Origin of the sequence: Mycolicibacterium wolinskyi, assembly GCF_002101965.1 — a bacterium.
GTDB lineage: Bacteria > Actinomycetota > Actinomycetes > Mycobacteriales > Mycobacteriaceae > Mycobacterium > Mycobacterium wolinskyi.
The window spans coordinates 222,368-279,612 of sequence record NZ_LQQA01000006.1 but is presented as its reverse complement, the minus strand read 5'-3'; the positions used below and the strand labels follow the sequence as shown (position 1 = coordinate 279,612).

At 66.7% G+C, this 57,245-nt stretch carries 55 protein-coding genes and 1 tRNA gene (2 of these 56 running past the window's edge); 27 read left to right on the top strand and 29 right to left on the bottom strand.

Translation table 11 applies throughout. The annotated features are described in order from the left end of the window. The 4 genes in view from AWC31_RS05115 to AWC31_RS05100 are tightly spaced (at most 18 nt apart) and all read left to right on the top strand, a layout consistent with a single transcriptional unit that may run on beyond the window. Positions 1-932, top strand: the 3' portion of a protein-coding gene (locus tag AWC31_RS05115; RefSeq protein WP_085143253.1) for a M1 family metallopeptidase. 406 nt of this gene lie to the left of the window's left edge; 932 of the gene's 1,338 nt are visible here — the last part of the coding sequence; its start codon lies off the left edge, out of view; its stop codon occupies positions 930-932. Next, entirely contained in the window at positions 899-2,179 is a 1,281-nt protein-coding gene (locus AWC31_RS05110; protein WP_374214065.1) for a hypothetical protein, read from the top strand. Before AWC31_RS05115 ends, AWC31_RS05110 begins: the two co-directional genes overlap by 34 nt. Before the next feature lie 18 nt (positions 2,180-2,197). Next, positions 2,198-2,890, top strand: coding sequence for a polyprenyl-phospho-N-acetylgalactosaminyl synthase PpgS (locus tag AWC31_RS05105; RefSeq protein WP_085143249.1), 693 nt, complete (start codon positions 2,198-2,200; stop codon positions 2,888-2,890). Beyond that, a complete protein-coding gene (locus AWC31_RS05100) occupies positions 2,887-3,237 on the top strand; it encodes a DUF2304 domain-containing protein (RefSeq protein ID WP_085143247.1) in 351 nt (116 codons plus the stop codon). Before AWC31_RS05105 ends, AWC31_RS05100 begins: the two co-directional genes overlap by 4 nt. Here AWC31_RS05100 and AWC31_RS05095 read toward each other — a convergent pair. The 3 genes from AWC31_RS05095 to AWC31_RS05085 form a co-directional block, all read right to left on the bottom strand. Beyond that, a complete protein-coding gene (locus AWC31_RS05095) occupies positions 3,234-3,815 on the bottom strand; it encodes a TetR/AcrR family transcriptional regulator (protein WP_085143245.1) in 582 nt (193 codons plus the stop codon). The two genes, AWC31_RS05100 and AWC31_RS05095, sit on opposite strands and share 4 nt — an antisense overlap. Before the next feature lies 1 nt (position 3,816). Next, positions 3,817-5,598 (bottom strand): N-acyl-D-amino-acid deacylase family protein, encoded by a 1,782-nt coding sequence (locus AWC31_RS05090; RefSeq protein WP_085143243.1) that lies wholly within the window; start codon positions 5,596-5,598, stop codon positions 3,817-3,819. Positions 5,599-5,660: 62 nt separating this feature from the next. Further along, on the bottom strand, positions 5,661-6,602 hold the full coding sequence (locus AWC31_RS05085; RefSeq protein WP_165765914.1) for a GDP-mannose 4,6-dehydratase: 942 nt from the start codon (positions 6,600-6,602) through the stop codon (positions 5,661-5,663). 56 nt (positions 6,603-6,658) lie between these two features. On the opposite strand from AWC31_RS05085, the gene AWC31_RS05080 reads away from it, so the two are divergent. From AWC31_RS05080 to AWC31_RS05055, 6 genes are all read left to right on the top strand, one after another. Next, positions 6,659-8,407 (top strand): hypothetical protein, encoded by a 1,749-nt coding sequence (locus tag AWC31_RS05080; protein WP_085143241.1) that lies wholly within the window; start codon positions 6,659-6,661, stop codon positions 8,405-8,407. 124 nt (positions 8,408-8,531) lie between these two features. Then, positions 8,532-8,993 carry a hypothetical protein gene (locus tag AWC31_RS05075; RefSeq protein ID WP_234816729.1) on the top strand — a complete coding sequence of 154 codons (462 nt, stop codon included), beginning with the start codon at positions 8,532-8,534 and terminating at the stop codon, positions 8,991-8,993. 73 nt (positions 8,994-9,066) lie between these two features. Then, on the top strand, positions 9,067-11,376 hold the full coding sequence (locus tag AWC31_RS37640; RefSeq protein ID WP_207626290.1) for a TPR repeat domain-containing protein: 2,310 nt from the start codon (positions 9,067-9,069) through the stop codon (positions 11,374-11,376). Between the two features lie 11 nt (positions 11,377-11,387). Continuing rightward, a complete protein-coding gene (locus AWC31_RS37095) occupies positions 11,388-12,263 on the top strand; it encodes a hypothetical protein (RefSeq protein ID WP_133060110.1) in 876 nt (291 codons plus the stop codon). A gap of 912 nt (positions 12,264-13,175) precedes the next feature. Further along, the gene (locus AWC31_RS05060) at positions 13,176-13,541 is read left to right on the top strand and encodes a carboxymuconolactone decarboxylase family protein (RefSeq protein WP_085143237.1); all 366 of its coding nucleotides are present in this window, start codon (positions 13,176-13,178) and stop codon (positions 13,539-13,541) included. Further along, on the top strand, positions 13,538-14,407 hold the full coding sequence (locus AWC31_RS05055; RefSeq protein ID WP_085143235.1) for an alpha/beta fold hydrolase: 870 nt from the start codon (positions 13,538-13,540) through the stop codon (positions 14,405-14,407). Before AWC31_RS05060 ends, AWC31_RS05055 begins: the two co-directional genes overlap by 4 nt. A gap of 93 nt (positions 14,408-14,500) precedes the next feature. Here AWC31_RS05055 and AWC31_RS05050 read toward each other — a convergent pair. Together AWC31_RS05050 and AWC31_RS05045 are read right to left on the bottom strand one after the other, a co-directional pair. Next, positions 14,501-14,576: transfer RNA gene (locus tag AWC31_RS05050), tRNA-Thr, on the bottom strand. Positions 14,577-14,631: 55 nt separating this feature from the next. Continuing rightward, on the bottom strand, positions 14,632-15,843 hold the full coding sequence (locus AWC31_RS05045; RefSeq protein ID WP_067850296.1) for a DNA polymerase III subunit delta': 1,212 nt from the start codon (positions 15,841-15,843) through the stop codon (positions 14,632-14,634). A gap of 81 nt (positions 15,844-15,924) precedes the next feature. Between AWC31_RS05045 and AWC31_RS05040 the strand changes: the two genes are divergently transcribed. After that, positions 15,925-17,532, top strand: a complete 1,608-nt coding sequence (locus AWC31_RS05040) for an adenylate/guanylate cyclase domain-containing protein (protein WP_085143233.1) — start codon at positions 15,925-15,927, stop codon at positions 17,530-17,532. Here the strand turns inward: AWC31_RS05040 and AWC31_RS05035 are convergent, their stop codons facing one another. From AWC31_RS05035 to AWC31_RS05025, 3 genes are read right to left on the bottom strand one after another with little or no spacing between them, the layout of a single operon-like run. Further along, a complete protein-coding gene (locus AWC31_RS05035) occupies positions 17,533-18,924 on the bottom strand; it encodes an aldehyde dehydrogenase family protein (RefSeq protein ID WP_085143231.1) in 1,392 nt (463 codons plus the stop codon). Then, entirely contained in the window at positions 18,921-19,712 is a 792-nt protein-coding gene (locus AWC31_RS05030; RefSeq protein WP_085143229.1) for an SDR family NAD(P)-dependent oxidoreductase, read from the bottom strand. The genes AWC31_RS05035 and AWC31_RS05030 overlap by 4 nt, the downstream gene beginning before the upstream one ends. A gap of 55 nt (positions 19,713-19,767) precedes the next feature. Further along, positions 19,768-21,270 carry a hypothetical protein gene (locus tag AWC31_RS05025; protein WP_085143228.1) on the bottom strand — a complete coding sequence of 501 codons (1,503 nt, stop codon included), beginning with the start codon at positions 21,268-21,270 and terminating at the stop codon, positions 19,768-19,770. A 378-nt stretch (positions 21,271-21,648) separates the two neighbouring features. Between AWC31_RS05025 and AWC31_RS05020 the strand changes: the two genes are divergently transcribed. Then, positions 21,649-22,308: an AraC family transcriptional regulator gene (locus AWC31_RS05020; RefSeq protein WP_133060109.1), complete on the top strand. Its 660-nt coding sequence runs from the start codon at positions 21,649-21,651 to the stop codon at positions 22,306-22,308. A 4-nt stretch (positions 22,309-22,312) separates the two neighbouring features. On the opposite strand, the gene topA is transcribed toward AWC31_RS05020, so the two are convergent. From topA to AWC31_RS05005, 3 genes are all read right to left on the bottom strand, one after another. Continuing rightward, positions 22,313-25,129, bottom strand: coding sequence for a type I DNA topoisomerase (topA, locus tag AWC31_RS05015; protein WP_085143224.1), 2,817 nt, complete (start codon positions 25,127-25,129; stop codon positions 22,313-22,315). A 103-nt stretch (positions 25,130-25,232) separates the two neighbouring features. Next, positions 25,233-25,826 carry a hypothetical protein gene (locus tag AWC31_RS05010; protein WP_085143223.1) on the bottom strand — a complete coding sequence of 198 codons (594 nt, stop codon included), beginning with the start codon at positions 25,824-25,826 and terminating at the stop codon, positions 25,233-25,235. A gap of 104 nt (positions 25,827-25,930) precedes the next feature. Next, the gene (locus tag AWC31_RS05005) at positions 25,931-26,134 is read right to left on the bottom strand and encodes a cold-shock protein (RefSeq protein ID WP_003882601.1); all 204 of its coding nucleotides are present in this window, start codon (positions 26,132-26,134) and stop codon (positions 25,931-25,933) included. Positions 26,135-26,432: 298 nt separating this feature from the next. Between AWC31_RS05005 and AWC31_RS05000 the strand changes: the two genes are divergently transcribed. After that, complete coding sequence (locus AWC31_RS05000; protein ID WP_085143432.1) at positions 26,433-28,787, top strand: DNA 3'-5' helicase SftH; 2,355 nt, start codon at positions 26,433-26,435, stop codon at positions 28,785-28,787. A gap of 269 nt (positions 28,788-29,056) precedes the next feature. Further along, positions 29,057-30,082 carry a PAS domain-containing protein gene (locus tag AWC31_RS04995; RefSeq protein ID WP_085143221.1) on the top strand — a complete coding sequence of 342 codons (1,026 nt, stop codon included), beginning with the start codon at positions 29,057-29,059 and terminating at the stop codon, positions 30,080-30,082. On the opposite strand, the gene AWC31_RS37755 is transcribed toward AWC31_RS04995, so the two are convergent. Genes AWC31_RS37755 through ssd form a run of 7 tightly spaced genes read right to left on the bottom strand, consistent with a single transcriptional unit; the run spans position 30,079 to position 34,524 of the window. Next, positions 30,079-30,489, bottom strand: a complete 411-nt coding sequence (locus AWC31_RS37755) for an Rv3654c family TadE-like protein (protein ID WP_308204526.1) — start codon at positions 30,487-30,489, stop codon at positions 30,079-30,081. The two genes, AWC31_RS04995 and AWC31_RS37755, sit on opposite strands and share 4 nt — an antisense overlap. Next, a complete protein-coding gene (locus AWC31_RS37750) occupies positions 30,416-30,700 on the bottom strand; it encodes a TadE family type IV pilus minor pilin (protein ID WP_272937906.1) in 285 nt (94 codons plus the stop codon). Before AWC31_RS37750 ends, AWC31_RS37755 begins: the two co-directional genes overlap by 74 nt. Positions 30,701-30,738: 38 nt before the next feature. Beyond that, positions 30,739-30,942: a DUF4244 domain-containing protein gene (locus AWC31_RS04985; protein WP_085143219.1), complete on the bottom strand. Its 204-nt coding sequence runs from the start codon at positions 30,940-30,942 to the stop codon at positions 30,739-30,741. Positions 30,943-30,960: 18 nt separating this feature from the next. Then, on the bottom strand, positions 30,961-31,530 hold the full coding sequence (locus AWC31_RS04980) for a type II secretion system F family protein (protein WP_085143218.1): 570 nt from the start codon (positions 31,528-31,530) through the stop codon (positions 30,961-30,963). Beyond that, complete coding sequence (locus AWC31_RS04975) at positions 31,527-32,300, bottom strand: type II secretion system F family protein (protein ID WP_085143217.1); 774 nt, start codon at positions 32,298-32,300, stop codon at positions 31,527-31,529. Before AWC31_RS04975 ends, AWC31_RS04980 begins: the two co-directional genes overlap by 4 nt. Continuing rightward, entirely contained in the window at positions 32,297-33,457 is a 1,161-nt protein-coding gene (locus AWC31_RS04970; protein WP_085143215.1) for a TadA family conjugal transfer-associated ATPase, read from the bottom strand. The genes AWC31_RS04975 and AWC31_RS04970 overlap by 4 nt, the downstream gene beginning before the upstream one ends. Continuing rightward, entirely contained in the window at positions 33,454-34,524 is a 1,071-nt protein-coding gene (gene ssd, locus AWC31_RS04965) for a septum site-determining protein Ssd (protein WP_085143213.1), read from the bottom strand. The genes AWC31_RS04970 and ssd overlap by 4 nt, the downstream gene beginning before the upstream one ends. A gap of 401 nt (positions 34,525-34,925) precedes the next feature. Here ssd and AWC31_RS04960 point away from each other — a divergent pair, with 401 nt between their 5' ends. After that, positions 34,926-35,795, top strand: coding sequence for an HAD-IB family hydrolase (locus AWC31_RS04960; RefSeq protein WP_067850318.1), 870 nt, complete (start codon positions 34,926-34,928; stop codon positions 35,793-35,795). Between the two features lie 413 nt (positions 35,796-36,208). On the opposite strand, the gene AWC31_RS04950 is transcribed toward AWC31_RS04960, so the two are convergent. Then, positions 36,209-36,991 carry an IclR family transcriptional regulator gene (locus AWC31_RS04950; RefSeq protein WP_085143211.1) on the bottom strand — a complete coding sequence of 261 codons (783 nt, stop codon included), beginning with the start codon at positions 36,989-36,991 and terminating at the stop codon, positions 36,209-36,211. A gap of 70 nt (positions 36,992-37,061) precedes the next feature. Here AWC31_RS04950 and AWC31_RS04945 point away from each other — a divergent pair, with 70 nt between their 5' ends. From AWC31_RS04945 to AWC31_RS04930, 4 genes are read left to right on the top strand one after another with little or no spacing between them, the layout of a single operon-like run. Next, positions 37,062-38,051 carry a 2-dehydro-3-deoxygalactonokinase gene (locus tag AWC31_RS04945; RefSeq protein ID WP_085143430.1) on the top strand — a complete coding sequence of 330 codons (990 nt, stop codon included), beginning with the start codon at positions 37,062-37,064 and terminating at the stop codon, positions 38,049-38,051. Beyond that, positions 38,048-38,671, top strand: coding sequence for a 2-dehydro-3-deoxy-6-phosphogalactonate aldolase (locus AWC31_RS04940; RefSeq protein ID WP_085143209.1), 624 nt, complete (start codon positions 38,048-38,050; stop codon positions 38,669-38,671). Before AWC31_RS04945 ends, AWC31_RS04940 begins: the two co-directional genes overlap by 4 nt. Continuing rightward, the gene (gene dgoD, locus AWC31_RS04935) at positions 38,668-39,816 is read left to right on the top strand and encodes a galactonate dehydratase (RefSeq protein WP_085143207.1); all 1,149 of its coding nucleotides are present in this window, start codon (positions 38,668-38,670) and stop codon (positions 39,814-39,816) included. Before AWC31_RS04940 ends, dgoD begins: the two co-directional genes overlap by 4 nt. Positions 39,817-39,821: 5 nt before the next feature. Then, positions 39,822-41,129 (top strand): MFS transporter, encoded by a 1,308-nt coding sequence (locus tag AWC31_RS04930; RefSeq protein WP_085143205.1) that lies wholly within the window; start codon positions 39,822-39,824, stop codon positions 41,127-41,129. Here the strand turns inward: AWC31_RS04930 and AWC31_RS04925 are convergent. Beyond that, on the bottom strand, positions 41,126-41,944 hold the full coding sequence (locus AWC31_RS04925) for a Fic family protein (RefSeq protein WP_085143203.1): 819 nt from the start codon (positions 41,942-41,944) through the stop codon (positions 41,126-41,128). The two genes, AWC31_RS04930 and AWC31_RS04925, sit on opposite strands and share 4 nt — an antisense overlap. Positions 41,945-42,070: 126 nt before the next feature. Here AWC31_RS04925 and acs point away from each other — a divergent pair, with 126 nt between their 5' ends. Beyond that, positions 42,071-44,032 (top strand): acetate--CoA ligase, encoded by a 1,962-nt coding sequence (acs, locus tag AWC31_RS04920; protein WP_085143201.1) that lies wholly within the window; start codon positions 42,071-42,073, stop codon positions 44,030-44,032. A 10-nt stretch (positions 44,033-44,042) separates the two neighbouring features. On the opposite strand, the gene AWC31_RS04915 is transcribed toward acs, so the two are convergent. After that, positions 44,043-44,693, bottom strand: a complete 651-nt coding sequence (locus tag AWC31_RS04915; protein WP_085143429.1) for a S1 family peptidase — start codon at positions 44,691-44,693, stop codon at positions 44,043-44,045. Positions 44,694-44,887: 194 nt separating this feature from the next. On the opposite strand from AWC31_RS04915, the gene AWC31_RS04910 reads away from it, so the two are divergent. Both AWC31_RS04910 and AWC31_RS04905 read left to right on the top strand, forming a co-directional pair. Then, positions 44,888-45,394: a phage holin family protein gene (locus AWC31_RS04910; RefSeq protein WP_067850333.1), complete on the top strand. Its 507-nt coding sequence runs from the start codon at positions 44,888-44,890 to the stop codon at positions 45,392-45,394. After that, entirely contained in the window at positions 45,394-46,341 is a 948-nt protein-coding gene (locus AWC31_RS04905) for an alpha/beta fold hydrolase (RefSeq protein ID WP_085143199.1), read from the top strand. The genes AWC31_RS04910 and AWC31_RS04905 overlap by 1 nt, the downstream gene beginning before the upstream one ends. On the opposite strand, the gene marP is transcribed toward AWC31_RS04905, so the two are convergent. The 4 genes from marP to nth are packed head-to-tail and all read right to left on the bottom strand — an operon-like array spanning position 46,342 to position 49,746. Then, positions 46,342-47,532 carry an acid resistance serine protease MarP gene (marP, locus tag AWC31_RS04900; protein ID WP_067850338.1) on the bottom strand — a complete coding sequence of 397 codons (1,191 nt, stop codon included), beginning with the start codon at positions 47,530-47,532 and terminating at the stop codon, positions 46,342-46,344. Further along, the gene (locus AWC31_RS04895) at positions 47,532-48,320 is read right to left on the bottom strand and encodes an NUDIX hydrolase (RefSeq protein ID WP_085143197.1); all 789 of its coding nucleotides are present in this window, start codon (positions 48,318-48,320) and stop codon (positions 47,532-47,534) included. Before AWC31_RS04895 ends, marP begins: the two co-directional genes overlap by 1 nt. Continuing rightward, positions 48,317-48,976: a TlpA family protein disulfide reductase gene (locus tag AWC31_RS04890; RefSeq protein WP_085143195.1), complete on the bottom strand. Its 660-nt coding sequence runs from the start codon at positions 48,974-48,976 to the stop codon at positions 48,317-48,319. Before AWC31_RS04890 ends, AWC31_RS04895 begins: the two co-directional genes overlap by 4 nt. Next, complete coding sequence (nth, locus tag AWC31_RS04885; protein WP_084356652.1) at positions 48,973-49,746, bottom strand: endonuclease III; 774 nt, start codon at positions 49,744-49,746, stop codon at positions 48,973-48,975. The genes AWC31_RS04890 and nth overlap by 4 nt, the downstream gene beginning before the upstream one ends. Before the next feature lie 96 nt (positions 49,747-49,842). Between nth and AWC31_RS38250 the strand changes: the two genes are divergently transcribed. Both AWC31_RS38250 and crp read left to right on the top strand, forming a co-directional pair. Then, the gene (locus tag AWC31_RS38250) at positions 49,843-50,094 is read left to right on the top strand and encodes a hypothetical protein (protein WP_067850346.1); all 252 of its coding nucleotides are present in this window, start codon (positions 49,843-49,845) and stop codon (positions 50,092-50,094) included. Between the two features lie 90 nt (positions 50,095-50,184). Continuing rightward, complete coding sequence (crp, locus tag AWC31_RS04875; protein ID WP_003883807.1) at positions 50,185-50,859, top strand: cAMP-activated global transcriptional regulator CRP; 675 nt, start codon at positions 50,185-50,187, stop codon at positions 50,857-50,859. 61 nt (positions 50,860-50,920) lie between these two features. On the opposite strand, the gene AWC31_RS04870 is transcribed toward crp, so the two are convergent. From AWC31_RS04870 to AWC31_RS36725, 3 genes are all read right to left on the bottom strand, one after another. Beyond that, positions 50,921-51,652 carry an MBL fold metallo-hydrolase gene (locus AWC31_RS04870; RefSeq protein WP_085143428.1) on the bottom strand — a complete coding sequence of 244 codons (732 nt, stop codon included), beginning with the start codon at positions 51,650-51,652 and terminating at the stop codon, positions 50,921-50,923. A 65-nt stretch (positions 51,653-51,717) separates the two neighbouring features. Next, positions 51,718-52,182: a RidA family protein gene (locus AWC31_RS04865; RefSeq protein WP_085143193.1), complete on the bottom strand. Its 465-nt coding sequence runs from the start codon at positions 52,180-52,182 to the stop codon at positions 51,718-51,720. Then, on the bottom strand, positions 52,179-52,340 hold the full coding sequence (locus AWC31_RS36725) for a Sp36 family protein (RefSeq protein ID WP_110774909.1): 162 nt from the start codon (positions 52,338-52,340) through the stop codon (positions 52,179-52,181). Before AWC31_RS36725 ends, AWC31_RS04865 begins: the two co-directional genes overlap by 4 nt. 44 nt (positions 52,341-52,384) lie before the next feature. On the opposite strand from AWC31_RS36725, the gene bagA reads away from it, so the two are divergent. Next, the gene (bagA, locus tag AWC31_RS04860; RefSeq protein WP_207626298.1) at positions 52,385-53,425 is read left to right on the top strand and encodes an ATPase BagA; all 1,041 of its coding nucleotides are present in this window, start codon (positions 52,385-52,387) and stop codon (positions 53,423-53,425) included. Between the two features lie 2 nt (positions 53,426-53,427). Next, on the top strand, positions 53,428-54,558 hold the full coding sequence (bagB, locus tag AWC31_RS04855) for an ATPase BagB (protein ID WP_085143189.1): 1,131 nt from the start codon (positions 53,428-53,430) through the stop codon (positions 54,556-54,558). Between the two features lie 9 nt (positions 54,559-54,567). Here bagB and AWC31_RS04850 read toward each other — a convergent pair whose 3' ends face one another. After that, positions 54,568-54,894, bottom strand: coding sequence for a WhiB family transcriptional regulator (locus AWC31_RS04850; protein WP_067850356.1), 327 nt, complete (start codon positions 54,892-54,894; stop codon positions 54,568-54,570). A 327-nt stretch (positions 54,895-55,221) separates the two neighbouring features. On the opposite strand from AWC31_RS04850, the gene ponA2 reads away from it, so the two are divergent. After that, positions 55,222-57,245, top strand: partial view of a transglycosylase/D,D-transpeptidase PonA2 gene (gene ponA2 / locus AWC31_RS04845; RefSeq protein ID WP_067850358.1) — the 5' portion only. Its footprint extends 424 nt past the window's final position; 2,024 of the gene's 2,448 nt are visible here — the first part of the coding sequence; the start codon lies at positions 55,222-55,224; its stop codon lies beyond the right edge, outside the window.

The window sequence follows — 57,245 nt, the reverse complement described above, 5'->3', positions numbered from 1 at the left end:
GCGCGCTGGTCGCCGGTCAGCCCAACGGCGCGGCATCGTGGTTTCCCTGCGACGACCATCCCAGCTCCAAGGCCAGCTACCGCATCCAGATCAGCACCGACAGCCCCTACCTCGCACTGGCCAACGGTGAGCTGGTGTCGCGCAAGGTCCGCGCCGGCCACACCGTGTGGACTTACGAGCAACCCGAGCCGACGTCGACGTATCTGATCACCCTGCAGATCGGCATGTACGAGATGCACCGGATGACCAAATCCCCGGTGCCGATGCACGGCGCGGTGCCGCCGAGGCTGCGCCGCGACTTCGACCACGACTTCGGCCGCCAACCGCAGATGATGAAGCTCTTCGTCAAGCTTTTCGGCCCGTATCCGCTGTCCAACGGGTACACCGTGGTGGTGACCGACGACGACCTGGAGATCCCGCTCGAAGCCCAGGGAATCTCGATCTTCGGCGCCAATCACTGCGACGGACACCGCAGCGCCGAGCGGCTGATCGCCCATGAACTCGCCCACCAGTGGTTCGGCAATTCCGTGACGGCGCGCCGCTGGCGCGACATCTGGCTGCACGAGGGTTTCGCCTGTTACGCCGAATGGCTGTGGTCGGAGGACAGCGGTGGTCCCAGCGCTGCCGACTGGGCACGCCGTTACCACCAGGGGCTGCGCGACCTGCCGCAGGATTTGGTGCTGGCCGATCCCGGGCCGCGCGACATGTTCGACGACCGTGTCTACAAGCGGGGCGCGTTGACCCTGCATGTGTTGCGCAAACGCATCGGTGACAAGAACTTCTTTGCGCTGCTCAAGGATTGGACCACGCGCCACCGGCACAGCACGGCGTTCACCGACGATTTCACCGGCCTGGCCGCCGGCTACACCAGTGAGTCCCTGCAGCCACTGTGGCAGGCGTGGCTGTACTCGAAAGCGCTGCCGCCGCTGTGACCGACGGCGGTGGCCCGCCCGCAACCGGACCGATAACCCGCAGCAGCGTCGCCCGCGTCGGCGTCGCGACCGCCATCACCGCGATCTGCGGCTACGCCGTGCTGTACCTGGCGGCCCGCAACCTGGAACCGGAAGGATTCTCGGTGTTCGGCGTGTTCTGGGGCGCGTTCGGTCTGGTGACGGGCGCCGCCAACGGCCTGCTGCAGGAGGCCACGCGCGAGGTCCGGTCGGCTCGGCACATCGATCTCACGACCTCGCCTCGCACACATCCGATGCGCGTTGCCGCGATGGTCGGTGTCGTCTCGGCACTCGTGATCGCGGGCAGTTCACCGCTGTGGGGCGCGCATGTGTTCGCCGAATCGCAAGCGCTGAGCGTCGCGCTGTTGAGCGTCGGCCTGGCCGGGTTCTGTCTGCACGCCACGCTTCTCGGCATGCTGGCCGGGGTCAACCGGTGGACCGAGTACGGGGCGTTGATGGTCACCGACGCGGCGATCCGCGTGGCCGTCGCGGCGGCCACGTTCGTGCTGGGCTGGGGCCTGGTCGGGTTCCTCTGGGCGACGGTGGCCGGTGCCGCGTCGTGGTTGATCATGCTGATCGCGTCGCCGGCCGCGCGGATGGCGGCACAACTCGTCACGGCGGGCGGCACCACGACGTTTCTGCGCGGCGCCGCGCACTCGATCGCTGCCGCGGGTGCCAGCGCGATCCTGGTGATGGGTTTTCCCGTACTGCTCAAGGCCACCTCGGCCGATCTCGGCGCCGCAGGCGGCGTCGTCATCCTCGCCGTCACCCTCACGCGCGCACCCCTGCTCGTGCCGCTGACCGCGATGCAGGGCAACCTGATCGCCCATTTCGTCGACCAGCGCAGCGCCCGGCTTCGGGCGCTCGTCGCCCCGGCGGCGGTGGTGGCCGCGCTCGGCGCTGTCGGCGTGGTGGCCGCCGGGCTGGTCGGCCCGTGGTTGCTGAGAGTGGGGTTCGGCGACGAGTACCGCGCCGACGGAACCCTGCTGGCCTGGCTCACCGCGGCGGCCGTGGCCATCGCGATGCTGACGCTGACGGGTGCGGCCGCGGTCGCGGCCGCACTGCACCGCGCGTACGCGCTCGGCTGGGTGATCGCGACGGTCACCGCGGTGGGATTGTTGCTGTTGCCGCTCGGCCTGGAGACGCGCACGGTGGTGGCACTGTTGTGCGGGCCGTTGGTGGGCATCGCAGTACACCTGGGGGCACTTGCCAGATTGTCCCAGGCCTAGGGGTGTACGTTATGGGCCATCGACACGCGATACCACGACGTTTGGATCGTCATCCCCGCCTACAACGAGGCGGGGATCATCGGCGACGTCGTCGCTGACATCCGGTCGATCTTCGCCAACGTCGTATGTGTCGACGACGGCAGCCACGACGCCACCGCCGACCGTGCGCTGGGCGCCGGTGCGCACGTCGTGACGCATCCGGTCAATCTCGGGCAGGGCGCCGCGATCCAGACCGGCGTGACCTACGCGCGACGCCGGCCCGGCGCCCAGATATTTGCCACATTCGACGCCGACGGGCAACACCAGGTCAAGGATCTCGTCCGGATGATCGACCGGCTCCGTGCCGACGACGTCGACCTCGTCGTCGGCACCAGATTCGCGGACGTGGTCACCCACATCCCGCCCCTCAAACGCGTGATCCTGCGCACTGCAGCGTTTCTGAGCCCGCGCAGCCGCAAACTCGGCCTGACCGACGCCCACAACGGTCTGCGGGTGTTCAACCGGAAGGTCGCCGACGAACTCGACCTCACGATGAACGGGATGAGCCATGCCGGGGAGTTCATCTCGCTGGCCTACGAAAACCGTTGGCGGGTGGCAGAAGAACCCGTCGAGATCCTCTACACCGACTATTCGAAGTCGAAGGGACAGCCGCTGCTCAACGGGGTCAACATCGTCTTCGACGGGCTGTTGCGCGGGAGGCTGACGCGATGAACTGGATTCAGGCACTGTTGATCGTCTCGGTGCTGGTGCTGCTGGCGTATCTGTTGCGGTCGCGTACCAGCGCACGCACCAAGGCGTGGGTGAAGGTCGGCTATGTGCTGTTCGTGGTCGCCGGGATCTATGCGATCCTGCGGCCCGACGACACCACCGTGCTCGCCAATTGGCTTGGGGTGGACCGCGGTACCGATCTGATGGAGTACGTGCTGATCATCGCGTTCGCCTTCACGACGCTGAGCACGTATGTGCGGTTCAAGGACATCGAGTTGCGGTACGCGCAGCTCGCCCGCGCGGTGGCGTTGCAGAACGTCCGCGTGCCCGGCGAGGGTCCGTCGCGCTAACGGCTGAGCAACGCCGTCAGCAACGCGATCCGCGGACCCTCCAGTTCCGGTTGCGGCAGCACCGACCGCACGATCGCCGCACCGTCGAACGTGTTGATCAGGATGGCGACCGCCGCGGTGAACACGTCTTCCGGGAACTGCTCGGAACCCGGTACGGTCCTGGCGGTTTCGTAGATGTTGGTGGCGTACTCGCCGAGCATGTCGCGAAGGGCGGCCTTGAGCTTCTCGTCGGTGCGCGCCGCCACCATGAGTTCGTACATCACCGTATTCGTGTCGTTGCCGGTGACATCGCGCAGGATGGTCAGCACCGCTTCGAGTGCGGGCTGCTCGGCGGGAATCTCCGTGACGCGCTTGGTGAACAGCTCGAGCTGACGGCGCATCACCTCGCGGCCGGTGGCGGCCATGAAGTCACCCATCGTGGGGAAATGCCGGAACAGCGCACCGTCGGAGACCTTCGCCCGCCTCGCGATCACGGCCGCCGAAGCTTTCGCATACCCGACGTCGATGATCGTGTCGATGCTGGCGTCGAGTAGGCGCGCGACGGTCTCCTCCCGGCGCTGCTGTTGAGTTCTGGCCATGTCAGACAGGCGTTTTCAGGCGCGTCTCAGAACCCGCACGCAGGTAGCGGCCCGACTTCACGGTCTCGCCGTAGCCGTCACGGAACTCGCCGTTTCGGAACACCACCGCGCCGTTCACGGCGGTCGCGACGATCGCCTCGTCATTGCGGTTGACCATCCGGCTCAGGCCGCCGTAGAACGGCACGGACTCTTCGTGATAGGCATCCACGTCGTCGTTGAGACCCTTCGGGTCGATCACCACGAAGTCGGCACGGTCACCTTCGCGCAGCGTTCCCGCGTCGACGCCGAACCAGTCGGCGACCTCGGCCGTCAACCGGTGCACGGCACGTTCGGTGGTGAGGAACGGCCGGCCGGCCAGCTGCGCATCGCGGACCCGCTTGAGCAGCCGCAGCGCGTAGTTGTAGAACGCCATATTCCGAAGGTGCGCACCGGCATCCGAGAATCCCATGTGCACCGACGATTCCTTGGCCAGCTTGTCGAGCTGCTTGGGCCGGTGGTTGGCGACGATCGTGGTCCAGCGGACGTTGCGTTCACCGTTGTCGACCAGCACGTCGAGGAAGGCGTCGAGCGGGTGGATGCCGCGCTCGTCGGCGATCTGGCCGAAGCTCTTGCCAATCAGCGTCTCATCGGGGCACTCGACGATCGTGGCGTCGTGGAAGTCGCGGTGCCACAACGTCGGTCCGAGCTTGCGGCGGTCGAACGAGCGACGGAACCGGCGCCGGTACTCGGGGTCGGCCAGCAGCTTGTTGCGCTCAAGTTGGTCGCGCAGGTGCAATGCCGCCGTGCCGGCACCGAACTCCTCGAACACCGGCAGATCGATTCCGTCCGAATACAACACGAACGGAACGGGCAGGTGCTGGAAGCGCACCTTCGCGTCGAGGATCCGGTTGAGCAGGCGCGTGCCCGGGCCGAGCACATGCACGGCGCCCGGCGAGGACTTGGCGTCGGCCGAGACGAGCAGGCTCATCTTCACCCCGCGGCGGCGGCCGAACAGGCCGCTGCTCTCCAGGAAGAAGTTCAGTGCCTCTTGTGCTTTGGCGACGTTGGGCGCGCTCTGGAGCATGCGGCCGCGCTTGCGCAGCACCTTGATGAGCCGCCTGCGTTCGCGCCAGGTGGCGAAGGTGGACGGCAGCGCCCGGGAGCGGAAGCGGTCGCCGTCGAGTTTGTCGATCGCGGCGTCCATGCCGGACATGCCGAGCATTCCGGCGTCGAGCGCCTCGTCCAGTTTTTGAGCCATGGTCTCGAGTTCGGCGTCGGTCGGCGTCACACCGCGCGTCGTCGCGCGGTCCAGTCCGAGCACCGAGGCCCGCAGGTCTGAATGTCCGAGCAGCGACGCGACGTTGGGCCCGAGCGGCAATTCGTCGATGGCCTTCACGTACTCGGCCGGGTTCGACCAGGTCTTGTGTTGCTGCAGCGCGCCGAGCACGTACTGGCGCGGCACCGCCTCGACGCGGCTGAACAGATCGGCGGCATCCTCGGTGTCGGCGTACACCGTCGACAGCGAGCACATGCCCAGCAGCACCGTGGTGACACCGTGCCGCACCGATTCGCGCAGGCCCGGGTCGAGCAGGATCTCGGCGTCGTAGTGGGTGTGCACGTCGATGAAGCCGGGGATCACCCACTTGCCCGAGGCGTCGAGTATCTCGGGGCACCCGGTTTCGTCGAGCGGCTTCGCGGACACCGCGGCGACCACTCCGTCGCGAATGCCCAGCGTACGGACCTGCGGCGGCTTGCCCGTCCCGTCGAACCAGAGCCCGTTGCGGACGATGACGTCATAGGACATGGCGAACCTCCCTGTTCGGTTGCCGCCACGCTAGCGCAGAAAGTGAGTACTCACAATCTTTTCTACCGAGGGTTGTTGCGGAAGAAATCAACCGTCTTCTCGACACCGTCGGCCAGCTCGACCGCCGGCTGCCAGCCCAGCACCGTCCTGGCCCGGCCGATGTCGAGCTTCGAGCGCCGCAGGTCACCCAGGCGCGGCGGGTAGAACTCCGGCTCGTCCGCGGCGCCGACGGCCTTCGCGATGGCCGAATGCAGTTGGCGCACCGAGGTTTCCACGCCGGTGCCGACGTTGAACCGCTGCCCCCCACCCTCGGTCCCGGACGCTTTCACGAACGCGTCCACGACGTCGTCGACGTACACGTAGTCGCGGGTGTCGCTGCCGTCGCCGAAGATCTTCGTGGGCCGCCCGGCCAGCAGCGCCTGCGCGAAGATCGCGACCACACCCGCCTCACCGTGCGGATCCTGGCGCGGGCCGTACACGTTGGCCGGGGCGATGTGCGAGCAGTCGAGGTCATAGAGATTGCGGAACATGTTGAGGTACACCTCGCCGGCGACCTTGCTCGCCGCGTACGGCGAAGCTGGATCGGTGGGCATGTCCTCGCTGGTCGGATAGGCCGGCGGGGTGCCGTACACCGAGCCGCCCGACGATGTGTGCACGACCTTGCGAACACCGGTCTGCCGGGCCGCCTCGGCCAGCCGCACCGTGCCGACGACGTTGACGGTCGCGTCGAGCTGCGGGTCGTCCACCGAGCGCTTCACCGAGATCTGGGCGGCCAGGTGGAATATCACCTCGGGCTTGATCTCGGCGAGCAGTCCGATCAGATCGGCGTCGACGATGTCGGCCTTGACGAACTCGAAGTTCTTGTCGTTGTCGGCGTCGCTGAGGTTGTCGACGCGGCCCGTGCTGAGGTCGTCGAGTCCGACGACGCTGTGCCCGTCGGCAAGCAGTCGATCCACCAGGGCCGATCCGATGAAGCCCGCGGCTCCTGTCACCAGTGTTCGCACGGGCACACCATACCGACGGCGACTGTGGCGCACCTTTGTCCGTACAGTCGGCAAGAGTGAACTGGGTTGCCCGTACCGCCGCCGCGCTGATCGCGCTGCAACTGGTGGTCCGGGCGGTGCTGGCCTTCGGAGGCTATTTCTACTGGGACGACCTCATCCTCATCGGCAGGGCCGGAACCCAGAGTCTGTTCTCGCCGTCCTTTCTGTTCGACGATCACGACGGCCACGTCATGCCCGCGGCGTTCCTGGTGTCCGGCGCCATCACCCGGCTGGCGCCGTTCTCGTGGGTATGGGCGGCGTTGAGCCTGATCGTGCTGCAGTTGCTGGTCTCGCTCGCGCTGCTGCGGGCGTTGTGGGTGATCCTCGGCTGGCGCCCCGTCCTGCTCGTGCCGCTGACGTTCGCGTTGTTCACGCCGCTGGGCGTGCCAGGGTTCGCGTGGTGGGCGGCGGCCCTGAATTCACTACCCATGCTGGCCGCGCTCGCCTGGGTGTGTGGCGAGGCCGTGCTGCTCGTACGCACCGGGCGACCACGTCATGCGGTTTTCGGTGTGCTCGTGTACTTCGGCGGGCTGTTGTTCTTCGAGAAGGCCGCGGTGATCCCGTTCGTCGCGTTCGCGGTGGTGGCGCTGCTGGGATATGTCACGTCGACGTTCGGCCTCGCCGACGTATGGCGACGCGGCGTGCGGTTGTGGGTGGCGTGCCTGGCGCTGACGGTCGCCTGGATCGGGGTGTACCTCGTCGTCGTCGACCAGAAGCGCTGGAGTTTCGACGTCGGCATGACGTGGGATCTGTTGCGCCGGTCGGTGACGCACGGCATCGTGCCCGGCCTGGTCGGCGGGCCGTGGTCGTGGCAGCGGTGGGCGCCGGCCTCACCGTGGGCCACGCCACCAGTTGCCGTGATGGTGCTGGGGTGGGTGTGTCTGGCCGTCGCGGTGGCGGTGGTGCTCGTCCGCAAGTCGCGGATCTGGCCGGTGCTCGCGGTGGCCGCCGGCTACGCGATCGCCTGCCAGATACCTATCTATCTCATGCGCTCGTCGCGGTTCACCGCGCTGGAGTTGGCGCAGACACTGCGCTATCTGCCCGATCTGGTGATGGTGCTGGCGATTTTGATGGCCGTCGGCTTCTGCGCGCCGAACCGGTCTGCGCGGTTCTCGGCATCGCGTGGGCGGACTTTCGCGGTCGTCGGCGTCGCGGTGTTGTTCGTGGCAAGCAGCCTCTATTCGACGGCGACGTTCCTGCGGGTGTGGCGTGACAGCCCGGTGCCGTCGTACTTGAACAATGCGCGCGCCAGCCTGGCCGCGACGTCGGATGCACCGCTGCTGGATCAGGAAGTCGATCCGTTGATCCTGCAGCGCGTGGCCTGGCCGGAGAACCTGGCCAGCCATATGTTCGCCCTCGCCCGGCCCAGACCCGAATTTGCCTCGGCGACAACAGATTTACGGATGTTCGACCGGACCGGCACGCTGGTCGACGCGAAGGTGACGTGGGTGCGCACGATCGTCGAAGGGCCCGAGCCGCAGTGTGGGTTCCTGGTGCAGCCCGACGCGCCCGTCGTCATGCCGCTCGACGGCCCGCTGCTGCCCGCGGACTGGACCGCCGAGATCAACTACCTCGCCAACAGTGACGGGTCACTGACGATGTCGCTACCCGAGGGACCCGAGACCAAGGTGCCGGTGCGGCCCGGGCTGAACCGGGTGTTCGTGCGGCTGCCCGGGGCGGGCCAGCAGATATCCGTGCGGGCGAACACCTCGGCGCTGTCGGTGTGTATATCCCCAGGGCCCGTCGGATTCCTGGCACCGAGGTAGCGAAGTGTTGGTGTTACTTGATTGGTGAGCCTCCTGGACGCGTTCCACACGACGTGGTCGAACCGTGAGGTTTCTTTTGATCGGGCTCTGTCTGTTTCTCGCCGCATGCTCCGGAGATGAAGCGATGCAACCGAAAGACGTTGTGCCCGAGTCACAACAACAAGCCCAGGGCGCAATCGTCGGCTTGCTCAAGAAGTCCCTGAGTGCGTTGCCGGCCGGAACCGTCCTGGATGCGACACGGTACGGTGTTGCCGGCTCCAACAGCTTCTGCGACGACAACGACACCAAACCCACCGCGGCCAAACACTTTCAAGCCGTCGGCGAGCTCAAGCTGTCGGCGGGCACTGATCCCGCGGCGATGGTTTCGAGAGTCGGCGAGACCTGGCGCAGCTGGGGCTGGCGCGTCGAGGAACGCGACGGCTTTCACAAACCCAACCAATTCGGCTACGGGCCCGACGGATACCGGCTCCAGATCATCGTCGCAGCACGCGAAGGCTACCCGCCCACACTCCAGGCCAGCACACCTTGCTTTCCGGGCACCATCGCCCGCGACGACGTCGACTTCCCGATGCAACTGCAGGCTTAGCCGCCGATTAGTGTCTCTGCCGTAGCTTGACGTCGGCGATACTGAGGTTAGCTGTCCTGGCGAGGGGGTTTCCGTGAGTGCGCTTGATGGGTTCTATTCAACGTGGAACAAGGCCCGCGAGACGTTTGGGCAGGGCACTCCCGACGACGGCTCCCAGTTCGACGGCAGCTCACGGCTGATGGAGATGAAGGCCAGCGTCGACGCTGCCGCACCCGATGACCGCTGGCAAGGCTCCGGATCCCAGGCCTACGCCGCCGCCAACAAAGAACACGCATCCGTCTACGAGAAACTCGCCGAACTCGACAAGAAGATGGCCGGCGAGGTCAAAAAGGCCGCCGACGTCGTGAATGTCGGACGGACCAACCTCGATACGTCCAAGGGCTGGGTCGAGAGCATGGTCAACTGCCTGCCGGCCGGCCTGTCCGACACTGATCGCGAGAACAAGTTGATCCCGATCGCCAAAGCGGGCATCACCAAGGTCGACGACATCGTCAAGGCGGCGACCGACGACATGACGACCATCAAAGGCAACGTCGACAAGCTCAAAGGTGAGTACGAGACCATCCAGAAGACAACGCGGTTCGGACCCGCAGGCAATAAAGAAGGCAAGGAAGACGACAAGCCAGACATCATGTCCGCGTGGCAGGACCGCGCGGACGGTGAGCTCTTGCCAGAAGACGTCGATGGTTTGGTTCAAGACGCCCTCAACGGCAACAAAGATGCAGCATCGAAGGTCGACGAAATTTTGAACACCATCGATCCACGGCAGCTCCAGGGCCGCACCGACCCGACTACAGGAAGCAAGATTCCGGCCGAGAAGCTGAATCCCGTGCAGGCTGAACTCGTCGGACGAATGCAGCAGCGCATGGAGGACATGTCGTTAAACGATCTTTCCGCTCTTAAAGAAAAGCTCGGCGATAAAAACGACATTCTGACCAACGCAATGAATGTCATGAGCGACCCCGATGTGAACTATCCCCGACACGGTGACGCGGAAGTAGTCAGCCCGAATGGTGGTATTCCGACGAGTGGATGGGACGTCGGCGGAAAGGACGACCTTCCTTCAGGGGTCCGCGATGCGCTGGGAGCCAAGCTAGACCTCTCCGGCCCTGCTCATAGCGACGCACCTGGCGTCGACGTGCACTTCGGTGATACAGACGGTGCCCGCAACCTCATGACGCTATCCGACATCATCGGTGATGGAGATCCGAAATTTCAACAGGGCTCCGAACTTGACCGGTCACTGATGTCACGTGGTCAGGAAATTCTGGCGGCGAGCCCAACTGGTGGTAATGAGGTTGTGCAGCGGATTTTCGAAACCGCCGGCCACGATAAAGTGATCGCACACGATATGTTCACGAAGAACCAGGAGTTTCTGGAAGACGTCCTGACTAATCCCTGGTCTGACGACGGTAAAGCTGCGAGCACATTGACCGACTGGATCAAACAGGATGCAAATTCTCCCGATCCGGAATTGAATCGCCGCGCTGGCGAGACCGCGCGCGTCCTCGCCGATTACATGGGCACACACAAAACGGACCTTCTTGACATGACCGGTTTTGATTCACTCGGCAAAGAGAATCCCCTGCTAACACAGAGCTTGGCAAATGCGATGACGCCCTACCTTGACGAGATAGCCGGGCGGCCATCCGACACCGCTGGTGGACTGGGTCTCAATCCGACTACCGGGTTCGGCGAAGCATTCGACGGCGGCGACGCAAAGTCGCCTAAGGCGGTCGACCTTCTCACCGTGCTCAACACCGACGACGAAGCTGCCCGCATCATAAACGCTCGATCCATAGCCTTACAGAACGACTACATCAATGATTTCGCTCAGTCAGTGATCGATAACCCAAATTTCCCTCAAGATGCGACGGCGATCGACGCGGCCGGAAAGCTGAAAGGCATATCCGAAAACGCATTGATCAGCGCAAGCAACGACGTCATTGGCGATGGCGCAGAGGCCAAAGAACGCGTAGGCAGGCTGCTATCCGGGGCGCTCGATATGGCGGGGAACCTTCCAGGACCAACCGGAACCGCGGTCGGAATATCCTCACCCTTGTTCAAGGAGTTCATCACAAGTTTCGAAACGGACAAGCCCGCGGACATCACCACTCCAACCCGAAGCTCTATTTCTATGCAGGCGATGTTGGCCAATTCCTTCATACAAGCCGGACTTGGGCCCCAAGAGGGGATCGATGCCCTGTCACCCTTTGATCCCGACCGAAGAAACGGACTGGACGTTCCACGCAATCCAAACTCAACGGAGTACAACGATTTCGCATCCGCGCTCAGAAACTACTTGGACAACATCAGTCGACCAGTCCAGACCGGCATCGGTGCGTATAACCAAGCGTACCGCGACGCGCTCCCTGAGACCTGAGGTAACTCCCGATGGCCAAGCCCAATCGACGAATATGGCATAGATTGTCTGCCGCATCGGCAATCATCCTGTGTTCATGCACCCCTTCACCCGATTCACCTTCCGCCACAGCGTTTCCGAACTGGCCGACAGAATTCAACAGCTTCCGATTTCACTGGGGTGCCGCGCCGGGTATTGACCTCACGAGCGGTCCAGCAGTCGCGGTACGCGCTTATGTCGAATCATATCGACTTGGTTTTCTATCCAGGAGAGAATCCTCTGTGGCGTATCCGGGTTTCCTCCAGGCGACGCCCGAAAATCTCCCAGAAGATCCTGGTACGCCAGCCGAGCTTTCGGATATTCGCCCGGAGCCGCTACCGACACCAGACGATGATGACCCCAATAACTCGCCGACGGAATTTTTTGGATACCAACCGTCCTACATTCTGACGCTTGAGCAGATTGGAAATTCCTATCGGGTAACCGTATGCGAGGGTTATTATGCCACATTCCGCAAAAGTGAGACGGACGGCAAATTTCTCTCGATAATCACCGATCTTCCCAACGGCACTTCGCAGTACGGCGAACAAGCTGCAGTACATGTCAGGCGCATTGATTTAACGAACCAGGCTGCACCGGGTGGGGTCGACACACCTGCCAGCCAACAGTCCGGTCCGATGCCCGCTCCGTCCAATGATGTATTTAAGCCTTGGTTCATATCAGCCGCCAGCACTTTCTTGTGGGGCCCACTCGGAAAAGCGAACACCGTCAGTCCGCCCGAATTACAACAACAATGCGCAGACCACATGCCGGATGACGCACCCGCCCGTAAAGCGCTGTACACGGGCCTACACGACCAACCACCACCGCACGGCGATCCGATACCTGGATGGCCGGATCAGGAGTGAGGAACCACACCAGGTATCGCGACTTAGACGACCGATCGCTCCAGCTCCCGTGGGTGCCAACCCACCGGCTAGGTCGCAGCACACGAAGCTACCCACTTGTCCGATGGACTTTGGCCTCCATGCAGCGGAGGCATGGGTGCGCGATCGCTATAACGACTGCCATCCTCATGCTGACAAGCGGATGCAATACTCCTGCCTCAACGCACGGAGAGAACACTACGACGACGACGCCAACCGAACGAAGCATTACCGAACAAGTACTCAGTAACGTTAGATGGATACCTAACCCCGCAGTCGACTTGATGTCGCCCGAAGGCACATTTATTCGCGCCGCGAGTGAATCGTACGCACGTATCGCATTCGGACGCGGGCGCGGCGAGGAAGCCATCGCAGATGCCGGCTACCCTGGGTTTCTGCGCGCATTCAACAATGTCGCTGATGCGGAAACGTCTGCCGGGAACGGCGACAAGACGCGAACTTGGGTCGGAACCGCGTATAGCGAAGTCGTGAACTTTCGACGTGACGGCGGAAGTTTCACCGCCGAGGTATGTTCCTACGGATCGATGAGTGCTTACGAGAGCGACGGCAATTACGTGAGCGCTGGCAGCACACCTAGTTGGGGCGCCGGTTCCTACACATTTGGACCGGACCCGAGGATCGCGGCCGCAGACCAGCACGAGCCACCCAGAAACCAGAGGGGTCCGGCGCGCACTCCCTCAACCGATGTATTCGGCACGTGGGTGCTCACCAACGTAAGCACGGTCGAATTACCCCAATGTGCGAAGCTAGCGCCAGATACTCCAATGACGTGGCCACCGGAGAAATACGTCCGGCCGGACCCGCCGCCGACCCTGCCGCCAAGCCCCGGCTGGCCCGAGGCCCCAACCCAATAACCATGCCAAGCTGGCCGGCATGACAGATGTCCGTGAGGTAGGTCTTCAGGTCTTTCGTGAGCTGCTGCCGGAGGCGGTGCCGGAAAACGTCGAGGGGGATGGCTCATTCGGTGATGAGTTGTTGGGTATCGGGATCGACAACATCTTCGGCCGGTTGTGGAGTCGTGAAGGCCTGAGTCGTCGTGATCGCAGCCTCGTCACGATGGGCATCCTGATCGCCTTGCGCGCGACCGATGAGTTCGAGGCGCACGTCATGATCGCCCGCAACAACGGCCTCACCGAAGACGAGATCGCCGAGGTCATCTATCGCGCCAGCGGCTATGCCGGATTCCCGAACGCCAACTCCGCGATGAAAGTGGCCAAACGGGTACTAGAAGAACCGTGAGCCCCGTAACCCACCACCGGATCACCGTCGACGGAGTCGACACGTTCTACCGCGCAGCCGGGCCCATCGACGCACCGGTCCTGCTCCTCCCCCACGGCTATCCGGCCTCGTCGTACGTCTATCGCAATCTCATGGCGAGCTTGAAAGACTGGCGGACAGTCGCACCAGATCTCCCCGGATTCGGCTACAGCGCAACGCCTTCCGTCGATGACTTCGGCTACACGTTCGCTGCCTACAGTGAGTTCCTGCAGAGCTTCGTCGATGCCATGGGCCTGGACCGCTATGTGATCTGGTTGCACGACTACGGGTCTCAGTTCGGGTTCCAACTCGCGATCGCCAAACCGGAACGCGTCGCGGGCCTGATCATCCAGAACGGTGACATCTACGAAGACGCGTTCGGCCCGAAATACGACTTCCTCAAGGAGTCGTGGAACAACCCCGGGCCGGAAGCCCGGCGCAGGATCGCCCAGCACGTGACGCTGCACGGCTTCGAGACCGAGTTCCGCGGTGAACTACCCGCCGACGTGGCCGACCGCATCAGCCCCGATCTGTGGACCTTGCACTGGTCGCTGATGTCGACGACGGAGCGCATCGCGAACCTGATCCGGCTCCTCGAAGACCAACCCAACACGCTGCAGTGGTTCCCCGCCGAACAGGCCTACCTCCGCGAGCACCGGCCGCCGGCGTTGATCGTGTGGGGGCCGCATGACGGCTACATGCCGGAGAAATCGGCCAGGGCATATGAGCGTGACCTGCCCGGCGCGCAGATCCATCTGCTCGGCGGCGGGCACTGGCTGCTGGAGACCCATCTCGACGAGGTGCTGCCGCTCGTCGAGGGCTTCCTGACCCAGGTTTACGGCGATTGACGGCCCCACTGTCACGGCAGAGTGGCGGTGGATGCCGAGAGCCACTCTCGCGTGACAATCACGCCGCGGACGCGCCGCAGAAGCGCAAAAATATGGAGCCGCCCAGGGGAATCGAACCCCTGACCTATTCATTACGAGTGAATCGCTCTGCCGACTGAGCTAGGGCGGCGTGCTCGGCGAACCGGGCGGGACGAGTCTACGGCAGACGCCCGGCACCGCCAAAGTCAGTTCCCCCGCAGCGCCTGCCCGACGGTGGCGACCATCGCGTCGACCGCGAATTTCGGCTTGACGTTGACGGCAAGGGCTTCGCGGCATTCGAGCACCGCTTCGATGCAACACAGCAGCTTGTCGGGCGGTGCGTGAGCAGCGAGCGCCGCGACCTTCTCGGCCATGTCGGGATGGTTGGCCGTGACGGCAGACGCACCCGAGGACACCAACAACGCATCCCGGAAGTAGGTCGCCAAGTCGATGAGCGCCCGGTCCAGCGCGTCGCGTGATGCGCGCGTCTGGCGGGATTTCTGCCGCTTCTCCAGCTCTTTGAGCGCACCGGCGGCCCCGCGCATCGTCGCGGCGGTGCCTTTACCGGTGCCACCGGCGCCGAGCGCGGTCTTGAGCTCCTCGGTCTCGGTCTCGTTGCGCCCCGCGGTCAATGCGAGGGCCTCCGCCTCGGCGACCGCGACCATCTCTTCAGCGGCCGCATACGCCCGTGACGGCGTCGCGGCATCCCGGGCCAGCCCGAGGGCCCGTTTGCGGCGCTCACGGGCCTCAGGATCGGTCGCGAGGCGACGCGCCCGGCCGACGTGGCCCCCGCTGACCGACGCCGCCCAGCGCGCGTCCTCCTCGGGCAGCCCGTCACCGGAGATCAGCACGTCGGCGATGGCGTCGACCGACGGTGTCGTCAACGCCACATGCCGGCACCGCGACCGCAGCGTGATCGCGATGTCCTCGGGATCCACCGACGGCGCGCACAGCAGGAACACGGTCGACGGGGGCGGCTCCTCGACAACTTTGAGCAGCGCGTTGGCCGCGCCCTCGGTCAGCCGGTCGGCGTCCTCGATCACCACGATCTGCCAGCGCCCGGTTCCGGGCCGCCGCGACGCGATCTGGACGATCTCGCGCATCTCCTTCACCGCGATGGACAACCCTTCGGGCACGATGCGCCGCACATCGGCGTGTGTACCGGCCATCGTCGTCGTGCACGCGCGGCACTGCCCACACCCCGGCACCCCGTCTGACGTGCACTGCAGCGCGGCCGCGAAGCACAGCGCCGCCACCGAGCGGCCCGAGCCGGGCGGGCCGGTGATCAGCCACGCGTGTGTCATCGTCCCGGTCGCCGTACCGTTGTGGGCAGAGTCACCACGAGCGGCCGCAGCCGCGGCCACCAGCTCCTGTTCGACCGCGTGCTGGCCCACCAGACGCGAAAAGACACCGCTCATCACCGCCAACAGTAGTGGTCAAGCCGACACAACCTCCTGACAGCGGCGCTGAACGTCCCCGCGGCCCGATACGGTAAACGGGTGACCACGCAGCCCATCCCCATCGCGCGAATCGGTGCATTCGCGCGATGGGTGGCGCGTACGCCGTGGCCGGTGTTCACCCTGGGCATGCTGCAGGCCGACATCATCGGCGCGCTGTTCGTGCTCGGCTTCCTGCGGTTCGGCCTGCCGCCGGAGGATCGCATCCAGCTGCAGGACCTTCCCGCCTACAACCTGGCGATCTTCCTGGGCTATCTGTTCGTGTCGTTCATCATCGGCGCGTATCTGAGCCTGCGGCTGCTCATCCCGGTCATCCGCTGGCAGCGGCGCGACACGCTGCTGGCCAAGGGCGACCCGGGTATCACGGCCCTGGCCCGCGCCCGCGCACTCAAGATGCCGTTCTACCGGACGCTCATCAGCGTCACGAACTGGTGCCTGGGCTCGATCGTGTTCATCGTGGCGAGCTGGCCGGTGGCCAGCCAATCCGCACCCGTCGTGGCCGTCGCCACCGCGCTCGGCGCGACCGCGACGGCGATCATCGGGTATCTGCAGTCCGAGCGCGTGCTGCGGCCGGTCGCGGTGGCCGCGCTGCGCGGCGGGGTCCCGGAGAACTTCCGTGCCCCTGGAGTGATCCTGCGCCAGGTGCTGACGTGGGTGCTCTCGACGGGCGTGCCGATCCTGGCGATCGTGCTGGCCCTGGTCGCCAGCAAGTTCTCGATCCTGACTGCCCCGGCCGACCGGCTCACCACCCCGATCCTGCTGCTGGCCGTCGCCGCGCTGGTGATCGGGCTGTCCGGCACGGTGCTCGTGGCCATGTCGATCGCCGATCCGCTGCGCCAGCTGCGCTGGGCGCTGGGTGAGGTGCAGCGCGGCAACTACAACGCGCACATGCAGATCTACGACGCCAGCGAGCTCGGCCTGCTGCAGGCCGGCTTCAACGACATGGTGCGCGATCTGGCCGAACGGCAGCGGCTGCGCGACCTGTTCGGCCGCTATGTCGGTGAGGACGTGGCCCGTCGCGCCCTGGAGCGCGGCACCGAGCTGGGCGGCCAGGAACGCGACGTCGCGGTGCTGTTCGTCGACCTGGTGGGTTCGACGCATCTCGCGTCGACGATTCCGGCAGCCGACGTGGTGAACCTGCTCAACGAGTTCTTCCGCGTCATCGTCGACACCGTCAACAAGCACGGCGGGTTCGTCAACAAGTTCCAGGGCGACGCGGCGCTGGCCATCTTCGGCGCGCCCATCGAGCATCCCGACGCCTCGGGCGGGGCGCTGGCCGCCTCCCGCGAACTGCACGACGAGCTGGTCAAGGTGCTGGGCACCGAGACCGAATTCGGCATCGGCGTCTCGGCCGGCCGCGCGATCGCCGGCCACATCGGCGCCAAGGCCCGATTCGAGTACACGGTGATCGGAGACCCGGTCAACGAGGCCGCCCGGCTCACCGAGCTCGCCAAGCTCGAGGAAGGCCACGTGCTGGCCTCGGCGATCGCGGTGAGCGGCGCACTCGACGCCGAAGCACTGTGCTGGGACGTCGGCGAGATCGTCGAGCTGCGCGGCCGCACCGTGCCCACACAGCTGGCCCGGCCGGTCAACCTGGTGTTGCCCAAAACGATTGCAGCCGAGGAGGTCTCGAGCGAAGCTCAGGGCTGACTACACCGAGAAATGGACGCTCTTGACCTCGGTGAACTGCTCGACGCCCTCGATTCCCCGCGTACGTCCCAGCCCGGACGCCTTGAAGCCGCCGCTCGGTAACTCCGGATAGGAGCGGTTGTAGCCGTTGACCCATACCGTTCCGGCGTCGATCGCCGACGCCACCCGCCAAGCGCGACCGACATCAGCTGTCCACACCGAGCCCACCAGGCCGAACGGTGTCGCATTCACCATCGACACCGCCTGCTCCTCGTCGTCAAACGGTTCGACTGTGACAACGGGCCCGAACACGTCGTCCTGCACGAGCGGCGATGTCACGTCGACGTCGGTGATCACTGTCGGGGCCACGAACCCGCCCGGCAGCCCATCAGGATGCAGGCCGTGCCCGCCGGCCAGCAGGGTTGCGTCGGCGCGCGCACGATCGAAGTATCCGAGCACCCGTTGTGCCGCCGCAGTGGAGATCAACGGGCCCACGTCAGTGGCCTCGTTGCGTGGATCTCCCACCGTCAGTGCTCGCGTACCGTCGATCACGCCTGCGGTGAAACGTCGGAAGACGCTTTTCTCAACCAGTATCCGAGTGCATGCCATACACATCTGACCTGCGGTGATGAATGCGGCCGCCACGACATCCGCACACGCACGCTCGATGTCCGCGTCGCCGAAGACCACGGCCGCGCCCTTGCCGCCGAGCTCAAGCAGGGGTCGCGTCATGCTCGCTGCGGCCGCTTGCATCACGCGCTGTCCGACGGCCGTAGACCCCGTGAACGAGACCGCCCTGATCTCGGGGTGGCGCACCAGAGCCTCGCCGACTTCCCGATCACCCGCCACAACGGACACGGCGTCCTCGGGCAAACCCGCGTCGCGCCCGAGTTCAAGCACCCGCCGCGTGACGAACGTCGTCTGCGGCGACGGCTTGACCACCGCGGTTACCCCTGCGGCGAGCGCGGGGGCCATATCCCGCATCATGAGCAGCACGGGCCAGTTCCACGGCACGATGAACGCCGTCGGTCCCACCGGCTGACGGACGACGTGCATGACGTTGCCATCCGAAAGCGATCCGGCTCGGCCGCCGACGTACCGGCACAATCCCGCGTTGTAGCGTAACGCCTCTGCCGCACCGATGACCTCGATCCGCGCCTCCCGCATCGGTTTTCCGGTCTGGGCAACCAACGCGGGCACGAGTTCCTCCGCAGCACCGAGGAGTCGGGCAGCCCACTCGTTCATCACCGTCGAACGCAGCCGGTGGTCGCGAGCCCACGCAGGCAAAGCCGCCCGAGCAGCACCGATCACGTCTTCGAGTTCAGCCGGCCGTGTGGCGATCACCTCGCCTATCGGCACGAGTGTCGACGGATCGACCGCGACGACGTCCGCGTCACTCATCACCGCTGTCATGCGAACACCTGCCCGCCGTCGACCAGCAGGGTCTGCCCGGTGACGAATCCGCTCGCACGACTCGCGAGCCACAGAACCGCACCCACAAGGTCCGACGGAGTCATCTCGCGCTGCAGCGCCCGAGTCTGGGCGGACCGCGCCGCATACCCGGCCGGGTTGATCTCCGCAGTGGCCGAGTCGGAGACCAACCCCGGCGCGACACCGTTCACCCGGACATTGTGTGAGCCGAGTTCCCGGGCAGCGGCCCGCGTGAGCCCGTCGACTGCGGCCTTCGATGCCACATAGTGCGCGAAGCCCGGTACGCCTGCCCTGGCGACCGTTGAGCTGATGTTGACGATCCGCCCTCCACCGCGGCTGACAAATGCGGGCAGCGCAGCCTTGATGGCCTGCCAACTGCCTCGGACATTGACCCGCAGGACGAGATCCCACTCTTCGGAGCGGAGTTCTGCCAGCGGCCGCTTGGGCCCCAGCCCCCGGTATATCGCTGCGTTGTTCAGCAGGACGTCCAGGCCGCCGAACTGATCGACCGCAACCTTCACGGCGCTTTCCAGATCTGCATCGTTGGTGACATCTGCCGCGACGAACACGGCCTTGCCGGGCCCAGCTTCGTTCGCCGACCGGGCAAGCTCCTGCCCTGCCCGTTCCGTAGCGACGACATCGGTCAGCACGACGTCAGCGCCGGCTCCTACCAGTGCCCGGACATACTCGGCGCCGATGTCTCCGGTTGCCCCGGTGATCAGGGCGACTTCGCCCCTCAAGTCGATCGTCGTTGTGCCGGTGATACTCATCTCCAGCCCTCCCTCTCCGTAACATGTTGTGGTAATTGATTTTCGAAGAGCGCTTTCACCAAATCAGCGCGGCCACCGTGACGCTCACGATCAAGCCGGCGCAAACGGGGACGAACAGCCGACGCGCGAGAGTGGCGACCGGAATTCCGGCCACACCGGCAACGGCGACAAGAGACGACCAGATGATCAGCGTTCCACCGCCCGTCCAACCTGCCGCGTTCTGCGCGATCGCGGCGAGCGTCGCCGTCGTCTCAGGGCCGGCAGAGTGCGCCAGCGCATCGGCCAGACCACCGGTGAACGGAAGCCCTGTCCACCCGGAACCGTCCAGGCCGACGAGCATGCCTGCCAGCATCATCGCGAACATGATCAGAAACTTGTTGTCGGGGATGTACGGCTCCGCACTGCCGATGAGGTCGAACAGGAACGCCGGCGCGGCCGCATCCTCCGGAAGCAGCATGATGCGGCCCGCGAAGTCCGCGATGCCGATCAGGACGAAACCAGCCACCGGGATCACAGCACCCATGGCTCGGAACGCGAACACCAATCCGTCGACGAAGTAGGTGCCTGTCCTGGCCAGGCGGTCCTCACCGCCGGTGATCAGCGTCATTGCGAGTGTCAATAGAACTGCCGTGCCACCGATCAGCGCTGCGCCGCTTCCGCTCTCGACAGGCGGAACCCAACTCGTCAGCTTGCCGGCGAGCATGTAGGCGACCACCCCCGCGAACGCAACCGGCACGGTCACCGCGAACGCCCGGCCCAATGGTCTCCCCGGCTGTTCCGCCGCAGGTGTGTCGACCAGGAACGCATCGATGCCGTCAGCGGGTTCAGATTGGCGCCCAACAGTTTCCGCCGCGCGGTAGGCACCGACCGCAACCGCGACGGGGTCCGGCTCTCCTGCATGGGCCCGTGCCCGTACTACCGCCCGCCCATTGGTACGGACGTGACGAACGTAGACGAACGACACTGCAACCGCTCCAACCAGCCAGCTCAGGATCAGCGCCCGGTTTCCGATCAATTCCGCAGGCACACCCGCACCGCTGGCCGAGAGACCCGGAGCCACACCGATGACATAGTCGGACGCAAGCGCCATACCCTGACCCGCGATCGCGATGGCCATCGCCGCGGCGATCGGAGGGAGGCCTGCGCGAATGGCCGCCGGAAGCAGGATCGCCGCGATCAATGCCAGCGACGGCGTCGGCCAGAAGATCAGCGACAGCAGATAGGTGACGCCGAACAACACGAAGTAGGACAACGTCGCGTTCTTCATCAACCGGGCCAACGGATCGATCATCCGTTGCTCGGCGCCCACGGCCTTCATCGCCGCGATCATCGCGGTGACACTGGCCAGAACCAGGAAAATGCTGAGGAACTCGGTGATCGCGACGGCGCTCGCGCTGAAAACGCTGCTGACACCCGTGACGAAGCTGCCGGTGTAGACCCAGGCGGTCACCAGGGTTGCCACGATAGCCGGCACGACCACACTCTTGCGCGCAACCATGAAGGCGATCAACGCCACTACGCCTATCAAATAGACCCAGTGGGCCGCGGTCAAGTGCATGCTGACTCCCGGATCATCATTGCCGCAGAAGCGATTTCGTCGAAGTCTCATTGCGCGGCCGGTTGATGTCAAAGGTCATCATGCCCACACAGATGTGGAGCGTGTGTGCACGCTGGGCGGATTCCGAGCACATCCATTCAAGCCACTCTCCGCCGGACGGCAGCGGAATCACCGTTCCAGCCAGGCTCCATTTTTTGCGAAAGCTTCTCGGCAGCAACGTTTTACAAGGAGATTCCCGCGCTAATCGCGCCCCGCTGCGCGCTTGGTGGCAGAATCCGCTCTGTGACGGATCGGTTCTCGCTGGAGTCGTTCCGCTGCGCTTCCCGCCACCCCACAGGGTGGATTCGCGACCGCGTGGCGTCCGACTCCCCGTGCCTGGTGATCGCCACCAGCGGCGTGTGGATGGAACGCGCCCCCCGGTCCGCGCCGGTGACGGTGGATGCCCAGACCGTGTCCTACCGCGCCGGACAACCCGACTTATGGGTCCAGCACTCAACTGACAACCATGACAGCGTCGAGGTGATCCGGTTGCGGCGCGCACTCGACGTACCTCAGGCCCTGCAAGCGACGACACACGCTACCGCGCGCTTGTCCATGGATTGCCTACTCGCACACGCCGACGTCATCGCGGCCAGGAGTAGGGCGATGCCGCAACCGGAGATCACGCTCCGGCTCGAACGACTCGTCGCCCTGGTCGTCGACGACCTCACTCAGAGCTTGAGGCGGCCGCACCACTTCTCACCGTCACACGTTCGGCTCGCAGAACGCGTTCGCTTCGACTCTGGCACCGCGGCTTCCCGCAGTCATACGAGCCGCGTTTTCAGGCAGGTGAACGGAATGACACTTTCGCACTACCGTCAACGCAGCCGCATCGCCGATGCTATCCGCAGGATCGCCTCCAGTGACGACAAATTTGCGCGCATCGCCGTCGATTCAGGTTTCGCCGATCACGCGCACCTCTCGCGATCCGTCGCCCTCGCGACCGGGCTGACACCGACCTCATTGCGAGCACGCTTCATTTCCGCGAAAGCGACCTGACGGGCTAAGCCTTCTTGGCGGCCTTTTTCGCCGGGGCTTTCTTGGCGGGCGCCTTCTTGGCCGCCTTCTTCGCGGCTTTCTTCACCGGCCCGCGGGCACGGCGATCCGCCAGCAGCTCCGACGCCCGCTCGTCGGTGATCGACAGGACGTCGTCGCCCTTGCGCAGGCTCGCGTTGGTCTCGCCGTCGGTGACGTACGGCCCGAAGCGGCCGTCCTTGATCACCATGGGCTTGCCCGACGCCGGATCGGTGCCCAGCTCACGCAGCGGCGGTGCGGCGGCCGCTTGACGGCCACGGCGCTTGGGCTCGGCGTAGATCTTCAACGCCTCGTCGAGCGTGATGGAGAAGATCTGGTCCTCGGTCGCCAACGAACGAGAATCCGTGCCGCGCTTGAGGTATGGGCCGTAGCGACCGTTCTGCGCGGTGATCTCCTCGTTGTTGGACGGGTCGACACCCACCACCCGCGGCAACGACAGCAGCTTGAGCGCGTCCTCGAGCGTCACCGTCTCGATGTCCATCGAGCGGAACAGCGAACCCGTACGCGGCTTGGGACCCGTCGGCTTCTTGCCCTTCTTAGCCGGGGTGCCCGCCTCGGGATCCTCCGGCGGTTCGGGCAGCACCTCGGTGACGTACGGCCCGAATCTGCCGTCCTTGGCGACGATTTCGTGTCCGGTCTCCGGGTCGACGCCCAGCGAGCGGCCCTCTTGCGGTGTGGCGAAAAGCTTTTCGGCGAGTTCGAGCGTCAGCTCGTCGGGCGTCAGCTCGTCCTTGAGGTTGGCGCGCTGCGGCTTGAGCTCACCGGGATTGTCCGGATCTGCGATCATGCGCTCCAGGTACGGACCGTTGCGGCCCACCCGCACCACGATCGCCCGGCCCTCGGAATCGTCAAAGAGCTTGATGGAGTTGACTTCTCGCGCGTCGATGCCTTCGAGGTTGCCACCGACCAGCTTCTTGAGACCACCGGCGCGCGCGATCGAACCCTCGACGCCATGATCGCCGCCGAAATAGAAGTTGTTGAGCCAGTTGGTCCGTCGCTCCTGACCGTTGGCGATCTCGTCGAGTTCGTCCTCCATGGCGGCGGTGAAGTCGTAGTCGACGAGCCGGCCGAAGTGCTGTTCGAGCAGGCCGACGACGGCGAACGCCACCCACGACGGCACCAGGGCGCTGCCCTTCTTCTGCACGTAGCCGCGGTCCTGGATGGTCTTGATGATCGAGCTGTAGGTCGACGGCCGGCCGATACCCAGCTCTTCGAGGGCCTTGATGAGCGAGGCCTCGGTGTAACGCGCGGGCGGGCTGGTCTGGTGTCCGTCGGCGGTGAGGTCGGCGGCGTCCACGCGCTGGCCCTGCGTGAGGTTGGGCAGGCGACTCTCGGCGTCGTCGGACTCGCCGCCGGCCAACTCGTCGATGCTCTCGACGTAGGCCTTGAGAAAGCCCGGGAACGTGATGGTGCGGCCGGACGCGTTGAAAACCACCTGCTCGCCGCCGGCCGCAGTGCCCGCGATGCGCAGCGACAGCGTCGTGCCACGCGCATCGGCCATCTGCGAGGCGACGGTCCGCTGCCAGATCAACTCGTACAGCCGGAACTCGTCGGTGTCGAGCTGTGCATGTAGCTGGCCCGGCGTCTGGAACACGTCACCGGCGGGCCGGATGGCCTCGTGCGCCTCCTGCGCGTTCTTCACCTTCCGGGTGTACTGGCGCGGCGTGGGATGCACGTACTCGTCGCCGTAGAGCTGGCGGGCCTGGTTGCGGGCGGCGTTGATGGCCGACTCCGACAGCGTCGTCGAGTCGGTACGCATATAGGTGATGTAGCCGTTCTCGTACAGCCGCTGCGCGATGCTCATCGAGCGCTCCGACGAGAATCGCAGCTTGCGGGCGGCCTCCTGCTGCAGCGTCGAGGTCATGAACGGCGCATAGGGCCGACGCGTGTACGGCTTCTGCTCGACGGAGCTGACGGCCAACTGAGCGCCCCGCAGGCCCGTCGCGAGCGCCCCGGCACTGGCCTCGTCGAGCACCAGCACCTCGTCGGGCTTCTTGACCTGGCCCAGCGAGTCGAAATCGCGGCCCGTGGCGACCCGGCGGCCGTCGACGGTGTTGAGCTTCGCGGTGAACCTGGGAGGAGAGGCGTCGGCGTCCGAGACGCTAGCGTCCAGCTCGGCGGTGACGTCCCAGTAGCCGGCCGTGCGGAACGCCATGCGCTCGCGCTCACGCTGCACGATGATGCGCGTGGCCACCGACTGCACACGGCCAGCCGAGAGCTTCGGGGCCACCTTCTTCCACAGCACCGGGCTGACCTCGTAGCCGTACAGGCGGTCGAGGATGCGCCGGGTCTCCTGCGCGTCGACGAGGTCGTTGTCCAGGTCACGCGGGTTTTCGGCGGCGTTGCGGATCGCGGGCTCGGTGATCTCGTGGAACACCATCCGCTTGACCGGGATGCGGGGCTTGAGGGTCTCCAGCAGGTGCCAGGCGATCGCCTCGCCCTCGCGGTCACCGTCCGTCGCGAGATAGAGCTCGTCGACGTCCTTGAGCAGGCCTTTCAGCTCGGTGACGGTGCCCTTCTTGTCCGGGCTCACGATGTAGAGCGGTTCGAAATCCGCATCGACGTTGACCCCGAGGCGGGCCCACGGTTCGGATTTGTACTTCGCGGGCACGTCGGCAGCGGCCCGCGGCAGGTCACGAATGTGGCCGCGCGAGGACTCGACGATGTAATTGGAGCCGAGGTAGCTGGCTATTTTGCGCGCCTTGGTCGGCGACTCGACTATTACGAGTCGCCGGACATTACTCGTTCCCCTGCCGCCACCGCGGTCCAGGTCGTCGCCAGCCAACTGTGCCTACGCTCCACTTCTTTAGCTGTCCCGCCTTGCGAGACAACTGCCAATTTCGCATTCCGCGAGATCCTACGCAAACTGGCTCTCCGCTCACGCACTATTAAATACGTGGCCAATGCGCTAACGCCGCGGCGTCCCCCGGCGGTTCCCCCACGTTCTCGACCAGGCGCGACAGCCGTCGTCGACCACTGATCCGCAACGCAGGGCGCGAGCCGCGGGTGCCGATCAACGTCGGTGCGATACCCACTCGCATCATGGCCGATGCCAGCGGCGCGTGGGTGTCGGGGGCATGCGGATCCAGTCCGAGCAGATAGCGGTCGTCGGCCTCGGGCGTTCCGGCCGCCAGCGTCCACGCCCGCAGCTCGCGCGACCCGGGCAGCCACTGCACGGGCACGGTCTTCACCGCGCCCCGCGTCCAGTCCCGCGCGATCGGCACCAGCTGCGGATCGAGCGCCGTACGCACCAGCGGCGTGTTCTCGTCCGTGCGGGCGATCTCGGGCTCCAGACCGGCCTGCGCGATCATGTCGGCCAACCCCTGGGCGCGCCAGGGCTCGTCGACCACCACCGAAATCCGCGCCGCCTGTTCGGTGGAGCTACCCACCAGAACGATTTGTCCGGGGCCGGCCAGCATCCCGGTCAGGTCGGGCACCGCGGGCGGCACCGACTCGGCCGAGAAGAACGACAGCTGGCTCACGAATCGACACTAGGCCAGCCGGGGCCCCAAAAACGAGAACACCCCCGCGGTGTCCGGTGCGGGACTCTCGCGGGGGTGTCTGCGTTGAGTTTTTGTTGTTTGGCTCAGATGGCCCGAACACCCGTGGCCTGCGGCCCCTTGGGGCTCTGGCCGACCTCGAACTCAACCTTCTGGTTCTCCTCCAGGGTGCGGAAGCCGCTGCCCTGGATTTCCGTGTAGTGGACAAACACGTCCGCCGACCCATCTTCGGGCGCGATGAAGCCGAAGCCCTTCTCCGCGTTGAACCACTTCACAGTTCCCTGTGGCATTTCTTGATCTTTCCTTCTCTTCTTACCGGGTGCGGTCCACCGACTTCCGGCGTACCGGGCCCGTTCCGACCGCCATACCTTCGTGGAGTCGTCGGAACTTGACCCGACCTACAACCCTCGCAGGAACCGCGATCGCAACGACGATCCTGCGAGTGCGAGTACAAACACAGAAGCTGCGACCGTCGTAAGTCAATCATGTTCAGGGCTGCCGCGACAGTCTCGACTTGCAGCGTGTGGTGAACAATTCGTTTACAAACCCGAGCAGGCCCCGCCGGGGTGGATGACAGGAGGTCGCGACGTGTCGGATCGGGGGCTGGATTTCGGCCGTGAGCTGCTCGCTTGCGCGGTCGAGGGCACGCCGGCCGACGAAGAACCGCTACGCCATGTCGCGGATTTACCTCCGCGTCAGGGCAAACCCCTCACCTGGCCGGACTGGGCACACCCAGATGTGGTGCGCGCGTTGCATGATCGGGGCATCACCGCGCCGTGGTCGCACCAGCTCGAGGCAGCACAACTCGCGCACGACGGACGCCATGTCGTGATATCGACGGGCACGGCCTCGGGGAAATCGCTGGCCTATCAGCTGCCGATCCTGTCCACCCTCGCCGCCGATCCACGGGCCCGCGTGCTGTATCTGTCGCCGACCAAGGCGCTCGGCCACGACCAGCTGCGCACCGCGCAGGCACTGACCGAAAGCGTCACCGCGCTAGGGGATGTCGCGCCCGCGCCGTATGACGGCGACAGCGCGCAAGAAGTGCGGCGCTTTGCCCGCGAGCGGTCGCGGTGGATTTTCTCCAACCCCGACATGATCCATTTGTCGCTGCTGCGCAACCACGCCCGCTGGGCGGTGTTCCTGCGCAACCTGAAATTCATCGTGGTCGACGAATGCCATTACTACCGCGGCATATTCGGGTCCAACGTGGCAATGGTGTTGCGCCGGTTGCTGCGGTTGTGCGCGCGGTATTCGCCCGACGAAGCAACGCCCACGGTGATTTTCGCGAGCGCCACCACCGCCGCGCCCGCCGAGACCGCCGCCGAGCTGATCGGCCAGACCGTCGTCGAGGTGACCGAGGACGGGTCACCGCAGGGTGCGCGCACGATCGCCCTGTGGGAGCCGGCCCTGCTCGCCGACCTCACCGGTGAGAACGGCGCCCCGGTGCGGCGTTCGGCCGGCGCGGAGGCCGCGCGGGTGATGGCCGACTTGATGACCGAAGGCGCGCGGACGCTGACGTTCGTGCGGTCGCGGCGCGGCGCGGAACTGACCGCGCTCAGCACCCGGGCCCGGCTGGCCGAGACCGCGCCCGATCTGGCCGAGCGGGTGGCCTCCTATCGCGCCGGGTACCTCGCCGAGGATCGGCGCGAACTCGAACACCAACTGGCCGACGGCCGCCTGCGCGGCCTGGCCACCACGAACGCGCTCGAGCTGGGCATCGACATCGCCGGCCTCGACGCCGTCGTCATGGCGGGCTTTCCCGGCACCGTCACCTCGTTCTGGCAGCAGGCCGGGCGGTCCGGACGACGCGGCCAGGGCGCGTTGATCGTGCTGATCGCGCGCGACGACCCACTCGACACCTATCTCGTCCACCATCCGGCCGCCTTGCTCGACAAGCCGATCGAACGCGTCGTGATCGACCCGACCAACCCGCATGTCCTCGGCCCTCAAATACTCTGCGCTGCCGCCGAACTCCCCCTCACCGAGGCCGAAGTGCGGCGGTGGGACGCCGAATCGGTGGCACAGTCCCTCGTCGACGACGGGCTGCTGCGCAAACGACCGAGCGGGTACTTCCCCGCCCCTGGCGTCGATCCGCATCCCGCCGTCGACATCCGCGGCTCGATCGGCGGCCAGGTCGCCATCCTCGAAGCCGACACCGGCCGCATGCTGGGCAGCACGGGCGCCGGACAGGCTGCCTCGTCGGTACATCCCGGCGCGGTGTATCTGCACCAGGGCGAGAGCTATCTGGTGGATTCGCTGAGCTTCGAAGACGGTGTCGCGTTCGTGCACGCCGCCGATCCCGGCTACACGACGTTCGCCCGCGAACTCACCGACATCGCGGTCACCGGCCCCGGCGAGCGAATGACGTTCGGCCCGGTCACCGTTGGCCTGGTGCCGGTTTCGGTGACCAACACCGTCGTCGGCTACCTGCGCCGGGCCTTGGACGGCGAGGTTATCGACTTCGTCGAGCTCGACATGCCGACACAGACCCTCGACACCATGGCCGTCATGTGCACCATCACGCCAGAGGCACTGCAGGGCAACGGCATCGACCCGCTCGCGGTTCCCGGATCATTGCATGCGGCCGAACACGCCGCGATCGGCCTGCTGCCGCTCGTGGCCAGTTGCGACCGCGGCGACATCGGTGGGGTGTCGACGGCTGTCGGACCGGTCGACGGATTGCCTGCGATCTTCGTCTACGACGGGTACCCGGGCGGCGCCGGATTCGCCGACCGCGGCTATCGGCGGCTGGCGACGTGGTGGGGCGCGACGGCCGCGGCGATCGAGGCGTGCGAGTGCCCGCACGGCTGCCCGTCGTGCGTCCAATCGCCGAAATGCGGGAACGGCAACGACCCACTCGACAAGTCGGGCGCGGTGCGGGTACTCCGCCTGGTGCTCGGCGCGCTGAGCGAATCCCAGCGCGACCCCCGACCGCGTTGACGACCGACCCCTCGACGGCCGACTACACGGATCGACATGAACTTCGGGCACGCCGAGCACACAGGCGTTGCGATGAACGGTCGGACAACGCGATCCGTTCCCAATCCCGGAGGCCGGGTGCAGTGGCAAATTACGTGAACTCACTCATGTTTGCAACTCCTGGTCGCTCGGCGCACCCGCTCGAAGGCGCCGGAAGCGGCCATATGGTGCGGATTTCGTCGTCCTAAGGAGTGCGAACGACGACCTTACCGCCGGGTAAAATAACGCCCATGACCCACGACTGGCTGCTCGTGGAGACACTGGGCAGCGAGCCTGCGGTGGTCGCACGGGGCTCTCAAACGAAGAATCTCGTTCCGATAAGCGCGTTTCTACGCCGAAATCCGAACCTGATGGCCATTCAGAGTGCGATTGGCGAAACCGTACGCGCAGGTCAAGGCCTGTCCAGCATCACTCCGAAGAACGACCGCGTAATCCGCACCGAAGTGGTGCAGATGACCGACGGGCGCATTCACGGCGTGCACGTGTGGATCGGTCCGCTCCACGTAGAGCCACCGGAACGCCCGATCCCCGGCCCTCTCAAATGGGACCTCTCGACCGGCATCGCGACCGATACTGCGGAATCCATACGCAACAGCGGGCTGAACCCGGAAACCGAGGCCACCGAAGGGCGCGCGTTCGCCGACGATCTGCCGACGCGCGACCTCAATCCGAGCGAGGCCAAGGTGTTGTCGATGACGATCAAACCGCAGCCCGGCAACACCATCTGCACGACGTGGGACGTCACCGACTTCCGGGGTGAACCCATCACGGTGGGCTTCGTGGCGCGCGTCGCCCTCGAACCCCAAGCCGATGGCCGCGACCGGTTGATCTGCCGCGCGATGAACTGGCGCAGCGATCGCGAGGGACCCGCCGTCCCGGTGGACTACCTCGCACAGCGGATCCTCGACGGGCTCGCGCAGCCCGGCGTGCATCGCGCGCTCGTCGACCTCAACAACTGGAAGTTGCTGAAGTGGCTCGACGAGCCGGCGCCGTTCTTCGACTGGCGCAGCCGCGAAGGCGGCCCCGCCCGTATCCATCCGGCCGACGCACGCCACATGGTCACGATGACAACCGAATTCGCGAGCGGCGTCACCACCGCGGTGCTGCGGATGCGGACGACCGACGGCGGCTGGTGCCCGGTGCACATGACGATCAACCGGGTCGAGCTGGAACCCGGCACCTACGCCGGGCTGCTCGCGTTGCGGCTGCCCACCGAAAGCGAGATCGCCGCGGCTGACCTCGACGAGGTGGACTAGGTCTCGACCGGACCCGCGCGGGCCACGGCACGAGCCGAGCCCGTGCCGAAGCGGCCGAGGCTGACTCGCACCTGCACGTCGAGCACCACATCGAGTCCGTCGACCCGGCACGCGGCGACGGTGGTGCGCATCGCCGAAGCGATCTGGCTCGCCCGAGCGCACGCCGCCTCCGGCCCGCCCGCCACAGCACCGGCCGCGGCGAGCGCCGCGAGATCAGCGGCCGCCTGCGCGCGATGACGGGCGATCACAGCGGCCCCGAGATACGCTGCGCCCGTCGTGAACGCCAGCAGGATCGCGATCAGCGCGACGGCCAGCAGGCTGGCCGATCCCCGGTCATCGCACGCCCGGTTCGACAGCGGCGGCCGCCTCGGCCGAGATGGTGAGCCCCGGCAGTGCGGCGCGGGCACTGACCTGGGCGAGGACCAATCCGCCGTCGCGGCGCAGGTCGACTGCCGCGCCCCGGGGCGCGATGCGGCGCGCGGTCTCCGCCGCGGCGCGGTCATCGCCGCGAGCGGCGAGCCGGGCGGCCTCGCGTGCCGCGTCAACGCACCGAACCTGCATCGACACCGTGCTGAGCCCGCCAACGCACAACACCAGGACGACCACCAGCGCCGCGATTGCGAAGGCCGCCTCGACCGTGACTGCACCTCGGTCATCTAGACGTTGGTGTTCAACGCACGGGTGATGATGTTGCTCAGCGCGCTCACGATCGAATCCCCGGTCACCACCGTGTAGAGGATGGCCCCGAACGCCGCCGCGGCGATGGTGCCGATCGCGTACTCGACGGTCGACATGCCCGACTCGTCGATCATCAACATCGTCATACGCGCCTGGACCCGCTGAAACACTCTGCCTGCCATTGGTTTTCCTCCCAATCTTCACAACAAACCCGAACCGAGTACGTCGCCGGCAAGGCCGACGACCACGGGGACGATCCCGAGGCACAGAAACGCGGGCAGGTAACACAGCCCGAGCGGACCGGCGACGAGCACCGACGCCCGTTCGGCGGTGGCATCCGCCGCGGCCGCCGCATCATGGCGGGATTGGCCGGCCAGCTCGGCCACGCCGTGCGCCAGCGCGGTGCCCGACGACGCCGACCGACGCGCCAGCCGCAGCAGTGCATCGACGTTCTTGTCATGCGGCAGAGCATCGTTCGACCAGGCAGTCGCGGGGTCCGCGCCGAGCGCAAGCAGATCGGCCGCCCGCGTGAGCAACGGGGCAAGTGACGGTGGCGCCGACGGTGCGGCAGCCGCCGCCGCATTCGACACGGCCATGCCCGCACTCAGGCATGCCGCGAACAGATCGAAGGTCGAAGCGGCCGCGAGTGGATCGTCATTGCCAGACCGCCGCGGTGCACGTGCGTGAACCGTCGCAGGCGCCAACCGATTCCGCGTCGGACTCACTCCGATCATCAGCGCTGCCGCGAGAAACAATGCCGCCCAGCTCATCTCATCGCCCCATCGGTTATCCGGTCGGACCAGAGCAACCCGGCACACGCCAGCAGCACACCGATGACCAGCAGCCAGCCGCCGACTCCGGGCGCCAGCAGAAAACCGATCGGGTCGGCACCGATCAACTGTCCGAGCCCGATGCCGACGACCGGCAACCCGGCCAACACGGCCGCGGTGGTTCTCGGCCCTGCCATCGCCGCGCTGACCCGCGCCGAAAACCGTTCCCGCTCAACGATGTCCTGTTGTGCGGTGCGCATCAGCGTGGCGATCGACAATCCGTGCGCCTGCGCCAACCGCCAGCACGCCGCGAGCCGTTCCCAATGCATCGGCAGCTGAGACTCGCCTGCGACATCGTCGAGACCTGCGGCCACGTCGGCGCCGAGGCGGGCGCGGGCCGCAACTGCCCGCATGCCCTCGCCGACCGGCCCGGACACCTCGCCTGCGGCGGTGCCGAACGCGCTCACCGGATGAGCTCCGATGCGCAGTTCACCGACCAGTACATCGAGTGCGGCCTGCATTGCCGTGGATTCCCGTTCACGTCGTATGCGTGTGGCGCTGCGGCGTCGTCGCAACGCCACCGTCCCCGCGACTGCACCGGCCGCGAGCGCGATCGACACCGGTCCCGTCAACGCGAGACCCACGCCGGCGACCACCCCGATCGGCCACGCGCGCAGGCGCCTCGACTGCACGCGCGTCATCTCGCTGAGCCGCGGCGCGGCGGGCCAGATCAGCAACGCGGCCGCCAGGGCCAGCGCTGCCGCGGTCACCGGGCACCCCGATCGACGATGAGCTGCTGCAGAATGTCGGCGCCACAACCGAATCCGGTATCCGCGTGCCACGCGGTCAGCACGTCCAGTGCACCATCGCCGGTGCGGCGCAACACCGCGATCTCGGCGAGCCGGCGTCGCCCGGTGCGGTCACGGCCGACATGCAAGAGCACCTGCACCGCAGCCGCCAGTTGGCTGTAGAGCGCGGGCCGATCAAGACCGCCGAGCGCACCGAGCGCCTCCAGCCGCGCGGGCACCTCGGCTGGACTGTTGGCGTGCACAGTGCCTGCGCCGCCGTCATGGCCCGTGTTGAGGGCGGCCAGCAGGTCGACGACTTCCGCGCCGCGCACCTCACCTACCACGATTCGGTCGGGCCGCATCCGTAGTGCCTGCCGGACCAGATCGCGCACCGTGATCTCGCCGACCCCTTCGACGTTGGCGCCGCGAGCGACCAGTTTCACGACGTGAGGATGTGCCGGCGCGAGTTCGGCCGCGTCCTCGACACATACGATGCGCTCGTGCTCGGCGACGCCACCCAGCGCAGCGGACAGCAGTGTCGTCTTTCCACAGCCCGTGCCACCCGAGATCAAGAACGCGAGCCGGGCCGCGATGATCGCCCGCAACAGCTCGGCAGCCGGCGGCGCGATGGCCCCGGACCGCGTCAGGCTGTCGAGATTCTGGGTGGCCGGGCGCAACACCCGCAGTGATACGCACGTACCACCCGCGGCGACAGGTGGCAGCACCGCATGCAGACGCACCGTGAAAGCCCCGATACCGCTGAGCTGCCCGTCCACCCAGGGCTGTGCCTCGTCGAGACGGCGGCCGGCCAGCAATGCGAGCCGCTGCGCCAGCCGTCGTACGGCGGCTTCGTCTGCGAATCGAATACCGGTGCGGCGCAATCCGTCCCCGTCATCGACCCAGACCGCATCGGGTGCGGTGACCAGGACGTCGGTAGTTCCGTCGGCGTACAGCAGCGGCTCCAGGATGCCGGCGCCGGTCAGTTCGGTCTGCAGGACCCGCAGATTGCTCAACACCTCGGTGTCACCGAGCAGCCCGCCGGATTCGGCCCGGATGGCCGCGGCCACCACGTCCGGACTCAGCGGTGCGGTCTCGGCGACCAGCCGCTCACGCACGCGGTCGATCAGCGACGTGCTCATGCGGCCTCCAGCGCGGGGTTCTGGGCCAGCACGCCGAGCACCTGGCGCGCGGCAACGGCGAGCGGTGATCGTGGGCGCAGCCGCAACCCGCCGCGCTCCAGTGCGTCGTGCAGGCCAGGCTGCGGTCGCATGGCGGCCAGTAGCGGCAGATCGACGATGCGGGCGACCTCGGCTGCGCGCAGGCCGCCAGGGGCCGGGCCGCGCACCACCACGCCCGCGTTCGGGTTGCACGCCAGGACCCACGGCCGCACAGCCGCGGCCGCCGCACACGACCGCACGTCGGCCGGCGTCACGATCGCGACGAGATCGGCGGCATCCAAGGCAGTTTCGGCTGCCGCCGTGCAACGCCGCGGCACGTCGCACACCACCGTCACTCCGCCGCGACAGCCCGCGTCGACCACCGCGCCGAGCGGCCCGGCCTCGATGTCGACACCGGTACGCCCGCTCGACAGGACGCTGACCGCACCGCGCCGCGGCAATGCGTCACGAAGAGCGGGATAGCCCAGCCGGCCCCCTTGCAGCGCGAGATCTGGCCAACGCAGGCCCGGCTCGTCCTCACTGCCGAGGACGAGGTCGATGCCGCCGCTCCACGGGTCGCCGTCGACGAGGAGCGCGGCGGGCGCTGACTGAGCCAGCGCGACTGCGAACACCGACGTACCTGCGCCGCCCCTGCCCCCAACCACGGCGACCGCCGGGCCGCGCCCGTCGTCGTCGCGATGTGCCGCGTCGGACAGCGCCGCGACCAGCTCGGTGTCGCCGCCTGGCAACGTCACGACCAGTTGCGCGCCGACCGATATCGCCGCCTGCCAATCCGCCGGTTGGGGGTCCTCGTGGCCGATCAGCACCACCCGCTCACGGCGCGGCAGGGCCCGCTCGGCACACCGCCGCGCGGCCGCCGCGTCGAGCAGCACACCCGCTGCGGCGAGCCACACCTTGCGGCTCGATGGGTCGTCGACGTGCACCAGGCCGACGCCGGCGGCCGCGGCCACCCGATTCGCGTCCGCACGCAGCAGCGGATCGCCGATCAGCGCGAGCACGGCGCGGGTCGAACTGTGTGACGGGGCCATGTCCCCACCCTGCGGCCACGTGGCGCGCCGGCACCATCACCAGATCGCGGATTGTGGATGAAGGACAGGCTGGGGATAACTGCTGACAGGTGTCAAAACAACGTTCCGCAACCGCTACGGCAATCCTGGCGGTGTTTGCGGAAGTGATCCTCCCCGGAAAAGAAGACGACCCCCGCCAGGGGGGGAGGAGGCGGAGGTCGTCGCGTATCAGCCCCGGGGGGTCGGGCTGATACACCCTCGGCATAAGCCGAGTAATGCTCACTATACACACGGAACTGCCAAAACACGCAAGGGATCGATCTGCGGGTTACCGCGAGCCGTTCCGCCGCGCGCAATCCACCGAATGTGTCGTGAACTGCCATTTTGTACTGTCGGTCGGTTATCGCCGTCCGGGTGCCTCTATGCTGGCGCTTGTGACCGCATCCGATCCGGCTGCCGGGGAGTCGATCGCAGTGCAATCCGGGCAGGACGTCGGCCGACCGGTGCGCACAGCGGCCTTCTTCGATCTTGACAAGACGGTGATCGCCAAGTCGAGCACGCTCGCTTTCAGCAAACCTTTCTTCGATCAGGGCCTGTTGAATCGCCGGGCCGTGCTCAAATCGACTTATGCACAGTTTCTGTTCTTGATGTCGGGCGCCGACCACGACCAGATGGACCGCATGCGCAGCTACATCACCAACATGTGCACGGGCTGGGATGTCGAGCAGGTCAAATCGATCGTCGGCGAGACGCTGCACGACATCGTCGACCCGCTCGTGTTCGCCGAGGCCGCCGAGCTCATCGCCGACCACAAGCTGTGTGGACGCGACGTCGTGGTGGTCTCGGCGTCCGGCGAGGAGATCGTCGCGCCGATCGCCCGGGCCCTCGGTGCGACGCACGCGATGGCCACCCGGATGGTGGTCGAGGACGGCCGCTACACGGGCGAGATCGCGTTTTACTGTTACGGCGAGGGCAAGGCCGAAGCGATCCGAGCGCTGGCGGCCCGCGAGGGGTATTCGCTCGACCATTGCTACGCATATTCGGATTCGATCACCGACATCCCGATGCTCGAGGCCGTCGGCCACCCCACCGCCGTCAACCCCGATCGCGCACTCCGCAAGGAGGCCGCCGCGCGCGGTTGGCCCGTACTGACTTTCACCAAACCGGTGTCGCTGCGGGACCGGATTCCGGCGCCGTCCGGCGCCGCCGTCGCCACCACCGCGGCCGTCGGGATCAGCGCGCTGGCGGCCGGCGCGCTGACGTATTCGTTGCTGCGCCGGTTCACCCTCTGAGCTACCGCCGGTAGTAGCTGGAGCCCCGGCGTAACGATCTGAAATCTGGGTGGCGTTGGGCCTTGATGTGACTGTGGTCACGTAGTACAAAGGAACCACGGAAGCTTGGCGAGGCCAAGATCTAGCCGGAAGAGAAGGCTAAATCTCCTGAACCAGGCTCCTAGCACGGATCCCGGCACCCACGCGGAGCACATGCCGCGGAATAGGCAAAAGTGTTGCGGGCCTGCGTGATTGCGAGAAGGCGGACGGCCACGACGGCTCCTTGGGTGGAGTTGCAGCCGAAGCGCATCGCAAGGACGCCGAGGCCACCCACGCAACCCACATTGCACGCTTGGTAACCGGGTATCCGTGCTAGCGGGCGGCGAGCCGAACATCGTTCGGAGCGCCGCCCGCTTCGCGTTGCTGGGGGTCTTCTAAGACTGCGGCCCGTCGCGGTAGCCCATGGCCGATGAGATACGACCGGCGGCACGCCGCACGACGGGAACCAGACCACGCATCCGGGCGGCCGGCATGTACGGCCGGGTCGCCGAAACACTGATCGCGCCGACGATGGCCTTCGACGCGTCGCGCACCGGGGCAGCGACACACCGGATGCCGGGCTCATTGTCCTCGAGGTCCATGGCGGCGCCCATCTTCGCGTAGGCGTGCATGCGGGTGCAGAACTCGGACCCGTCGGCACGCTTGGCCGTCACCGGCGCAGGCACCCGGTCGGCGTCGAGGACATAGAGCGTTTCCCACCGGTCCGGCGAGTCGAGCAGCAGAGCCATGCCCACGCCGGTGCGCGTCAGCGGCATGCGGTGCCCGATCCGGGAGCGCATCTCCGCACCACGAGTTCCTGGCAGCTTGTCGAGGTACAGCACCGAGTCGCCGTCGATCACACCGAGATGGACCGTGTCGTGCACTTGTTCCGACAATTCCTCGAGCACGGGACGCGCGACAACCGGCAGCGGATTGCCGTGCAGTGCCTTGAATCCGAGTTCGATCAGCGCCGGGCCGAGCGTGTATCCGCCGTCACCGTGACGCAAGAACTCTTCGCGCACCAGCAGTTGCACCAGGCGGTGCGTCGTGCTGCGGCCGAGGCCCGTGCGTTCGACCAGCGTGCGCAGATCGCGCGCGCCATCAGCGACGATCCGGATCACCGACAGCCCGCGGGCCAGCGTCTGCGTGCCGGGCGGGATGTCCGTGGGTGCGTTCATGCCAACAGCGTCCCATATATAGGGACGCTGTTGGAAATTTTGGGACCGCTTCCGCATTCTGCTCCTTGTGATGCACAACACGTCCCCCCGGCTGATCGCCCTGGATTGGGGCACCTCGGCCCTGCGGGCGTGGCTGTTGGCCGACGACGCGCGCATCGTCGACGCACGTCAGCGCGGTAGCGGGCTGCTCAACGTGACTGCGGGTGCGGATGCCCAGACCCGGGCCCGCGACTACGCGACCGCCTTCGCCGACATCTGCGCCGACTGGCTGCAGGACTATCCGGGCCTGCCCGCGATCGCGTGCGGCATGGTGGGAAGCGCGCAGGGCTGGCGTGAAGCCGGCTATCTGACCGTGCCGACCGCGCTCGTGATCGACGCCCAATCGATGACGCCCGTGCCCCACGAGCACGGGATCCTGCACTTGATCCCCGGGCTGCGTGTCGAGCACGACGGGACCGGCAACCCCGCCGACGTCATGCGCGGCGAGGAAACACAGCTGATCGGCATCATGGAGATGCTCGACCAACCGGCAGGCGAACAACTCATCGTGCTGCCCGGGACCCACACGAAATGGGTGAAAATCTCTGACCGACAGGTCATCTCGTTCAGTACGGCCATGACCGGCGAACTGTACGGGCTGCTCATGCACCACGGGATCCTGGCCCGCACCGCCACCGCCGGGACCGCCGACGCCGCCTTCGCCCGCGGGCTCGATGCCGACCGGTCGCGTGGATTGTCCAGCGCGCTGTTCGGCGCGCGTGCGCTTGTGCTCGAAGATCAGCTCGAAGCCGCCGCATTGGCCGACTACGTGTCCGGCTTGCTCATCGCCGACGAGGTCGCGCACCTGCTGCCCGAGAATCTCGGCGAACAGCGAATCATCCTGTGCGGCAATCCCGCCCTGTGCCGTCGGTACGAGTCCGCACTCGCGCGCCACAACGTACGCCCCGCCGCGTCGGTCACCGAGGAAGCGGCAGCACGCGGCCTTTGGACCGTCGCCGTCGACGCCGGGCTGCTCAGCCCGGCCGACCCCAATGCCCAGCGCATCGAGGAGGTTTCATGAACGACAAGCCAACCGGGCTGGTGGCCATTCTGCGCGGCATCACCCCGGACGAGGTGCTCGCCGTCGGCAGCGCCCTGGTCGAGGCCGGCTTCACCGCGATCGAGGTGCCGCTGAACTCGCCGCAACCCTTCGATTCCATCGAGCGCCTGGCCGCCGCGACGCCCACCGCATGCGCGGTCGGCGCGGGAACGGTGCTCACTGTCGACGACGTCGCCCGGGCACAAGACGCGGGAGCGCGAATCATCGTCGCCCCCAATGCCGATCCCGACGTGATCTCGGCTGCGGCAACCCGGGGCCTGCGCCCGTATCCCGGGGTGGCGACACCGACCGAAGCGTTCCGCGCCGTCGCCGCAGGCGCCCGCAGCCTCAAGCTGTTCCCGTCCGACGCCGTCGGCATCTCCGGCATGAAGGCGTGGCGCGCGGTGCTGCCGACCGACGTCGAGATGCTGCCCGTCGGCGGTGTCGACGAGCACAACCTGGCCGACTGGGCCACGGCCGGTGCCGGTGGCGCGGGCCTCGGCACGAATCTTTACCGCCCGGGAGACGACGCCGCCGAGGTCGGCCGACGCGCCCGCACCCTGCAGAACATCTGGTCGAAGGCAGAGAGGACCCTCCGATGAAGATCAAATCGGTGACGACTTACACCGTGCCGCCGCGGTGGTTGTTCCTGCGGATCGAGACCGACGACGGGCTGGTCGGCTGGGGTGAGCCGGTGTTGGAGGGCCGTGCCGCGACCGTCGCGGCCGCCGTCGAAGAACTCTCCGACTATCTGATCGGCCAGGACCCGGCGCAGATCGAGGACATCTGGACAGTGCTGTACCGGGGCGGGTTCTACCGCGGCGGCGGCATCCACATGAGTGCGCTCGCGGGCATCGATCAGGCCCTGTGGGACATCAAGGGCAAGGCCTTCGGGGTGCCGACGTACGAGCTGCTCGGCGGCCGTGTCCGCGACCGCATCAAGGTCTACTCCTGGATCGGCGGCGACCGACCGGCCGAAACCGCGAGGGCCGCAAAGGAAGTGGTCGATCTCGGCTTCGCCGCGGTCAAGATGAACGGCACCGAGGAGATGCAGTACGTCGACTCGTGGGAGAAGGTGGACCGCGCGGTGGCCAGCGTCGCCGCCGTGCGCGATGCGGTCGGCCCGAACATCGGCATCGGCGTGGACTTCCATGGCCGGGTGCACAAGCCGATGGCGAAAGTCCTGTTGCGCGAACTGGAGCCGTACCGGCTGATGTTCGTCGAGGAACCCGTGCTCAGTGAACACGTCGACGGGTTCGTCGATGTGCTGCGCCAGTCCCCCATCCCGATCGCGCTCGGTGAGCGACTGTTCTCACGCTGGGACTGCAAGACCATCCTGGCGTCGGGTGCGGTCGACATCATCCAGCCGGATCCGTCGCACTGCGGCGGCATCACCGAAGCCCGCAAGATCGCGCACATGGCCGAGGCGTACGACGTCGCGCTCGCGCTGCACTGCCCGCTGGGCCCGATCGCACTGGCGGCCTGCCTGCAGATCGACGCCGGCTGCTACAACGCCACCATCCAGGAGCAGAGCCTGGGCATTCACTACAACACGACCAACGATCTGCTCGACTATCTCGTCGACCCGGCCGTGTTCACCTACTCCGACGGCCAGGTGCGGATCCCGTCCGGGCCCGGCCTCGGCATCGAGATCAACGAAGAGTACGTGGCCGAACGGGCGGCGGAGGGACATCGATGGCGCAATCCCGTGTGGCGCCACACCGACGGATCCGTAGCGGAGTGGTGAGGCACATGACGCAGAACAAAACCGCAGAGGCCCCGAGTCTGGCCACTCAGGCATCGCGGGCGCGGTGGCTCATCGCGGTACTGCTGTTCGTCACCGTGGTGATCAACTACATGGACCGCGCGAACCTGTCGATCGCGATGCCGGCGATCGCCGACGAGATGGACCTGTCCAAGGCACAACAGGGCCTGCTGCTGAGCGCGTTCGGTTGGACCTACGCCGCACTGCAGATCCCGGGCGGATGGCTCGTGGATCGCGTGAAGCCGCGTGTCCTCTATCCCCTGTGCCTGGTGCTCTGGTCGTTTGCCACGCTGTTCATGGGTGTCATCGGCGGCTTCGTCGCGCTCATCGCGCTGCGCCTGCTCGTCGGCATCTTCGAGGCGCCGGCCTACCCGATCAACAACCGCGTCGCGACGGCATGGTTCCCCGAACGCGAGCGGGCCTCGGTGATCGGCTTCTACACGTCGGGCCAGTTCATCGGCCTGGCGCTGCTGACCCCGGTCCTGTCGTGGCTGCAGTCGGTGCTGAGCTGGCATTGGGTGTTCATCGTGACGGGCGCGATCGGCGTGGTGTGGGCGGCGATCTGGTACCTCAGCTACCGCGAACCGCGCGAATCCCGTGCCAACGACGCCGAGATCGAGCTCATCGAAAGCGGCGGCGGGCTCGTCGATGTCGTCGACGATCAACCGCAACGCGCGGCGGTGACCCGTGCCGACATCGCGACGGTGCTCGGCAGGCGCAAGCTGTGGGGCATCTACCTCGGTCAGTTCTGCCTGACCTCGACGCTGTGGTTCTTCCTGACCTGGTTCCCGACCTATCTGGTCGAGTACCGCGACATGGACTACATCAAGACGGGATTCCTGGCGTCGCTGCCGTTCATCGCGGCCCTCGTCGGGGTGCTGTTCTCCGGTGTCTTCTCCGATTTCCTGCTGCGGCAAGGTGTTTCGCTGGGAGCAGCGCGCAAAGGCCCGATCATCACCGGGTTGCTGCTGACCATGGCGATGCTCGGCGCGAACTTCACCGACTCGACCGCCATGGTGGTCTTGTTCCTGTCGATCGCGTTCTTCGGCAACGGCCTGGCATCGATCACATGGTCTCTGGTGTCGGCCCTGGCGCCGAAGCGTCTGCTCGGCCTCACCGGTGGCATGTTCAACTTCATCGGCAATCTGTCGTCGATCGCCACACCGATCATCATCGGCCTGTTGGTCACCGACGAGAGCTTCGCGCCGGGCTTCGTCTACATGTCGGTGGTGACCGCGATCGGCATCGCGAGCTACGTGCTGCTGGTGGGCCGGGTCGAGCGAGTGCCGGACTAGCCGGGTCGGTCGAGCGAGGCCTGCGCGATCTGCAGCGCCTCGCGCGCGCCGGCGTGCAGGGCCTCACAGCTGAGCAGCAGCCAGGCCGTCAACCCGTCCGACGTGCCCGCGGCGAATCCACGCGCGGCCGCGCGGTAGTCACCGGACTTGCGCATCCAATGCACCTCGGGCACACCGAGACCGTGCGGGTCGAGGCCGCTGGCGATCGTCACGAGCCGCGACACCGCCCGGGCCACCACGCCGTCCGCGGATCCGAACGGCGCCAACGTGAGCAGTTCGCCGTGGGCGACCGCCGCCAGGATCGGCGCGGGCACGCGCGAGCCACCGGTCAACATCTCGGTCAAGAGTTCCAGCCGGGGACCGACCTCGGGGTCGGTGCGGGGACGGCCGAGATGTTCGTCGTCGGCGAGGTCGGCGGCCGCGAGGGCATGCAGCCGGGCCAGCGCCTGCAGCGGCGCGCGCTGCCACACCCCCACCAGACTGGTCGCACCGCCCTCAAGCGCTTCGGCCACCCGGATCGCACCCGCGGTCACCGGATCGGGCCCGCCGTCTTCGGACAGTGCCGATCCCCCGGTCGCTGCGCTCCTGCCCACCGGAAGGATCGACCCGCCGTCGAGAACCGCCGACGCCTTCGCGGCCCGCAGCGCCGCCTCGGCGGCGGTCTGCGGCCAGCCCCGCAGATTCACCTTGTGGCGATGCGCCCGGCCCAGCGCGTCGCGCGCCTCGTCACTGGCGGCCGCCACCCCTGGCAGAGCGACGAGCGGCGCTAGTGGATCGCTGCTTGTCGACTCCTCGCGCGAGCGCTCGTCGGTCATAACGGTCACGCTAGCCGACCGCTGAACTCACGATCTCCAACCGTTCATCGCAGCAGGAGCGCCGTCCGGCAACCGGCATGTGAGGTCCCAACGCCAGTGCAACGTTTGGTGACTAGGCTCACAACCATGTCGAACCCGTCAGTGACGCACGCCGAAGTTCCGTCAGCCTATCCGCCGCCTGCCGATTTCGCGGCCAATGCCAACGCGACGGGCGAGTTGTATGCCGAGGCCGAAAAGGATCGGCTGGCGTTCTGGGAGAAGCAAGCCAACCGGCTGACATGGCAGACCCCGTTCACCGAGGTACTGGACTGGTCGGACGCCCCGTTCGCGAAGTGGTTCGTGGGCGGCAAGCTCAACGTCGCCTACAACTGCGTCGACCGCCATGTCGAAGCGGGCAACGGCGACCGGGTGGCCATTCACTGGGAGGGTGAGCCGGTCGGCGACAGCCGCTCGCTCACCTACGCCGAGCTCAAAGACGAGGTCTGCAAGGCGGCCAACGCGCTGACCGATCTCGGCCTGGTCGCCGGCGACCGTGTCGCGATCTACATGCCGATGGTGCCCGAGGCCATCGTGGCCATGCTCGCGTGCGCACGCCTGGGCGTCATGCACAGCGTCGTGTTCGCGGGCTTTTCCGCGTCGGCCCTCAAGGCACGTATCGAGGACGCCGAGGCCAAGCTCGTCATCACGACCGACGGCCAGTATCGGCGCGGCAAGGCCGCCTCGCTCAAGACTGCGGTCGACGAAGCTGTTGAAGGCCAGAAGTCGGTTCAGAACGTGCTTGTGGTGCGGCGCACCGGCATCGACGTCGCCTGGACCGAGGGCCGCGACCTGTGGTGGCACGAGACCGTCGATCCGGCCTCGACCGACCACACCCCCGAGGCGTTCGACTCCGAGCAGCCGCTGTTCTTGCTCTACACCTCCGGCACGACCGGCAAGCCCAAGGGCATCGTGCACACCTCGGGCGGCTACCTGACGCAGTCGTCCTACACCCACCACAACGTGTTCGACGTCAAGCCCGAGACCGACGTGTATTGGTGCACAGCCGATATCGGCTGGGTCACCGGCCACACCTACATCGTCTACGGGCCGCTGTCCAACGGCGTCACCCAGGTGGTCTACGAGGGCACCCCGACGTCACCGACCGAGCACCGCCATTTCGAGGTCATCGAAAAGTACGGTGTCACAATCTATTACACGGCGCCCACGCTGATCCGCACGTTCATGAAGCTGGGCCGCCAGATCCCGGCCGAGCACAACCTGTCGAGCCTGCGGCTGCTCGGCTCGGTCGGTGAGCCGATCAACCCCGAGGCCTGGCGGTGGTACCGGGAAGCGTTCGGCGCCAACAAGACTCCGATCGTCGATACCTGGTGGCAGACCGAGACCGGGGCCATCATGATCTCGCCGCTGCCCGGCGTGACCGCGGCAAAGCCCGGTTCGGCCATGACCCCGCTGCCCGGCATCTCGGCCAAGATCGTCGACGACGACGGCAACGATCTGGTGCCCGGCGCCGACGAAGCCGAGCACGTCACCGGGTACCTGGTGCTCGACAAGCCGTGGCCGTCGATGCTGCGCGGGATCTGGGGTGACCCGCAGCGATTCAAGGACACGTACTGGTCGCGATTCGCCGAGCAGGGCTGGTACTTCGCCGGTGACGGCGCGCGCTACGACTCCGACGGCAACATCTGGGTGCTGGGCCGCATCGACGACGTCATGAACGTGTCGGGCCACCGGATCTCGACCGCCGAGGTGGAGTCGGCGCTCGTGGGCCACTCCGGCGTGGCCGAGGCGGCCGTGGTCGGCGCGTCCGACGACACCACTGGTCAGGCGATCTGCGCGTTCGTCATCCTCAAGGCCAGTGCCCACGGCGGAACCGAGACCATGGTCGAAGAACTGCGCGCGCAAGTGGCGCAGGAGATTTCGCCGATCGCCAAGCCACGCGAGATCCACGTCGTGCCCGAACTGCCCAAGACCCGCAGCGGCAAGATCATGCGTCGCCTGCTGCGCGACGTGGCCGAGGGCCGCGAACTCGGTGACACCTCGACACTGGTCGACCCGAGCGTGTTCGAGGCGATCCGGGCCAGCAAGTAGCGCAGCCGGGTCAACCGACCGGGACGAAACCCGTTCCCGGTCGGTTCTTGGCCGTGATGTCGGCCAGCTGGGTGTTGAACGACATCGTGACGGCCGGGGTGTGCAGGGGCACGAATTTCACGACGCAGGTCGGCAGGTCCTCGGTGAAAGCGCCGTGGATCATGCCGACGAGTCGGTTGTTGACGGTCACCGGGGCGCCGGAATCCCCCGGCTGGCCGCACACCTGATTGACGATCGTGCCCGGATCCTTGCCGGGCCCCCACGTCACGCCACATGAATAGCCTGTGGTGCGGCCCAGCTTGCAGGCGACCTCGCCGAACACCGGATCGGGCCCGAGGCCGTCGATCTGGAAACCGTTGACGTTCTTGGTCGGCGTGACCTTCGCCGGGTCGAACTGGATCACTGCATAGTCCAGCGCGTCGTTACCGGCCACCATGGTGCCCAGCACGCCCGCGTTCTGGGCGCTTTCCGCGGCGACCGTGGCACCGGGACCGCCGCAGTGCGCCGACGTGAAGCCGATGAGCCGGCCCGCGTTGTCGTGGCCGATCGTGGTGAGCGTGCAGAACGACTCGCCGTTCACGATGATCCCCGAGCCTCCGCCCAGGACGACCGGCGGTTCGGCGTGCGCAATACCGGGAGTCAGCATCGCGACGAGAGCCATGATCGGTGCACCAACGAGCAACTGCCAGCGGCGCCTGGTCGCCAAGTGTCCTCCAATCGACGCGCCCGACCCGCGTAACCCAAGGGAATATCGGCAGTCTACTTGGGACCGGTTCGCTGGCCGGGATCTCTTACCTCGCGCCCGCATGGCAACATGAACCGCGATAACGCATTGGATCCGGGGAGGAAGTTTCCGTGAGCATTGGCGACCGCAAGAACGGCGTTCCGGCGACGGTGACCTCGATTCCGTTGGTAGATCCGCACGCCCCGAAGCCGGACCCGTCGATCGGGGATCTGGTCAAAGATGCCACCGCACAGGTGTCCACGCTCGTGCGCGCCGAGGTCGAGCTGGCGAAAGCCGAAATCACCCGTGACGTCAAGAAGGGTCTCACCGGCAGCGTCTTCTTCATCGCGGCCCTGGTGGTGCTGTTCTACTCGACGTTCTTTTTCTTCTTCTTCCTGGCCGAACTGCTCGACACGTGGCTGTGGCGCTGGGTGGCGTTCCTGATCGTGTTCGGCATCATGGTGCTGGTCACCGCCGCGCTCGCGGTGTTCGGCTATCTCAAGGTGCGACGCATCCGCGGGCCTCGGCAAACCATCGAGTCGGTCAAGGAGACGCGTGAAGCGCTGACTCCCGGCCACGACAAGAACCCCGCGATCGGGGCAGGCCAGCGGCCCGCCACCGACCCGTCAGGCTGGTAATGCCGCCACCTGACCCGTCGATCACCCGCATCGACGGGCCATGGCGTCATCTGCAGGTGCACGCGAACGGCATTCGGTTCCATGTCGTGGAGGGCGAAGATTCGGGTGCGGTGGCCGGCACTGACCGGCCGCTGGTCATCCTGCTGCACGGCTTCGGCTCCTTCTGGTGGTCGTGGCGCCATCAATTGGAGGCGCTGCACGGTGCTCGTGTGGTCGCGGTGGACCTGCGCGGCTACGGCGGCAGCGACAAACCGCCCCGCGGCTACGACGGCTGGACGCTGGCCGGCGACACGGCCGGGCTGGTACGCGCGCTCGGGCACAAGACCGCGACACTCGTGGGTCACGCCGACGGCGGACTCGTCTGCTGGGCGACGGCCCTGCTGCATCCCCGCGTGGTGCGCGCGATCGCCGTGGTCAGCTCACCGCATCCGATCGCGTTGCGCGCGTCGGTGCTCACCCGACGCGACCAGGGCCGGGCCCTGCTGCCGTGGATGCTGCGCTACCAGGTGCCCATGTGGCCCGAGCATGCCCTCACCCGTCACGATGCCGCCGAACTCGAAAGGCTCGTCCGCAGCCGGGCCGGCGCGAAATGGCAAGCCACTCAGGATTTCTCCGAAACGATGCGACACGTCCGCAAGGCCATCCAGATACCGGGTGCGGCGCATTCGGCCCTGGAATATCAGCGCTGGGCCGTGCGCAGCCAGCTGCGCGGGGAAGGCCGGCGGTTCATGAGGTCGATGAAACGCCCCGTCAACGTGCCCGTCCTGCATCTGCGTGGCGACGCCGACCCGTACGTGCTCGCCGACCCGGTGTACCGCACCCAGCATTACGCGCCGCACGGCCGCTACGTATCGATCACGGGCGCCGGCCATTTCGGCCACGAGGAAGAACCCGACGCGGTCAACGAGCAGCTGGGGCGATTCCTGTCCCAGGTGCACCGCAGCTGATCAGGAGTTGATGCACGTCCCGGTGGCGACGCGCTGCGTGTTGCCGATCTTGGCGAGCTGACGCTCCACCTCCTTGGCGGTCAGCACGAAGCCGGTGTCGACATCGTCGACCGCGGCACCGAACACCACGCCGAGCACCTTGCCGCTGCGGTTGATCATCGGCCCACCCGAATTGCCTTGGCGCACCGTGCCCCTGACGGTGTAGACCTCGCGCGTGACGGTGGTGGTCCGATAGATGTCGGGACCGTTGAGCTCGATGATCTCGCGCACCCGCGCTGGGGTGGCGAGGAAATCGCCGCCGCCCGGGAAGCCCATCACGACCGCATCGGTGCCCTGCGGCGCAGGGTCCTCGGCGAACGGCAGCGGCGTCGACGGCAGGTTCGGCACGTCGAGGATCGAGATGTCGGCGTTGGGGTCGTAGGACACCACGCCCGCGTCGTACGTCTGCCCGTCGACCTCAACGGTCACGCTGTCGGCCCCGGCCACCACGTGCGCGTTGGACATCACGCGGTTGGGTGCCACCACGAATCCGCTGCCCTCCAGCACCTTCTGGCAGCTCGGCGCGATACCGCGGATCTTGACGACACTGGGCCGCGTCGCGGCCACGACGGCGTCGGTGGCCAGCGCGGCGTCGGGGGCGTCGACGTTGACGATCGGCGTGCGGCCGAACGGCTCGAGCACGTCGGGCAGGCCCGAGGTGTCCAGCAGGCCCGACAGCCGGTTGGGCACCGAGCGCAGCCAACTCGGCGCGACCTTGTCGACCTCGGTCAGCACGCGCGAACCCTTGACCGCCGCGGCGAGGTTCGGCTGATCCGACGACGTGAGCAAACTTCCCAGCAGCCAGGCGGCCACCAGCACCGCGACGAGCATCAGGCTGACCCCGACCGCAGAGTCGAACACCCGCAGCACACGATTGCGGATGGTGCCACGCACCGCGCGGCCCAGCACGACGCCGGCGATCTCGCCTACCACGACGAGCGCGAGGATAAGGAACAACGTCGCGAACAGCTTGGTCCGGTCACCACTGATGTGCGGAATCACGTGCGGTGCCAGCAGCACCCCGGCCACGGCGCCGAGCACGACGCCGATGAACGACATCAGCGAGCCGAGCGCCCCGGAGCGCCAGCCCGAGATGGCCGCGACGAAGCCGATGGCCAGGACGGCGAAATCAAGCCAAAGAGAAGGTGTCATCAAATTCCAGTTCCACGGTGGGCTTCACCGTAGCCGTTCTCGTGCCCGACGAGCGCCATTGCGGCGTCGAGTTCACGTACATCGTCGGTGTTCCACGGTTTTGCCCAGCCCGCGACATCGAGGATTGCCGAGATGACCTGACCGGTGAAACCCCACACCAACATCTCGTTGAGCAGGAATGCCGGCCCGGCGAAACGGCTTGTGTTGGCGTCGCGGTAGACCATGAGCCGATTCTCCGGATTGACGAATGCCCGCACCGGAACGCGTGCCACGACCGCTGTCTCGGATTCGTCGACGACGGCCACCGGGCCGGGATCGGGCGAATACGCGAGTACCGGGACCACATGGAAACCCGACGGCGGGATGAACATGCGCTCCAGCGTGGCCAGCGGGTAGAGCCGTCCGGTGTCGATGCCGGTCTCCTCGGTGGCTTCCCGGAACGCCGTCGACACCGGCCCGGTGTCTTCCGGATCGGTGGCCCCGCCGGGGAAGGCGGCCTGCCCGGCGTGGTGGCGCAGTGTCGAGGCCCGCACGGTGACCAACAGGTCGGCATCGTCGGGCAGCGTTCCCGGCGGCGCATCGGGCGGACCGGAGAACAAGACCAGAACGGCGGCGTCGCGGCGCGCACCGGCCTGCGCGGCCTGATTGTTCGCCTCGACTATCGTCGCGAGCACATCGGGCGGCACCCGACGGCGATAGGCGCGCGGCACGCCGTCGAGATTGTCGACGAGCGGCTTGAGCCACGCCGGGGCAGCATCGGGCCGCAGCCCGTCGGGCCTCGAACTCACCCCGCATGCTCCTGTCGACTCGGGCGAATCTTGTCATCGACCGCCGCCGCGATCTCGTCGGCGCTGACGAACGAGCGGGGCAGGATTTCGGCAACGCTACCGTCCGGACGCAGGGCCACGGTCGCAGGCATGACGTTGGGCACCTTGAGCGCGGCCGCGACGAGCCTGCGCCCGTCCTGCACCGTCGGCAGGCGCACGCCGAGTTCTGCCAGCCGGATCAACGCGGCCGTCTCGTTCTCGTCCTGGTGCACGGTCAGGACCAGCACGTCGGGGTTTCTGCGTTGGTATTCGGCCATCGCGGGCAACTCGTCGGCGCACGGCCCGCACCAGTAGGCCCACAAATTCAGCACGACCGCCCGACCGGCGAGCGCAGCGGCCACGTCGACGGGCTTGCCGTCACCCGCGCATTCCAGCGTGATCCCGCGCAAAGCCTCCGGGCCGGGACCCGTCCCCGGGCCGGGACAGGGCGGGAGGTCGGCGCGGGCGCGGGGGCCTTCGAGTGCCTCGGGGGTGTCGGCGTCGCGGTGATCGCGCGCGGTGGCGGGCCCGGTCCCGGGCGTGGCCGACGGATCGTCGCGCAGCTCGAGCCAGAACGCCGCGCCCAGCGCCACCAGGACCACCAACACCGCTGCTGTCCAGCGGGCCGAAACGCTCACAACCCGGCCAGCGCCAGCAGATGCTCGGTTTCGGGGCCTCTGACCAGCGCCGCGGCGGTCGGCGGATCGGTGGGGCCGGTGCCGTAGGACGGGCAGTCCTTGGCCAGCACGCATATGCCGCACGCGGGTTTACGTGCGTGGCACACGCGCCTGCCGTGGAAGATCACGCGATGGCTGAGCAGGGTCCACTCGCTGCGCTCGATGAGCTCACCGACCGCGAACTCGACTTTCACGGGATCTTCCTCGGCCGTCCAGCGCCATCGGCGGACCAGCCGGCCGAAATGGGTGTCGACGGTGATGCCCGGGATGTCGAACGCATTGCCCAAGATGACGTTGGCGGTCTTGCGGCCGATGCCGGGCAGCGTCACCAGATCGTCGAGATTGTTCGGCACCTCGCCGTCGAACCGGGCGACCAGTTCCTGCCCGAGCCGGATCAGCGACGTGGTCTTGTTCCGGTAGAAGCCCGTCGGCCGGATCAGCTCCTCCATCTCGGTGCGATCGGCCTGCGCGTAGTCCAGCGCGGTGCGGTACTTCTTGAACAACGCGGGCGTCGTGAGGTTCACCCGCTTGTCCGTACTCTGCGCGGACAGGATCGTGGCCACCGCGAGCTCGAGCGGGTTGGTGAAATCCAGTTCGCAGTACACGTGCGGAAAGGCCTTGGCCAGTTCACGATTCATCCGGCGGGCACGACGAACCAGGCCGAGGTGTGTCTCGGTATCCCATTTCTTGGGACGCGCTGTCTTCCCCGCTCGGGCGGCACCCGCTGTCACGCATGTCAGCGTACTGATCGGCGCCGACAAACCGCGGATCCGACCGGTGACAATTCGTGACCCCGCTGAGACCTCCGGCGTGTTTACTACTGCCTTGTGTCGTGGTTGCTGGTGGCGCTCATCCCAGGGTTGCTCATGCTGGCGACGTTCGGGCTCGACCGACTCGAGGCCGGCCTGGCCCGCGAACGAACTCCTGCCCGCGGTGTGCAACGGCGCCCGCAGCCGCCGCCCGCAGTCGTTCAAACCTTGCCCGCAGACCTCGACAGTGACCGTTTGCCGACGCTGCGGTACGTCGAGCACACGATAAATCCGGAGTTTCGGGCGACTCGACATGCCAATCGTGTGTAGCGTGAGCTAGTCGTAAAACCGCATACCTCTAGACTGATCAGGAATTATCAGTTTGAGGTAACTACCACCCAATAGCTTAAGAGGGGCAACGTGGACGAGATCCTGGCCAGGGCCGGAATCTTCCAGGGAGTCGAACCCACCGCCGTATCGGCGCTGACCAAGCAGTTGCAGCCCGTCGACTTCCCGCGCGGGCACACCGTGTTCGCCGAGGGCGAGCCCGGCGACCGGCTGTACATCATCATCTCCGGCAAGGTGAAAATCGGCCGCCGCTCGCCGGACGGCCGTGAGAACCTGCTGACCATCATGGGTCCGTCGGACATGTTCGGTGAGCTGTCGATCTTCGACCCGGGCCCCCGGACGTCGAGCGCCACCACGATCACCGAGGTACGCGCGGTGTCGATGGACCGTGACGCGCTGCGCGCGTGGATCGCCGACCGGCCCGAGATCGCCGAACAGCTCCTGCGTGTGCTCGCCCGCCGCCTGCGCCGCACGAACAACAACCTGGCCGATCTGATCTTCACCGACGTGCCCGGTCGCGTCGCCAAGCAGCTGCTGCAGCTGGCACAGCGGTTCGGCACCCAGGAGGGCGGCGCGCTGCGCGTGACGCACGACCTCACGCAGGAGGAGATCGCTCAGCTCGTCGGCGCCTCCCGCGAGACCGTCAACAAGGCACTGGCCGACTTCGCCCACCGCGGCTGGATCCGGCTGGAGGGCAAGAGCGTGCTGATCTCCGACAGCGAGCGGTTGGCGCGGCGCGCGCGATAGCTCGCCTACCCGAAGCGCACTTTCAGGCCGCCGACGAAAGTTGGCGGCCTGAATAGTTTGGTCAGCCGCGCAGGTAATCGAGCTGGGCTTGGACGCTCCACTCGGCGGCGTCCCACAGTTTCTGGTCGACGTCGGTGTACACGTGCTCGACGACCTGGCGGGCGCTCGCGTCCTCGCCAAGGTCGCGTAGCGCGCCGCGGACCTGGTCGAGCCGCTCTTCGCGATGCGCCAGATACATCGCGGCCACGGCCTCCAGGTCGTCGAGTTCGGGACCGTGTCCGGGCAGCACGGTGCGGGCTCCGAGACCCTTGAGCCGGTGCAGCGAATCCAGGTAGTCGCGCAGGCTGCCGTCCTCGGAGTCGATGACGGTCGTGCCACGGCCCAGCACGGTGTCGGCGGTCAGCACCGCATCGTCGAGGATGAACGACAACGAGTCGGCGGTGTGACCGGGCGTGGCCATCACGGTGATCCGCAGCCCGGCGGCCTCGATCACCTCACCGTCGGTGAGCGGGCCGCCCAGCCCGCGCAGGAATCCGCTGCCGACCGAGCGGACCACTGCGCCGGTGCGGTCGACGATCTTGTCGATGCCCCCGGTGTGGTCCTCGTGCTTGTGGCTGATGAGCACGAGCGAGATCTTGCCCAGTTCGGCGACGCGGGCGATGTGCTCGTCATCGTCGGGGCCCGGATCGACCACGACCATCTCGTCGCTGGCCGGGGCACGCAACACCCAGGTGTTGGTGCCCTCCAGCGTCATCAGGCCCGGGTTGTTGCACAGCAGCACCGAGGCCGACATCGTGTCTGTTTCGACGACCGGCCTCAACAACCCGTAGGCCGGGTGCTGCAGCTCCGCCCCAGCGGTCACGCGACCTCGGCGATGATCTCGACTTCCACCGGCGTATTACGCGGGAGCTCGGAAACACCGACCGCGGAGCGGGCATGCGCACCTGCCTCGCCGAAGATCTCACCGAAGAGTTCGGACGCGCCGTTGATGACGCCGGGCTGGCCGCCGAATCCGGGAGCCGACGCGACGAAGCCGACCACCTTGACGATCTTGACGACGGAATCGACGCCAACGAGGGCATGAACCGCGGCGAGCGCGTTGAGCGCGCAGACCCGCGCGAGCGCCTTGGCGTCCTCGGGACTCACCTCGGCACCGACCTTGCCGGTCGCCAGCAGTTCACCGCCCTGGATGGGCAGCTGGCCCGAGCTGTAGACGAGATTGCCGGTGCGCACCGCGGGCACATAGGCCGCGAGGGGCGCCACCACCTCGGGCAGTTCGATGCCGAGTTCGGTCAATCGCTCAGACCATGCCGGCGCGCTCACTTGGCCCGCTTCAGGTAGGCGACGTGCTGCTCACCGGTCGGCCCGGGGAGCACGGAGACAAGCTCCCATCCGTCGGCTCCCCATTGGTCGAGGATCTGTTTGGTGGCATGGGTCAACAACGGCACCGTGGCGTATTCCCACCGGGTCGGTTCGGTCATGGGTCGAGCCTATCGGTCGGCGGGGCAAGCTTGGTTAGCATGCACTGGTGGCTACCACAGAGAGCGGCGCCAAACATGTCGGCTGGCCGTCGCGGCTGACGAAGGCGCGACTGCATTTCGTGACCGGCAAGGGCGGTACCGGCAAATCCACGATCGCCGCGGCGTTGGCTCTAGCGCTGGCCGCGGGCGGCCGCAAGGTGCTGCTCGTCGAAGTGGAGGAACGCCAAGGCATCGCGCAGCTTTTCGACGTGCCGCCGTTGCCCTACGAAGAAGTCAAGATCGCCACCGCCGAGGGCGGCGGACAGGTCAACGCACTGGCCATCGACATCGAGGCCGCGTTCCTCGAATACCTCGACATGTTCTACAACCTCGGCCTCGCGGGCCGGGCCATGCGCCGCATCGGCGCTATCGAGTTCGCCACCACGATCGCACCCGGTCTGCGCGACGTGCTGCTCACCGGCAAGATCAAAGAGATCGTGGTGAGAAGCAACAAGGACGCGAAGCCTGGCAAGTCCGGGCGCACCGCCTACGACGCGGTCGTCGTCGATTCGCCGCCCACCGGGCGCATCTCGCGCTTCCTCGACGTCACCAAGGCGGTCTCCGATCTCGCCAAGGGCGGGCCCGTGCATTCGCAAGCCGAGGGCGTCGTCAAGCTGCTGCACTCCGAGCAGACCGCAATCCACCTGGTGACGCTGCTCGAGGCGCTGCCGATCCAGGAGACGCTGGAGGCCATCGACGAGCTCAACGAACTCGGCCTGCCCATCGGCAGTGTGATCGTCAACCGCAACATCCCGGCCTACCTCGCGCCCGAGGACCTGGCCAAGGCCGCCGAAGGCGACGTGGACGCCGACGCTGTACGCGCCGGCCTCGCCAAATCCGGAATCACATTGTCCGACAACGACTTCGCCGGTCTGCTCACCGAGGCGATCCAGCACGCGACGCGGATCACCGCCCGTGGCGAGAGCGCCGAAGTGCTCGACACGCTCGACGTACCGCGCCTCGAACTGCCCGCGTTGACCGACGGTGTCGACCTCGGCAGCCTGTACGAACTCGCCGAAGAACTTGCCGCCCAGGGGGTCAGATAAGCGTGAGCACCAAACCGCCGGCCCTCGACATGGGCGCGATTCTCTCCGACACTGCCAACCGCGTCGTAGTGTGTTGCGGCGCAGGCGGAGTCGGCAAGACCACCACGGCAGCCGCGATGGCGCTGCGGGCCGCCGAGTACGGCCGCACCGTCGTGGTCCTCACGATCGACCCGGCCAAGCGGCTGGCCCAGGCACTCGGCATCAAGGACCTCGGCAATACGCCGCAACGGGTTCCGCTCGCACCCGAGGTGACCGGTGAACTGCACGCGATGATGCTCGACATGCGTCGCACGTTCGACGAGATGGTGGTCCAGTACTCCGGCCCGGATCGTGCCGACGCCATCCTGGAGAACCAGTTCTACCAAACCGTGGCGACGTCGCTGGCCGGCACGCAGGAGTACATGGCGATGGAAAAGCTCGGCCAGCTGCTGGCCGAGGACAAGTGGGATCTGGTGGTGGTCGATACGCCGCCGTCGCGCAACGCGCTGGACTTCCTCGACGCCCCAAAACGGTTGGGCAGCTTCATGGACAGCCGGTTGTGGCGCATGCTGCTCGCTCCCGGCCGCGGCATCGGCCGGCTCGTCACCGGCGCCGTCGGGCTCGCGATGAAAGCGCTCTCCACCGTGCTGGGTTCGCAAATGCTTTCTGACGCAGCAGGTTTCGTGCAGTCACTCGACGCCACCTTCGGCGGCTTCCGGGAAAAGGCCGACCGCACTTACGAATTGCTCAAGCGCCGCGGCACCCAGTTCGTCGTGGTCTCGGCCGCCGAGCCCGACGCGTTGCGCGAGGCGTCGTTCTTCGTCGACCGGTTGTCGACCGAGCGCATGCCGCTGGCGGGGCTGATCCTCAACCGCACACACCCGACACTGTGCGATCTGCACGCCGACAAGGCCGAAGAAGCCGCCGACGAACTCGCGGCCGAGGATCCGGAGTCGCTGCCCGCCGCGGTGCTGCGCATCCACGCCGACCGCGCACAGACGGCCAAGCGCGAGGTGCGATTGCTGTCGCGGTTCACCGGCGCCAACCCGCACGTGGCGATCGTCGGGGTGCCGTCACTGCCGTTCGACGTGTCGGACCTCGAAGCGCTGCGGGCGATCGCCGATCAGATCACCGGCGTCGCAGAACCTGCCTGAGCAGTTCGCTCAAACGGCGCTTCGATGTTTGCGCTGGGCGGCGAAGAAGTCCGCCCACGAGCTCACCTCGGGGTGTTGCTTGAGCAGCGCACGGCGTTGCCGTTCGGTCATGCCTCCCCACACTCCGAACTCCACGCGGTTGTCGAGGGCGTCGGCCCCGCACTCCAGAATCACCGGGCAGTGCCGACAGATAACTGCGGCCTTACGCTGCGCGGCCCCCCGCACGAACAATTCATCAGGATCCGCCTGTCGGCATCGCGCCTGGGATACCCATGCGATTCGTGCTTCGGCTTCACCGCTGTGGACCAAATTGGAGGTCGGAGTGGGAATGCTCATCTTGCCTGCGACAGTCCGTGTACCTGACACCAGCGATCCCTTCGTTCCAGCCATCTACCCCTGATGGCGGGCTGCGAGCCCTCCGGTGTAGAACGCGGATGCGATCTACGCCACATTGCGACAAGGTGTGTTACCTGGATCGCACTGTGTGTCCAAGCTAGGTGGTCAGAGGGTATTCACGCAACAGTTTGCGACCGACTTTTTTGGGACGACCGTGCCGTCTGACGCCCCTTCTGGCCGTTGTCGGCGTTTTCCAGCGGGAACTCTGATAAGGCGATGGACCCGCTCGCCGGGAAAGGGCCTCAGCAAGCTCGTTACTCTGTAGCCATGCCGGAGCCGCCGACTCGACCGCCAACCGCGGTCACGGTCATCAAGCTTGCTTGGTGCTGCCTGTTGGCCAGCGTGCTCGCGGCCACCTTGATGTTCCCCGTCGTGGGTGGATTCGGACTGATGTCCAACCGGGCTTCCGATGTGGTTGCCAACGGTTCGGCGGCCCTGGTCGAGGGTGAGGTACCGCAGGTGTCGACGATGGTCGACGCCAAGGGCAACACCATCGCGTGGCTGTATTCGCAACGCCGGTTCGAGGTGCCCAGCGAGCAGATCGCCAACACCATGAAGTTGGCCATCGTCTCGATCGAGGACAAACGGTTTGCCGAGCACAACGGCGTGGACTGGCAGGGCACCCTGACCGGCCTGGCCGGATACATGCGCGGCGACCTCGACACCCGCGGCGGTTCGACGCTCGAGCAGCAGTACGTCAAGAACTACCAGCTGCTGGTGATCGCACAGACCGACGCCGAGCGGCGCGCCGCGATCGAGACCACCCCGGCGCGCAAGCTGCGTGAGATCCGCATGGCGCTCACGCTCGACAAGACCTTCACCAAGCCGGAGATCCTCACCCGCTACCTGAACCTGGTGTCGTTCGGCAACGGCTCCTACGGCATTCAGGACGCCGCGCAGACCTACTTCGGCGTCAACGCCTCCGAGCTCAACTGGCAACAGGCCGCGCTGCTGGCCGGCATGGTGCAGTCCACGAGCGCGCTCAACCCGTACACCAATCCCGACGGTGCGCTGGCCCGGCGAAACCTGGTGCTGGACACCATGATCGAGAACATCCCGCAGGAGGCCGAGGCGCTGCGGGCGGCCAAGGAGCAGCCGCTGGGCATCCTGCCCCAGCCCAACGAACTGCCCCGTGGCTGCATCGCCGCAGGCGACCGGGCGTTCTTCTGCGACTACGCGCTCGAATATCTGGCGCGGGCCGGCATCAGCAAGGAGCAGGTGGCCAAGGGCGGCTATCTCATCAGGACGACGCTCGACCCCGACGTGCAGGCCACCGTCAAGTCGGCGATCAACCAGTACGCACCTGCCGACATCGACGGCATCGCGAGCGTCATGAGCGTCGTCAAACCGGGTAAGGATTCGCACCCCGTGCTGGCGATGGCGTCCAACCGGACCTACGGCCTCAACACCGACGCGGGCGAGACCATGCAGCCGCAGCCGTTCTCCCTCGCGGGCAACGGTGCGGGATCGGTGTTCAAGATCTTCACGGTCGCCGCGGCCATGGAAATGGGCATGGGCATCAACACCCAGCTGTCCGTCCCGGCCCAGTTCCAGGCGAAGGGCCTGGGCAGCAGCGACCGTCCCGGCTGCCCGGCGGCGACCTGGTGCGTCAGCAACGCCGGCGGATACCGCGGGTCGATGAACGTCACCGATGCGCTGGCGACGTCACCGAACACCGCGTTCGCCAAACTCATCTCGCAGGTCGGCGTGCAGCGCGCGGTCGACATGGCGGTGCGGCTGGGCCTGCGGTCCTACGCACTGCCGGGAACGGCGCGCGACTACGACCCCGAGAGCAACGAGAGCCTGGCCGATTTCGTCAAACGGCAGAACATCGGCTCGTTCACGCTCGGGCCCATCGAGGTCAATGCCCTTGAGCTGTCCAATGTGGCCGCGACGCTGGCGTCGGGCGGGACCTGGTGCCCGCCGAGCCCGATCGCCCAGGTGGTCGACCGCAACGGCAACGACGTGTCGGTGACGACCGAGACCTGCGAGCAAGCCGTTCCCGAGGGGCTGGCCAACACGCTCGCCAACGCGCTCAGCAAGGACGACCAGAGTCCGGGCACCGCGGCGGCCGCCGCCGGGTCGGTCGGCTGGGATCTGCCGATGTCGGGCAAGACCGGCACCACCGAGTCCAACCGCTCCTCGGCATTCCTCGGCTTCACCAACCAGTACGCCGCGGCCAACTACATCTACGACGACTCCACCGAACCGAGCGAGCTCTGCTCGTTCCCGCTGCGCCAGTGCGGATCGGGTGGACTGTTCGGCGGTAACGAACCGGCCCGCACCTGGTT

What these genes read in the sequence shown, in the direction of transcription:
- AWC31_RS05100 (WP_085143247.1), top strand. Translation starts at nt 2,887, where the DNA reads ATGAACTGGATTCAGGCACTGTTGATCGTCTCGGTGCTGGTGCTGCTG.
- AWC31_RS05095 (WP_085143245.1), bottom strand. Translation starts at nt 3,815, where the DNA reads ATGGCCAGAACTCAACAGCAGCGCCGGGAGGAGACCGTCGCGCGCCTA.
- AWC31_RS05090 (WP_085143243.1), bottom strand. Translation starts at nt 5,598, where the DNA reads ATGTCCTATGACGTCATCGTCCGCAACGGGCTCTGGTTCGACGGGACG.
- AWC31_RS05075 (WP_234816729.1), top strand. Translation starts at nt 8,532, where the DNA reads ATGCAACCGAAAGACGTTGTGCCCGAGTCACAACAACAAGCCCAGGGC.
- AWC31_RS37095 (WP_133060110.1), top strand. Translation starts at nt 11,388, where the DNA reads ATGGCCAAGCCCAATCGACGAATATGGCATAGATTGTCTGCCGCATCG.
- AWC31_RS05060 (WP_085143237.1), top strand. Translation starts at nt 13,176, where the DNA reads ATGACAGATGTCCGTGAGGTAGGTCTTCAGGTCTTTCGTGAGCTGCTG.
- AWC31_RS05045 (WP_067850296.1), bottom strand. Translation starts at nt 15,843, where the DNA reads ATGAGCGGTGTCTTTTCGCGTCTGGTGGGCCAGCACGCGGTCGAACAG.
- AWC31_RS05035 (WP_085143231.1), bottom strand. Translation starts at nt 18,924, where the DNA reads ATGACAGCGGTGATGAGTGACGCGGACGTCGTCGCGGTCGATCCGTCG.
- AWC31_RS05030 (WP_085143229.1), bottom strand. Translation starts at nt 19,712, where the DNA reads ATGAGTATCACCGGCACAACGACGATCGACTTGAGGGGCGAAGTCGCC.
- AWC31_RS05025 (WP_085143228.1), bottom strand. Translation starts at nt 21,270, where the DNA reads ATGCACTTGACCGCGGCCCACTGGGTCTATTTGATAGGCGTAGTGGCG.
- AWC31_RS05005 (WP_003882601.1), bottom strand. Translation starts at nt 26,134, where the DNA reads ATGCCACAGGGAACTGTGAAGTGGTTCAACGCGGAGAAGGGCTTCGGC.
- AWC31_RS04995 (WP_085143221.1), top strand. Translation starts at nt 29,057, where the DNA reads ATGACCCACGACTGGCTGCTCGTGGAGACACTGGGCAGCGAGCCTGCG.
- AWC31_RS04985 (WP_085143219.1), bottom strand. Translation starts at nt 30,942, where the DNA reads ATGGCAGGCAGAGTGTTTCAGCGGGTCCAGGCGCGTATGACGATGTTG.
- AWC31_RS04980 (WP_085143218.1), bottom strand. Translation starts at nt 31,530, where the DNA reads ATGAGCTGGGCGGCATTGTTTCTCGCGGCAGCGCTGATGATCGGAGTG.
- AWC31_RS04970 (WP_085143215.1), bottom strand. Translation starts at nt 33,457, where the DNA reads ATGAGCACGTCGCTGATCGACCGCGTGCGTGAGCGGCTGGTCGCCGAG.
- ssd (WP_085143213.1), bottom strand. Translation starts at nt 34,524, where the DNA reads ATGGCCCCGTCACACAGTTCGACCCGCGCCGTGCTCGCGCTGATCGGC.
- AWC31_RS04960 (WP_067850318.1), top strand. Translation starts at nt 34,926, where the DNA reads ATGCTGGCGCTTGTGACCGCATCCGATCCGGCTGCCGGGGAGTCGATC.
- AWC31_RS04950 (WP_085143211.1), bottom strand. Translation starts at nt 36,991, where the DNA reads ATGAACGCACCCACGGACATCCCGCCCGGCACGCAGACGCTGGCCCGC.
- AWC31_RS04945 (WP_085143430.1), top strand. Translation starts at nt 37,062, where the DNA reads ATGCACAACACGTCCCCCCGGCTGATCGCCCTGGATTGGGGCACCTCG.
- AWC31_RS04940 (WP_085143209.1), top strand. Translation starts at nt 38,048, where the DNA reads ATGAACGACAAGCCAACCGGGCTGGTGGCCATTCTGCGCGGCATCACC.
- dgoD (WP_085143207.1), top strand. Translation starts at nt 38,668, where the DNA reads ATGAAGATCAAATCGGTGACGACTTACACCGTGCCGCCGCGGTGGTTG.
- AWC31_RS04930 (WP_085143205.1), top strand. Translation starts at nt 39,822, where the DNA reads ATGACGCAGAACAAAACCGCAGAGGCCCCGAGTCTGGCCACTCAGGCA.
- AWC31_RS04925 (WP_085143203.1), bottom strand. Translation starts at nt 41,944, where the DNA reads ATGACCGACGAGCGCTCGCGCGAGGAGTCGACAAGCAGCGATCCACTA.
- acs (WP_085143201.1), top strand. Translation starts at nt 42,071, where the DNA reads ATGTCGAACCCGTCAGTGACGCACGCCGAAGTTCCGTCAGCCTATCCG.
- AWC31_RS04915 (WP_085143429.1), bottom strand. Translation starts at nt 44,693, where the DNA reads ATGGCTCTCGTCGCGATGCTGACTCCCGGTATTGCGCACGCCGAACCG.
- AWC31_RS04905 (WP_085143199.1), top strand. Translation starts at nt 45,394, where the DNA reads ATGCCGCCACCTGACCCGTCGATCACCCGCATCGACGGGCCATGGCGT.
- marP (WP_067850338.1), bottom strand. Translation starts at nt 47,532, where the DNA reads ATGACACCTTCTCTTTGGCTTGATTTCGCCGTCCTGGCCATCGGCTTC.
- AWC31_RS04870 (WP_085143428.1), bottom strand. Translation starts at nt 51,652, where the DNA reads ATGTCGGCCTCGGTGCTGCTGTGCAACAACCCGGGCCTGATGACGCTG.
- AWC31_RS36725 (WP_110774909.1), bottom strand. Translation starts at nt 52,340, where the DNA reads ATGACCGAACCGACCCGGTGGGAATACGCCACGGTGCCGTTGTTGACC.
- AWC31_RS04850 (WP_067850356.1), bottom strand. Translation starts at nt 54,894, where the DNA reads ATGAGCATTCCCACTCCGACCTCCAATTTGGTCCACAGCGGTGAAGCC.